Source organism: Thermoactinomyces sp. CICC 10522 (genome assembly GCF_016055075.1).
Classification (GTDB): Bacteria; Bacillota; Bacilli; order Thermoactinomycetales; family Thermoactinomycetaceae; genus Thermoactinomyces_A; species Thermoactinomyces_A daqus.
On sequence record NZ_JAECVY010000003.1, the window covers coordinates 1 to 57,671 of the forward strand.

At 49.8% G+C, this 57,671-nt stretch carries 53 protein-coding genes, 2 riboswitches and 1 other annotated feature (1 of these 56 running past the window's edge); of the genes, 21 read left to right on the forward strand and 32 right to left on the reverse strand.

Features of this window, described 5'->3' with window-relative positions; genetic code table 11:
• Window positions 1-12: 12 nt before the first annotated feature.
• Together I8U18_RS06265 and I8U18_RS06270 are read right to left on the reverse strand one after the other, a co-directional pair.
• A complete protein-coding gene (locus I8U18_RS06265; RefSeq protein ID WP_198055370.1) occupies window positions 13-231 on the reverse strand; it encodes a helix-turn-helix domain-containing protein in 219 nt (72 codons plus the stop codon).
• 266 nt (window positions 232-497) lie between these two features.
• On the reverse strand, window positions 498-1,697 hold the full coding sequence (locus I8U18_RS06270) for a M24 family metallopeptidase (protein ID WP_033102124.1): 1,200 nt from the start codon (window positions 1,695-1,697) through the stop codon (window positions 498-500).
• 154 nt (window positions 1,698-1,851) lie between these two features.
• On the opposite strand from I8U18_RS06270, the gene I8U18_RS06275 reads away from it, so the two are divergent.
• The 6 genes from I8U18_RS06275 (at window position 1,852) to I8U18_RS06300 (ending at window position 8,170) form a co-directional block, all read left to right on the forward strand.
• Window positions 1,852-3,420, forward strand: coding sequence for an alkaline phosphatase family protein (locus I8U18_RS06275; protein ID WP_198064597.1), 1,569 nt, complete (start codon window positions 1,852-1,854; stop codon window positions 3,418-3,420).
• 110 nt (window positions 3,421-3,530) lie between these two features.
• A complete protein-coding gene (locus I8U18_RS06280; protein WP_033102122.1) occupies window positions 3,531-4,301 on the forward strand; it encodes a hypothetical protein in 771 nt (256 codons plus the stop codon).
• Between the two features lie 307 nt (window positions 4,302-4,608).
• The gene (locus I8U18_RS06285) at window positions 4,609-4,953 is read left to right on the forward strand and encodes a winged helix-turn-helix transcriptional regulator (protein ID WP_033102121.1); all 345 of its coding nucleotides are present in this window, start codon (window positions 4,609-4,611) and stop codon (window positions 4,951-4,953) included.
• 21 nt (window positions 4,954-4,974) lie between these two features.
• Entirely contained in the window at window positions 4,975-5,217 is a 243-nt protein-coding gene (locus I8U18_RS06290) for a DNA alkylation repair protein (RefSeq protein WP_198059523.1), read from the forward strand.
• A 113-nt stretch (window positions 5,218-5,330) separates the two neighbouring features.
• Window positions 5,331-6,863: a fumarate hydratase gene (locus I8U18_RS06295; protein WP_198055372.1), complete on the forward strand. Its 1,533-nt coding sequence runs from the start codon at window positions 5,331-5,333 to the stop codon at window positions 6,861-6,863.
• Between the two features lie 392 nt (window positions 6,864-7,255).
• Window positions 7,256-8,170 (forward strand): DUF1002 domain-containing protein, encoded by a 915-nt coding sequence (locus tag I8U18_RS06300; RefSeq protein WP_033102118.1) that lies wholly within the window; start codon window positions 7,256-7,258, stop codon window positions 8,168-8,170.
• Window positions 8,171-8,251: 81 nt separating this feature from the next.
• On the opposite strand, the gene sdhB is transcribed toward I8U18_RS06300, so the two are convergent.
• The 11 genes from sdhB to uvrC form a co-directional block, all read right to left on the reverse strand.
• Entirely contained in the window at window positions 8,252-9,004 is a 753-nt protein-coding gene (sdhB, locus tag I8U18_RS06305) for a succinate dehydrogenase iron-sulfur subunit (RefSeq protein ID WP_033102117.1), read from the reverse strand.
• Window positions 9,001-10,761: a succinate dehydrogenase flavoprotein subunit gene (sdhA, locus tag I8U18_RS06310; RefSeq protein WP_033102116.1), complete on the reverse strand. Its 1,761-nt coding sequence runs from the start codon at window positions 10,759-10,761 to the stop codon at window positions 9,001-9,003. Before sdhA ends, sdhB begins: the two co-directional genes overlap by 4 nt.
• A 16-nt stretch (window positions 10,762-10,777) precedes the next feature.
• Window positions 10,778-11,428 (reverse strand): succinate dehydrogenase cytochrome b558 subunit, encoded by a 651-nt coding sequence (locus I8U18_RS06315; protein WP_033102115.1) that lies wholly within the window; start codon window positions 11,426-11,428, stop codon window positions 10,778-10,780.
• Window positions 11,429-11,572: 144 nt separating this feature from the next.
• Entirely contained in the window at window positions 11,573-12,646 is a 1,074-nt protein-coding gene (metX, locus tag I8U18_RS06320) for a homoserine O-acetyltransferase MetX (protein WP_198055373.1), read from the reverse strand.
• A gap of 107 nt (window positions 12,647-12,753) precedes the next feature.
• A riboswitch (SAM riboswitch) is annotated at window positions 12,754-12,867 on the reverse strand.
• A 106-nt stretch (window positions 12,868-12,973) separates the two neighbouring features.
• Complete coding sequence (locus I8U18_RS06325) at window positions 12,974-13,990, reverse strand: ABC transporter ATP-binding protein (RefSeq protein WP_033102113.1); 1,017 nt, start codon at window positions 13,988-13,990, stop codon at window positions 12,974-12,976.
• Between the two features lie 14 nt (window positions 13,991-14,004).
• Entirely contained in the window at window positions 14,005-14,931 is a 927-nt protein-coding gene (locus I8U18_RS06330) for an ABC transporter permease (RefSeq protein ID WP_033102112.1), read from the reverse strand.
• Window position 14,932: 1 nt separating this feature from the next.
• The gene (locus I8U18_RS06335) at window positions 14,933-15,865 is read right to left on the reverse strand and encodes an ABC transporter permease (RefSeq protein WP_152568619.1); all 933 of its coding nucleotides are present in this window, start codon (window positions 15,863-15,865) and stop codon (window positions 14,933-14,935) included.
• 169 nt (window positions 15,866-16,034) lie between these two features.
• A complete protein-coding gene (locus I8U18_RS06340) occupies window positions 16,035-17,297 on the reverse strand; it encodes an aspartate kinase (RefSeq protein WP_198055504.1) in 1,263 nt (420 codons plus the stop codon).
• A 125-nt stretch (window positions 17,298-17,422) separates the two neighbouring features.
• Window positions 17,423-17,606: riboswitch (Lysine riboswitch) on the reverse strand.
• 337 nt (window positions 17,607-17,943) lie between these two features.
• A complete protein-coding gene (locus I8U18_RS06350; protein ID WP_052154402.1) occupies window positions 17,944-19,419 on the reverse strand; it encodes a phytoene desaturase family protein in 1,476 nt (491 codons plus the stop codon).
• Between the two features lie 172 nt (window positions 19,420-19,591).
• Complete coding sequence (locus tag I8U18_RS06355) at window positions 19,592-20,083, reverse strand: replication initiation and membrane attachment family protein (RefSeq protein WP_198055377.1); 492 nt, start codon at window positions 20,081-20,083, stop codon at window positions 19,592-19,594.
• 186 nt (window positions 20,084-20,269) lie between these two features.
• Window positions 20,270-22,045: an excinuclease ABC subunit UvrC gene (gene uvrC / locus I8U18_RS06360; RefSeq protein ID WP_033102109.1), complete on the reverse strand. Its 1,776-nt coding sequence runs from the start codon at window positions 22,043-22,045 to the stop codon at window positions 20,270-20,272.
• Window positions 22,046-22,150: 105 nt separating this feature from the next.
• On the opposite strand from uvrC, the gene I8U18_RS06365 reads away from it, so the two are divergent.
• The gene (locus I8U18_RS06365; protein WP_198055378.1) at window positions 22,151-23,140 is read left to right on the forward strand and encodes a hypothetical protein; all 990 of its coding nucleotides are present in this window, start codon (window positions 22,151-22,153) and stop codon (window positions 23,138-23,140) included.
• Window positions 23,141-23,200: 60 nt separating this feature from the next.
• On the opposite strand, the gene trxA is transcribed toward I8U18_RS06365, so the two are convergent.
• The 5 genes from trxA to I8U18_RS06390 all read right to left on the reverse strand — a co-directional run bounded on the left by trxA (window position 23,201) and on the right by I8U18_RS06390 (window position 27,952).
• Entirely contained in the window at window positions 23,201-23,524 is a 324-nt protein-coding gene (gene trxA, locus I8U18_RS06370) for a thioredoxin (RefSeq protein WP_033102107.1), read from the reverse strand.
• A gap of 181 nt (window positions 23,525-23,705) precedes the next feature.
• Window positions 23,706-24,689, reverse strand: a complete 984-nt coding sequence (locus I8U18_RS06375; protein WP_033102106.1) for an electron transfer flavoprotein subunit alpha/FixB family protein — start codon at window positions 24,687-24,689, stop codon at window positions 23,706-23,708.
• Between the two features lie 20 nt (window positions 24,690-24,709).
• Window positions 24,710-25,489 carry an electron transfer flavoprotein subunit beta/FixA family protein gene (locus tag I8U18_RS06380; RefSeq protein ID WP_033102105.1) on the reverse strand — a complete coding sequence of 260 codons (780 nt, stop codon included), beginning with the start codon at window positions 25,487-25,489 and terminating at the stop codon, window positions 24,710-24,712.
• Window positions 25,490-25,525: 36 nt separating this feature from the next.
• Window positions 25,526-26,110 (reverse strand): fatty acid metabolism transcriptional regulator FadR, encoded by a 585-nt coding sequence (locus I8U18_RS06385; protein WP_033102104.1) that lies wholly within the window; start codon window positions 26,108-26,110, stop codon window positions 25,526-25,528.
• Between the two features lie 150 nt (window positions 26,111-26,260).
• On the reverse strand, window positions 26,261-27,952 hold the full coding sequence (locus I8U18_RS06390) for an AMP-binding protein (protein WP_033102103.1): 1,692 nt from the start codon (window positions 27,950-27,952) through the stop codon (window positions 26,261-26,263).
• Between the two features lie 332 nt (window positions 27,953-28,284).
• Between I8U18_RS06390 and I8U18_RS06395 the strand changes: the two genes are divergently transcribed.
• The 4 genes from I8U18_RS06395 to I8U18_RS06410 all read left to right on the forward strand — a co-directional run bounded on the left by I8U18_RS06395 (window position 28,285) and on the right by I8U18_RS06410 (window position 32,810).
• Complete coding sequence (locus I8U18_RS06395) at window positions 28,285-28,968, forward strand: hypothetical protein (RefSeq protein ID WP_198064598.1); 684 nt, start codon at window positions 28,285-28,287, stop codon at window positions 28,966-28,968.
• 230 nt (window positions 28,969-29,198) lie between these two features.
• Window positions 29,199-30,482, forward strand: a complete 1,284-nt coding sequence (locus I8U18_RS06400; protein WP_198064599.1) for a BaiN/RdsA family NAD(P)/FAD-dependent oxidoreductase — start codon at window positions 29,199-29,201, stop codon at window positions 30,480-30,482.
• Window positions 30,483-30,635: 153 nt separating this feature from the next.
• A complete protein-coding gene (locus I8U18_RS06405; protein ID WP_198064600.1) occupies window positions 30,636-31,067 on the forward strand; it encodes a hypothetical protein in 432 nt (143 codons plus the stop codon).
• Window positions 31,068-31,481: 414 nt separating this feature from the next.
• A complete protein-coding gene (locus I8U18_RS06410) occupies window positions 31,482-32,810 on the forward strand; it encodes a helix-turn-helix domain-containing protein (RefSeq protein WP_198059517.1) in 1,329 nt (442 codons plus the stop codon).
• Between the two features lie 5 nt (window positions 32,811-32,815).
• On the opposite strand, the gene I8U18_RS06415 is transcribed toward I8U18_RS06410, so the two are convergent.
• Window positions 32,816-33,514: a YdcF family protein gene (locus tag I8U18_RS06415; protein ID WP_198055382.1), complete on the reverse strand. Its 699-nt coding sequence runs from the start codon at window positions 33,512-33,514 to the stop codon at window positions 32,816-32,818.
• 112 nt (window positions 33,515-33,626) lie between these two features.
• Here I8U18_RS06415 and I8U18_RS06420 point away from each other — a divergent pair, with 112 nt between their 5' ends.
• Together I8U18_RS06420 and I8U18_RS06425 are read left to right on the forward strand one after the other, a co-directional pair.
• A complete protein-coding gene (locus tag I8U18_RS06420; protein ID WP_198064601.1) occupies window positions 33,627-35,018 on the forward strand; it encodes an RsmF rRNA methyltransferase first C-terminal domain-containing protein in 1,392 nt (463 codons plus the stop codon).
• A gap of 98 nt (window positions 35,019-35,116) precedes the next feature.
• Complete coding sequence (locus tag I8U18_RS06425; protein WP_033102096.1) at window positions 35,117-35,335, forward strand: hypothetical protein; 219 nt, start codon at window positions 35,117-35,119, stop codon at window positions 35,333-35,335.
• Between the two features lie 9 nt (window positions 35,336-35,344).
• Here the strand turns inward: I8U18_RS06425 and I8U18_RS06430 are convergent, their stop codons facing one another.
• Both I8U18_RS06430 and I8U18_RS06435 read right to left on the reverse strand, forming a co-directional pair.
• The gene (locus tag I8U18_RS06430; protein ID WP_198064655.1) at window positions 35,345-36,832 is read right to left on the reverse strand and encodes a M36 family metallopeptidase; all 1,488 of its coding nucleotides are present in this window, start codon (window positions 36,830-36,832) and stop codon (window positions 35,345-35,347) included.
• Window positions 36,833-36,975: 143 nt separating this feature from the next.
• Window positions 36,976-37,995, reverse strand: a complete 1,020-nt coding sequence (locus tag I8U18_RS06435) for an aromatic acid exporter family protein (RefSeq protein WP_081943988.1) — start codon at window positions 37,993-37,995, stop codon at window positions 36,976-36,978.
• 175 nt (window positions 37,996-38,170) lie between these two features.
• Between I8U18_RS06435 and I8U18_RS06440 the strand changes: the two genes are divergently transcribed.
• Both I8U18_RS06440 and I8U18_RS06445 read left to right on the forward strand, forming a co-directional pair.
• Window positions 38,171-38,374: a hypothetical protein gene (locus tag I8U18_RS06440; protein WP_033102095.1), complete on the forward strand. Its 204-nt coding sequence runs from the start codon at window positions 38,171-38,173 to the stop codon at window positions 38,372-38,374.
• A gap of 584 nt (window positions 38,375-38,958) precedes the next feature.
• Window positions 38,959-40,083: a S8 family peptidase gene (locus I8U18_RS06445; RefSeq protein WP_370589259.1), complete on the forward strand. Its 1,125-nt coding sequence runs from the start codon at window positions 38,959-38,961 to the stop codon at window positions 40,081-40,083.
• A 187-nt stretch (window positions 40,084-40,270) separates the two neighbouring features.
• Here the strand turns inward: I8U18_RS06445 and I8U18_RS06450 are convergent, their stop codons facing one another.
• The 8 genes from I8U18_RS06450 to I8U18_RS06485 form a co-directional block, all read right to left on the reverse strand.
• Window positions 40,271-42,631, reverse strand: a complete 2,361-nt coding sequence (locus I8U18_RS06450) for an endonuclease MutS2 (protein WP_198064602.1) — start codon at window positions 42,629-42,631, stop codon at window positions 40,271-40,273.
• A gap of 88 nt (window positions 42,632-42,719) precedes the next feature.
• Entirely contained in the window at window positions 42,720-43,718 is a 999-nt protein-coding gene (gene sleB / locus I8U18_RS18170) for a spore cortex-lytic enzyme (RefSeq protein WP_038020990.1), read from the reverse strand.
• 201 nt (window positions 43,719-43,919) lie between these two features.
• Window positions 43,920-45,674, reverse strand: coding sequence for a DNA polymerase/3'-5' exonuclease PolX (polX, locus tag I8U18_RS06460; protein ID WP_198064603.1), 1,755 nt, complete (start codon window positions 45,672-45,674; stop codon window positions 43,920-43,922).
• A gap of 52 nt (window positions 45,675-45,726) precedes the next feature.
• Window positions 45,727-46,263, reverse strand: a complete 537-nt coding sequence (locus tag I8U18_RS06465; protein ID WP_033102091.1) for a CvpA family protein — start codon at window positions 46,261-46,263, stop codon at window positions 45,727-45,729.
• 13 nt (window positions 46,264-46,276) lie between these two features.
• The gene (zapA, locus tag I8U18_RS06470; protein ID WP_033102090.1) at window positions 46,277-46,525 is read right to left on the reverse strand and encodes a cell division protein ZapA; all 249 of its coding nucleotides are present in this window, start codon (window positions 46,523-46,525) and stop codon (window positions 46,277-46,279) included.
• Window positions 46,526-46,589: 64 nt separating this feature from the next.
• The gene (gene pheT, locus I8U18_RS06475) at window positions 46,590-49,010 is read right to left on the reverse strand and encodes a phenylalanine--tRNA ligase subunit beta (protein WP_198055385.1); all 2,421 of its coding nucleotides are present in this window, start codon (window positions 49,008-49,010) and stop codon (window positions 46,590-46,592) included.
• Between the two features lie 18 nt (window positions 49,011-49,028).
• Window positions 49,029-50,030 (reverse strand): phenylalanine--tRNA ligase subunit alpha, encoded by a 1,002-nt coding sequence (gene pheS, locus I8U18_RS06480; RefSeq protein WP_033102088.1) that lies wholly within the window; start codon window positions 50,028-50,030, stop codon window positions 49,029-49,031.
• A 152-nt stretch (window positions 50,031-50,182) separates the two neighbouring features.
• Window positions 50,183-50,423 (reverse strand) — a binding site (T-box leader).
• A gap of 67 nt (window positions 50,424-50,490) precedes the next feature.
• Window positions 50,491-51,300, reverse strand: a complete 810-nt coding sequence (locus I8U18_RS06485; protein WP_198059021.1) for a TrmH family RNA methyltransferase — start codon at window positions 51,298-51,300, stop codon at window positions 50,491-50,493.
• Window positions 51,301-51,547: 247 nt separating this feature from the next.
• Between I8U18_RS06485 and sspI the strand changes: the two genes are divergently transcribed.
• Window positions 51,548-51,760, forward strand: coding sequence for a small acid-soluble spore protein SspI (sspI, locus tag I8U18_RS06490; RefSeq protein ID WP_033102086.1), 213 nt, complete (start codon window positions 51,548-51,550; stop codon window positions 51,758-51,760).
• A 124-nt stretch (window positions 51,761-51,884) separates the two neighbouring features.
• On the opposite strand, the gene I8U18_RS06495 is transcribed toward sspI, so the two are convergent.
• The 3 genes from I8U18_RS06495 to I8U18_RS06505 form a co-directional block, all read right to left on the reverse strand.
• The gene (locus tag I8U18_RS06495) at window positions 51,885-52,115 is read right to left on the reverse strand and encodes a hypothetical protein (RefSeq protein WP_033102085.1); all 231 of its coding nucleotides are present in this window, start codon (window positions 52,113-52,115) and stop codon (window positions 51,885-51,887) included.
• Between the two features lie 93 nt (window positions 52,116-52,208).
• Complete coding sequence (locus I8U18_RS06500; protein ID WP_033102084.1) at window positions 52,209-52,628, reverse strand: disulfide oxidoreductase; 420 nt, start codon at window positions 52,626-52,628, stop codon at window positions 52,209-52,211.
• Between the two features lie 11 nt (window positions 52,629-52,639).
• Window positions 52,640-53,317 carry a DsbA family protein gene (locus I8U18_RS06505; protein WP_033102083.1) on the reverse strand — a complete coding sequence of 226 codons (678 nt, stop codon included), beginning with the start codon at window positions 53,315-53,317 and terminating at the stop codon, window positions 52,640-52,642.
• A 177-nt stretch (window positions 53,318-53,494) separates the two neighbouring features.
• On the opposite strand from I8U18_RS06505, the gene I8U18_RS06510 reads away from it, so the two are divergent.
• From I8U18_RS06510 to I8U18_RS06530, 5 genes are all read left to right on the forward strand, one after another.
• On the forward strand, window positions 53,495-54,505 hold the full coding sequence (locus I8U18_RS06510) for a TolB family protein (protein WP_198064604.1): 1,011 nt from the start codon (window positions 53,495-53,497) through the stop codon (window positions 54,503-54,505).
• A 108-nt stretch (window positions 54,506-54,613) separates the two neighbouring features.
• A complete protein-coding gene (gene thiD, locus I8U18_RS06515; RefSeq protein WP_033101151.1) occupies window positions 54,614-55,417 on the forward strand; it encodes a bifunctional hydroxymethylpyrimidine kinase/phosphomethylpyrimidine kinase in 804 nt (267 codons plus the stop codon).
• Window positions 55,414-56,070: a thiamine phosphate synthase gene (thiE, locus tag I8U18_RS06520; RefSeq protein ID WP_198064605.1), complete on the forward strand. Its 657-nt coding sequence runs from the start codon at window positions 55,414-55,416 to the stop codon at window positions 56,068-56,070. The genes thiD and thiE overlap by 4 nt, the downstream gene beginning before the upstream one ends.
• A 65-nt stretch (window positions 56,071-56,135) precedes the next feature.
• The gene (locus I8U18_RS06525) at window positions 56,136-57,170 is read left to right on the forward strand and encodes an aldo/keto reductase (protein WP_033101149.1); all 1,035 of its coding nucleotides are present in this window, start codon (window positions 56,136-56,138) and stop codon (window positions 57,168-57,170) included.
• Between the two features lie 457 nt (window positions 57,171-57,627).
• Window positions 57,628-57,671: the beginning of a matrixin family metalloprotease gene (locus I8U18_RS06530; RefSeq protein ID WP_198055388.1), read on the forward strand. 481 nt of this gene lie beyond the right edge of the window; the window shows 44 of its 525 coding nt (coding positions 1-44); the start codon lies at window positions 57,628-57,630; its stop codon lies off the right edge, out of view.

A 57,671-nucleotide genomic window follows, 5' to 3' on the forward strand; every position in this document is an offset into this window, starting at 1 on the left:
GTCACATGCAGACTATATCTTTAATTCGCCCAATCTTACCAACTCCACTACGGCTTGGGATCGTCCTTTCACATTTAACTTTTGCATGACGTTGCTGATATGGTTACGTACTGTTTTTTCGCTGATGAAGAGTTGTTGGGCTATTTCTTTGGTGGTCTTGTCTTGTACCAGCAGCTCAAAAACTTCCCTCTCCCGGTTTGTTAATAAGGGTTTGCCTTTTTGGTTAGTCAAATGATGCCACCCTTCCTTGCTCGAGCACTTGGAATACAAGGGTCAGGGACCAGTCAAGTTATATTATGAGCGTGTATTTGTTGTCGTGAAGCGTTACTGAAAATTTAGGCTAAATCCCTTTGTTATTCTCAGTACTGCTGTTAATTTCTCCTTATCTTATGCCCCGGGAGGGGGGGATGTTACGGGGATGACAAGCGGGTAACGACGTGATCCGCAAAAAAGCATGGAGGAGGTTCTCCCTCCCCCCCATGCTCTTTACCATGTTCTTATTTTTCAGGAATGCGGATGATCTCTTCCGGAGCGATGGTGAGCGCTTTCAATCCTTCTGCGGTGACGACGTAGGTATTTTCAATGCCGATGACGCCGCGGCCGGGGAAGGTGAATTTGGGTTCGATGGCGATGACCATGCCTTCTTCAAGCGGTTGATCAAATCCGCGTGCCAGAATTGGCAGTTCGTCCATTTCCAGCCCGACGCCGTGGCCCAAAAATTTGACCTGGTCTCTGCCGTAGCCCATGAAGTTTTCACTCAGTCCCGCTTCTGCGGCCATTTCCAGTGCACGCTGGTAGAGCGCTTGCCAGGGAGTCCCGGGTACGCCCATCCGCTCGGCTTCGCGAATGATGCCAACTGCGATCTGATAGGCACGTTCCAATTCGGGATCGAGGTCACCGATTACGGCCATGCGGGTTTGGTCGATCAGATATCCTTCAACCACGTTACTGATATCTACCAGAATCGGTTCACCAGCCTGGAGCTTTTTGCGGCTGGCGCTTTGCGGACTGGCGATTGACAGCCCCAAACCGCCGGCCGGGCCGTCAAAATAGGTAGGCGTTGCCGCAGCCGATCCGGACGAAACCATGCCCAGGCAAAGCTCCTGGTTATATCCGCGCATCCGAAAAATCCCGATATTTCCTTTCAGGCGCAAGGCATATTCAATTTTGGCGGAAAGCTCCAATTCGGTCATCCCCGGCGCAATGATACCGGGAAGTGACGCGATGATCTCATTTAAATGTTTTCCCGCTTCGCGAATGTGTTTCAGTTCATATTCCGATTTCACTGCGCGAATCTGGCGCAGAGCAAAGGCGATATCTGCCGCTTCGGCTCCGGGAAAGAGGCTGAGATAGCGTTTCGCCAGTCCGTACGGCAACACATCCATTTCCAGTCCTATTTTTTTCGGCTGGCCAAACCGGCTGGCGATTTTCTGTCCCAATTCCCGTTGCCGCCCCATTTCGACAACAGGGATCACGGATTCAAAGCTGGCGCGGTCAATGCTTTTCTTCGCATAAAATAACGGTTCACCCGATTGTGGGACATACAGAAGGCCATTTTGCATGGTGCCGGTTAAGTAAAAAATGTCGATATTCTGGGTAATCAGTGCTCCGTCTATCGCAAGGGCACTCAAAGTATTTTGAAAACGCCGGACTCTGGTTTTGATTTCGGTTTCCGGTACTTTGGGCAATGGATGCATGACGGCAACATTCCTTTCCAAATGAATTGGCGGGGAATCGAACCTACTATTAAGTATAACAGAGAACGGAAAAAGCGATGACCCAAAAAACCGTATAACATCACGTCCCCGTGAAAAGACTAGAACTATCTTATGAACAGAGGATGAAATCCAAATGCTCTTAACCTGGTTTTTCCTTATTCTCGCGCTAATTGTCATTGTCTTGCTGTTGGCTGCAAAGCCGCCCGCAGGTGCAGGAAATCGCCCGGAAGAAAAAACGGACCTGGGCGCTTCAACCCGCCCGGTGATTTTAATCGTGATCGATTCTCTGATGGACGCTCCGCTCAGGGAAACGATCCAGGCGGGAAAAGCACCCGCACTAAAATACCTGCGGGATCACGGTCATTATTATCCACGGGTGATCTCTTCTTTTCCAACCATGTCGGCGTGCATTGACACCACGCTGCTCACAGGAATGCCTCCGAATCGGCACCATATATTCGGACTCACCTATTTTCACAAACAGGAAGGGCGGGTCGTCAACTTCGGTACCGGTCTGAAAGAAACCTTCACGATCGGGTTGAAAAACGTGTTAAAAGATGGCTTGCTCAACTTGAACCAGCATTTTATCAATAAAGAGGTCAAAACGATTCATGAAGAGCTGGCGGTACCGACAGCTTCGGTCAATGCCATCATTATGCGCGGGCCGCATGAGCAAACCCTGACCGTACCATGGTTCGCGACTTTGTTGGGCTTGCTGCCCCGCACCATTGCCGCGAAGGCGCCGGCTTTCTTCTCTTTCGGGGCCATGGCCCGCCTCTTCCGTACAAGCAGACCGGCCAGCGGTTTTTTTCGCTACGGCTTTAATGACCGCTACAGCAGCGCTGAATTGGCTTCGCTCATACAGAATGGTCAATTGCCCTTGTTTACCATCGCTTATTTCCCATCCAACGATGATGCGGTTCACAAAAAAGGCCCCCAGGAGATCAAAGGGATTGCAAAGGCCGACGTCGAACTGCAGAAGGTTCTAAGCGCTTTTGGTTCATGGGAAGAAGCGATTCGCAAGGCGACTTTTATTGTGATCGGAGACAGCGGACAAACAGCAATGCTTCCCAACAAGCAAGAGGCTTACATCGATTTGACCAAACTGCTGCATCCGTTTCAGATTATGCCAACAAAAAGAAAGAAACCAAGTGCCCGGGATCAGCTGGTGCTGTGCGTCAACGAGCGGATGGCTTACATTTATTTGATCGATGAAACGCTGACGGTGGAACAAGTGATTCATGTTTTAAAGGAAGAGACAAGACTGGATGTGATCGCTTGGCGGGAACAGGACTGGGTTTACGTGGTCAGCGGAAGTACCGAGGGAAAATTGCAGTTCAAACCAGGCGGAGGATATACGGATACGTATGGACAGGCCTGGGAGATCAGCGGAGATTTGTCCATATTGGACATCCGAATCCAGGAAAATCAAATATTGGAGTTCGGCATCTTCCCCGATGTCTTGTTTCGCCTTTGCAATGTGATGGATACGGGGGAACGGGTTATCGTCGTTACGGCTGCTCCAGGCTATGAGTTGATCGGTGACAGTTCCCCGACGCACAAAGGGGCATGCCACGGTTCACTCCATCATCTGGATTCCATCGTACCGATGATTGTTTGCGGAACCGACTCTTCGCCGGACCATTTTCGCATCATTGATCTGAAAAAATGGATCATTGACATGTTAAGCCAAAAACAATAATGACGGGGCACTGGAGGGAAGAAGCTGGCCGCCGTGTTTTTTCCGTGAGGAATGGGTCAAGCCATATCAATCATACAACTTTATAAAAACGGCAGGAATGGAGGGAAAATGTGAATAAAACTACACCCTCAATCAGGCGGAAACACCTCCATGAAGTAACGTTGGACGATTGTCCCCAACTCCCCCCTTTTTATCTTTTTTTTGCGGAAATGGAACAGGACGAATTATATCCATACCTTTCCAAGGAACAAGTTCCTGCTCTCATCGAACAAGCAATCGCAACAGGCGAACGGATCGCCTCACTCCATGGGAAAAAACGCCCGCTGGGAAGTTTTATCAACCATCTGTTGAAACAAAAAGTGCGAATCAAATTCCTGGAGAAACATTCTGCTGATCCGTCCATCCGGGCCCAGTATATAAAAAAGCCGCCCACCATTGCCATTTACCGCCATTCCCTCAAACAGATCCGTCAGTTTTTTCAAAGAAACGGTGAGGAAGTGCCGGAAGAGGAAATTTGGTTACTGCATTTATATCATGAGTGGTTTCATCATTTGGAAGAAACGAAATACGGGCGGACGGACAAAGTTTTGCCCAAAGTGACGGTGAAGCAAAAAGGGCCTTTTGCCATTAAAAAACCTTTGCAGTGTTTACGTGAGATCGCGGCCCACACCTTTACGCAAACGGTTTTGGGATTATTGTGGTCCCCCCTGCTTTTGGACCATTTATTAACATTCAAAAACAAAGGATGGAGCAACGGACAGATCCGCGAGTATTTCGGAAGGTATAAATCCACCATCGATTCCTTGCTGGAGGAGGCAAAAAAGCAGGAAGGCCCCCACGATCCTCAAGATGAACCACTGCCGACGGAGAAAATAATGTAACAAAGATCCACGGGAGTGGATGAGTGTATTTCCGCAGCGACCTGACCGGCATCAAGCGGGATTTTTTTGTGCCGGATTGGGCCAAGCAGTCCTGATCTCCCTTCGGTTCAAACGGACTGCCCCGTCTGACTTTCATCTTGACCAGAGACGAATGCTTTCCGTTTTATTCCCCGGGAAATGCAACGCGTATTGCCAACACCCTGGATTTAACAATTCTTCAAGCCGAATCAAACAACCCGCTTCAAACAAACAGCGAAAGATGCCAAGCCTGCAAACATCTGCTAAGATAATAAGTGAGGTGAGAGGAATGGAACGTTGCATATGCCCGAAGTTTGAAGCGGCAATTGAAATACTCTCCAAAAAATGGACCGGTTTGATTATTCGCGTTTTAATGGAAAAAACCAGACGTTTTCGTGATATTCGTGAACAAATTCCTTTAATGAGCGAGCGGATGCTGGCAGAGAGATTAAAAGAACTGGAAGCGCACGGTATAGTCGAGCGGCGCGTTTATCCAGAAACGCCTGTCCGTATCGAATATGATTTGACTGAAAAAGGGAAAGCACTTGCCCCCGTACTCGATTCCATCCAAGACTGGGCTGAGCAATGGATCGGGGCAGAATTGCATGAAAGCATGACTAGACGGGAAACGTAATGTTGGAGGTGGTTATTTCCAATGCCGTTTCCTTATCTTTGCCCCCATTGTGGCAATAACCGCAGCCGGTTTAACCTGATTGAACAAGTGGTCACCCCTGTCAAAAAAGATGCGCAAACAGGGGAGATCATTGAACAAGTCTCTGACCAGGATCCCTTTCAATACCGCTACCATGGTGAACAATACCGTGTGCAATGCGGAGTATGCGGAATGATTGATTCGGAGGAACTTTTTATTAAAAATGCCCTGCGAAGCTTGAATTAACCTGCTTTTATCCATCCCCCGGTCATCGTTTTGATGATCAGGGGTTTTTTTCATCTTTTAAGGAGCGATATAATAGAGGATGGATAAAAAATGGGAGCAAAGAGGGGTTATTCATGCACGCTTTAAAAGAATCCATTCTGAAACTGATTACCGAAACATCAACCAATTTGCCACCGGATGTCAGGGAAGCCATCCGCTCCGCGCGCGAAAAAGAGAACGCCGGCACCCGCTCCGCACTCGCGCTGGCCACCATCGACCAGAATATCAAAATGGCAGAAGAAAACGTTTCCCCCATTTGCCAGGACACCGGGATGCTCACCTTTAAAATCAAGGTTCCGGTTGGAGTAAATCAACTGAAAATGAGTGAACAAATACGCGAAGCGGTGAAGGAAGCGACAAAATTGGGGAAATTACGCCCCAATTCGGTTGATTCTTTAACAGGCGAAAACAGCGGTGACAACCTTGGTGAAGGCACCCCTGTGATTCAATATGAACAGTGGGAAAAGGATGACATCGAAGTCCGTCTGATCCTGAAGGGAGGCGGCTGCGAAAACAAAAACATCCAATACAGCCTGCCTTGCGAATTGGAGGGGCTTGGACGCGCCGGCCGTGATTTGGACGGAATCCGCAAATGCATCTTGCATGCCGTCTACCAGGCACAGGGGCAAGGATGCAGCGCCGGTTTTATCGGAGTGGGAATCGGCGGAGACCGGACCACCGGTTATGAACTGGCCAAAAAGCAGCTGTTCCGCAGGCTGGATGACACCAATCCCAATCCCTCGCTGGCCCAACTGGAAGACTATATCATGGAAAAAGCCAACACCCTCAGCATCGGAACGATGGGATTCGGTGGAAATGCCACACTGCTGGGATGCAAAATCGGAGCGATCAACCGTATTCCCGCCAGCTTTTATGTATCCGTGGCCTATAACTGTTGGGCTTTCCGCCGCCAGGGCGTTTACCTTGATGCCAATACCGGAGAGATCAAGGACTGGATTTATAAAGATACCGGCAAAAAGCCATCCGTTCAGGCTGAGGAAAAGACAAACCCGGTTGCAAGCGGCCGCAAGGTGGAACTGTCCGCGCCCATTACCGAAGAGCAAATCCGTCAGCTGAGAGTGGGGGACATCGTGATTTTAAACGGTCCCATTCACACCGGGCGGGATGCGCTTCATAAATATCTGATTGACCATGATTCACCCGTCGATTTGCAAGGCGGCGTCATCTACCACTGCGGTCCCGTGATGCTTAAAGACAAAGACGGCAATTGGGAAGTGAAAGCGGCCGGTCCCACCACCAGCATTCGCGAAGAGCCGTATCAAGGGGATATCATCAAAAAATTCGGCGTTCGAGCTGTCATCGGCAAAGGCGGTATGGGACAAAAGACGTTGAAAGCGCTTCAGGAACATGGAGCCGTTTACCTCAATGCGATTGGCGGCGCAGCGCAGTACTATGCCGATTGCATCACCCATGTGGATGGAGTCGATTTTATGGAGTTCGGAATTCCGGAAGCGATGTGGCATTTGCAGGTAAAAGGATTTGCCGCGATTGTGACAATGGATTCACATGGCAACAGCCTTCACGCCGACATCGAAAAAAGTTCGCTTGAAAAATTGGCGGAACTGAAAGAACCGGTTTTCAAATAACACAATCCTGATTGTTTGAACAACCCGAAGATCAACGTAAAACAAAATCGGGAAGGGAGTGGAGCCCGACTGACCGCCCATCAGAAACACAGAAAGGTTGGCAGGGTACCGCTCCCCTTGCCCGCAATGCACTTGGATTTCATTGCCTGAATACTGCTCCCTTGCTGTCTCCCCCTGGGGAAGCAGCTTTTTTATTGATAAATATAAAGTTCCCTACTTTTTTCTTGTTCACAGATGACGCGGAACACGCTACAATTAGATTTGAGCCGCTTTTTGCTCACCGGATTTTCCCATTTTCGCCGTGAAAAAACATCCGGGTGTGCAGCGGAAATGGCGAAACCCATCTTTTACTTTTCTCGTTTTCTCTTATGAAAAGGGGGATTTCATTTCACATGAAAAAACACTGGAAGAAATTTAGTATTTTGACTCTTTCCTTCATCACGGCCATGACGATGTTGCTACCTTCGCTTGCCTCTGCTGATGCCATTGAAGCGCAGACCGTTGTCACTTTGGGTAAAGACTTGACAGGTACGCAACGTGACAATATCTTGGCAGAAATGGGTGTCGATGAAAATTCCGGCAATGTGCGGATCGTCGATGTGACCAACCAGGAAGAACACCAATATTTAGGGAAATACTTAAGTGATAATGTCATCGGAACCAAAGCGATTTCCTCCGCTAAAATCACGATAAACAACTCCGGAGGCATCTCGGTCAAAACAAAAAACATCACCAATATCACACCCAGCATGTATGCAAATGCCGCGATCACCGCAGGTATCAAAGATGCTGATATTTATGTGACAGCTCCGTTCCGCGTATCGGGAACGGCTGGTCTGACCGGGATCATCAAAGCATTTGAAACGGCAACCGGGCAAAAAATCGATGAAAACAAAAAAGAAGTGGCCAACGAAGAAATCGTCGTCACCTCCCAGCTGGCTGACCAGATCAAAGATCCGAACAAAGCAGTGCAGTTCATCAATAAAGTAAAAGAAGAGGTCTCCGATCAAAAACCGGAAACCCCGCAGGATTATCGTGACATTATCGTTAATGTATCGAACGATTTCAATATTAACCTGAACCAGGAAACCATCAATAACCTTGTTCAATACGCACAGAACTTCAACAAACTTGGAATCGACTGGGATCAAATCAGCAGCCAATTGCAAAGCCTGCGCGGCGACATTAAGGATATCCTGAACTCGGATACGACACAGGGAATTATCGATACGATCTTTGAATGGCTGGGAGATTTCTTCAGCTCGATCGGAGAATTTTTCACCAACGCTTCGGACAAAAAGAATTAATCGAAATGAACGGGAACCACGAATCAGTGGTTCCTTTTTTATACAGAAAAAACCGCCAGCATGTCGCTGACGGCCACTTTCTTAGAAAGACAACCATTTTTTAAACATGTGTTTGGTTGCATCGCGGTTGGACTTGGCAATCGCAGTGGTAAGCGGGATGCCTTTGGGACAGGCACGAACGCAGTTTTGTGAGTTTCCGCATTCTTGCAAACCGCCTTCGCCCAGCAATGCCTCAAGGCGCTCTTCCTTGTTCATGGCCCCTGTCGGGTGGGAGTTGAAGAGCTGGACTTGTCCGACGACAAACGGACCGATAAAATCAGATTTCGTATTGACGTTTGGACAAGCTTCCAGACAGACGCCGCAGGTCATGCACTTGGACAACTCATAACGCCATTGCCGCTCGTTTTCCGCAATGCGCGGCCCCGGACCAAGATCATACGTCCCGTCGATCGGAATCCACGCTTTTACGCGTTTCAGCGCGTTAAACATGCGGCTGCGGTCGACAACCAAATCGCGTACGACCGGGAAAGTTTTCATCGGTTCAACGCGAATCGGCTGTTCCAGTTTATCGATCAAAGCCGTGCACGCCTGACGGGGTTTGCCGTTGATCACCATGGAGCACGCACCGCAAACTTCTTCCAAACAGTTGGATTCCCACTGTACCGGAGACACTTTTTCGCCTTTGGAATTGACCGGATTGCGCTGAATTTCCATTAACGCGGAAATAAGATTCATGTTTTTTCGATAAGGGATTTTAAACTCTTCTTTGTACGGCTTTCCATCCGGACCGTCCTGCCGTGTGACGATGAGGTGTACAAATTGTTGTTCGCTCATTGTTTTTTGTTCCCTCCCTTATCCACATCATAGCGACGCGGACGAGGCTTGATCAGAGAAATGTCGACCGGTTCATACTCAAATTCAGGACCTTCCGGAGTGAATTTCGCCTTGGTTGTTTTCAGCCACTCTTCATCGTTACGATCAGGGAAATCAGGTTTATAGTGAGCCCCGCGGCTTTCATTCCGGTTGTAGGCACCAATGGTGATGACGCGGGCCAGTTGCAGCATGTTCCACAGCTGGCGAGTAAACGATGCTGCGCTGTTGCTCCATTTGCTGGTATCAACCATGCTGATATTCTGATAGCGCTCCATCAGTTCCTGGATCTTTTCATCCGTTTTCTTCAAGCGGTCGTTGTAACGCACGATGGTCACGTTGTTGGTCATCCATTCGCCCAGTTCCTTGTGCAGAACATATGCATTCTCGGTCCCGTCCATTTTGAGGATGTTTTCGTATTTTTCCTCTTCGGCTTTCACTTGGGACTCAAACTGGCTGGCATCAATTGAATCAATGTGTTTGTCAAGGCCACGCACATATTCGATCGCTTTCGGGCCAGCCACCATTCCGCCGAAAATGCTGGACAGGAGCGAGTTTGCGCCCAGACGGTTCGCCCCGTGATACTGATAATCGCATTCGCCGGCTGCAAACAGGCCGGGGATGTTGGTCATTTGGTTATAATCAACCCACAATCCGCCCATCGAGTAGTGAACGGCAGGGAAAATTTTCATCGGGACTTTGCGCGGGTCCTCTCCCATGAATTTCTCATAAATCTCAATAATACCGCCGAGTTTGATATCCAATTCTTTCGGATCTTTGTGCGAGAGGTCCAGATAGACCATGTTTTCGCCGTTGATCCCCAGTTTCATATCCACACACACTTTAAAAATGGCGCGTGTGGCAATGTCACGCGGTACCAGGTTTCCATAGGCCGGATACCACTCTTCGAGGAAATACCACGGTTTTCCGTCCTTATAGGTCCAGACGCGTCCGCCTTCTCCCCGGGCCGATTCCGACATCAGGCGAAGTTTGTCATCTCCCGGAATCGCTGTCGGGTGAATCTGGATAAACTCGCCGTTGGCATAATAAGCCCCTTGCTGATAAACAGCGCTCGCCGCCGTACCGGTATTGATCATGGAGTTGGTCGATTTACCAAAGATAATTCCCGGTCCGCCGGTCGCCAGAATGACCGCATCTGCCGGGAATGCCACAATTTCACTGCTTCTTAAATTTTGCGCAACAATCCCCCGACATACTCCTGCGTCATCCTGCAAAATTCTCAGAAACTCCCAATACTCATATTTAGTAACGCGTCCTTCCACTTCGTAGCGGCGCACTTGTTCATCAAGCGCATACAAAAGCTGCTGCCCGGTGGTTGCACCCGCGTAGGCAGTACGGTGGTGTTTGGTTCCGCCAAAGCGACGGAAATCGATCAACCCTTCCGGTGTGCGGTTGAATGGCACACCCATCCGGTCCATCAGATAAATGATTCCCGGTGCCGCTTCGCACATCGCTTTTACCGGCGGTTGGTTTGCCAAAAAGTCGCCGCCGTAGATCGTATCATCGAAGTGTTCCCACGGGGAGTCCCCTTCTCCTTTGGTATTCACAGCACCATTGATGCCTCCCTGTGCACACACGGAGTGAGAGCGCTTTACGGGGACAAGGGAAAAGAGTTGAACATCGGCGCCTGCTTCAGCCGCCTTGAGCGTAGCCATTAAACCGGCCAGCCCGCCGCCTACAACAATGATTTTTTCATTCATTGGCATGTGCTCCCTTCTAATGCTGTGCCAATTGTTGGATGAATTCTGGTCTTGCAAATGCTAACAGCGAAGACACACCCATGTAGGAAACGATCACGAAAACAACGCCCCAGACCCAGGTGGATACCCTTTGTGCGCGCGGTCCGACCGTTACCCCCCAGCTGACGAGAAACGCCCACATTCCATTGCTGAAGTGGAAGACGGCGGAGATCAATCCGATCAGGTACAGGGTCAGGAAAACCGGATTTTGCAGGATCGTTGCCATGAGTTCCGCCAGTTGTTCCGCTGTCAAATGATCCAGCGCCACATGAACCCGCGTTTCCCAGACGTGCCAAATGACGAAAATCAACGTGATCACGCCGGTAACCCGTTGCAGAAGGAACATCCAGTTGCGGAATGTACCAAAGTTCCCCACATTGTTTTTCGCCCGAAAAGCGATATACAAACCGTAAATCCCGTGATACAAAAGAGGCAAGAAAATAAAAACGATTTCCAGAACAGTTAAGATGGGAATATGCCAAAGCCACTTAACCTGCTCTACAAAAGCGCCTGCCCCTTTGGTGGCGTAATAGTTGGTATACAAGTGTTCAAGTAAAAAAAAGCCCACCGGTATTACGCCCAGCAACGAGTGTATCCGACGGTTGAAAAAACTGCGTTGCGTGCTCATCTTTTGCCTCCAATCCAGGTCATAATCGCAGTAAAGAGAATTGAAAACTCTTCCAAAATAACAATAATAGAAAAGGGTTTCAACTCGGTATTTATTTTACTCCCGAAATGGAAGTACCGTCAAGGAACCATCAAGGGGGGGAAACTAGCCGCTTACCTCCAAAAATTGCCGTATTTTGGGGCCAAATTGGTTAAATTCCACCAAAAAGGCATCATGTCCGTAATATGATGAAAATTCATGGTAAACTGCGTTTTTCCCTTTATTTAAACAAAGCTGATGAAAGGAACGCTGCTGCCTGACCGGAAAATACATATCTTCCGTAATCCCGATCGTTAAGATCCTGGCGCGGATCATCTCGACTGCTTTCTCGATTCCACCGCGTCCCCGCCCGATATCATGCCCGTCCATTGCGGAAAGAAACAGGAGATAGGAATTGGCATCAAACCGGCTGACCAGTTTTTCACCTTGGTACCGCAAATAGCTCTCAACCTGCAAATAAGGATTTTCTTCTCCCTCCCGGCGGAAGCGCCGTTCAAATAAATCTTCGGTCCGGTAAGTGACCATGCCCACCATGCGTGCCGTCGATAACCCGTTGAGGGGGCCGGAACCCGGGTAATAATCCCCGCCTTGCCACTGCGGATCCAGCATGATCGCCCGGCGCCCGATTTCGTTATGAGCCATCGACAGCGAGGACAAGGTTGCCCCGGTCGCAATCGGAATGCAGGCGTCCATAAAGTCGGGGTACATCACCGCCCATTCGAGGGCCAGCATGCCTCCCATCGATCCCCCGATCACCGCTTTCACGTGTCTGATCCCCAATTTTTCAAGGCAAATGTATTGGGCCTTGACCATATCCCGGATGGTCACCTTGGGAAAACGGCTTCCATAAGGAGTGCCTGTCTCTGGATGGGGTGAGGAAGGCCCCGTGCTCCCGTTGCACCCGCCGAGCGTGTTCATGGTGATCACTGCATACCGCTGCGTGTCGATATAGCCTCCAGGCCCGATCAAGCCGTCCCACCAGCCCGGTGACTGTTCATCCCCGACGGTGTGAGTATCCCCCGTCAATGCATGACAAACGACAATCACGTTATCCTTTTCAAGCGTCCATTTTCCCGCCAGCTCGTACGCCACTTCCACCTCAGCGAGTTTTTCACCGGACTCCAATTGCAGCGAACCGATTTTTTCTGTATTTTTCCGGCTGATGGCCCGTGTCAACATCCTCATTCCTCCAATGATTTTAGGTAAAAGACCTATGTCATGAAAACAGAAAACCCTCTTCAAAAAGAAGAGGGCTTCTTTGCTCACGCTATTTATCTTCAAGCCTCTTCTCATCTCTCAGAACGATTCTGCGTTCTGCAGGAATTGGCACCAACCGCTAATGATCATAGCGAGGTTGCCGGGCTTCATCGGGCCAGTCCCTCCGCCACTCTGGATAAGAAGAATTTTCAATTTTTCTTCATTCATCATTCTGATCATATCGCCAAACTGCCCGGGTGTCAAGCTGCTGTCTCTCAATCGGAGAAATGCACTGCCTTTTCGGGAAACTCAGCCGATGATTCGCTTTTTCCTCTCTACCGATGGCGCAGCCGGGTCTTCCAGCCAGCAAAAAACCTGATGGGTGGAGGTAATCTGGGTGACCGGCGGCATTTCTTCATGACAGATATTCATGGCATGAGGACAGCGGTCGGCAAATGGACAACCGGCTGGAGGAGAGAACAAGTCGGGGGGCGAGCCGGGAATCGGTTCCAGATGCCGGTCACGCGGCAGATCCAAGCGTGGCATGGAATCAAGTAATCCCCAGGTGTAGGGATGGCGCGCATCCGCAAATATTTCTTCCACCCCGCCGGTTTCCACCAGCCGTCCCCCGTACATCACCGCAACGCGATCTGCGGTTTCCGCGACAACCCCCAGATCATGCGTGATGAGAATAATCGCCGTATCCGTTTCCCGCTGAAGTTTTTTCATCAGCTCCAGGATCTGGGCCTGAATCGTAACATCCAGTGCCGTCGTCGGTTCGTCGGCGATCAGGACTTGCGGATTGCAAGCGAGGGCCATGGCGATCATCACCCGCTGGCGCATTCCGCCGCTAAATTCGTGCGGGTATTGCGTCAATCTTTTTTCTGGATTGGGAATTCCGACCAATTTCAGCATTTCCACCGCTTTTTCTTTCGCTTCGGTCACGCCCGTCTGCTGATGCCAGCGGATCCCTTCAATAATCTGTCTTCCCACGGTCATGGTCGGATTTAAGGAAGTCATCGGATCCTGAAAAATCATCGCGATCTTTGAGCCACGGATTTGAAACATTTCCCGCTCGGAGAGTTTTGTCAAATCCTTGCCGTCAAACATGATTTTCCCCTGCTTGATCCGGCCCGGGGGATCAGGGATGAGCCGCATCAGCGACAAGGCGGTGACGCTTTTGCCGCTGCCCGATTCACCGACTACCGCCAGCATCTCCCCTTTGTGCAAGGCAAAAGTAACACCGCGGACCGCCTGCACTTCCCCGCCGTCCACCTGAAACGAAATGTGCAAATCGCTTACCTCCAAAAGCGGATTCGTCCCCATTTTTCTCTTCCTTTCTATTTGCGCATCTTCGGATCAAGCGCGTCACGCAGTCCGTCACCGAGGGCGTTAAAAGCAAGCATTGTGATACAGAGGAACAACGAGGGAAAAAAGAGGCGCCACCATTCACCGGAAAGAATCGTGATCAGTGAATCGTTGATCATCGTTCCCCAGCTGGCAATCGGTGCCTGGACACCCAATCCCAAAAAACTTAAAAACGCTTCGGCAAAGATGGCCGACGGGACGGTCAAGGTGAGCATGATGATGATCGGGCCCATGGCATTCGGAATCAGATGCTTGAACAAAATCCGTTTTGTACCGGCTCCGAGAGTCCGGGCGGCCAGCACAAACTCCTGTTCTTTCAACTGAAGAACCTGTCCCCTTACCAAGCGGGCCATATTCAGCCATCCGGTCACGGTCAGCGCGAGAATAATCGTTCCCAACCCCGGCGGCATGACCACCATGAGCAAAATGACCGTCAATAAATAAGGCAGTCCCCATAAAATATCAACGATTCGCATCATCACTTCATCGGTTCTCCCTCCCCGATAACCGGCAATCCCTCCATAGATCACCCCGATCAGCAGATCGATCAATGCGGCCATCAGCCCGATCGTCAGGGAGATTCGTCCCCCTTCGCAGACGCGGACAAAAACATCCCGCCCCAAATCGTCCGTCCCGAACCAATGCTCGCCGGAAGGTTCCAGATTGATGCCGTCTTTCAAGTTTTGATCACTGTAATCATAAGGGGAGATCATCGGACCGAAAATGGACATCAGGGCGATCAGCAATATCAGGACAAGTCCGGTCATCGCCAGAATGTTTTTTCTCAGCCTCCGCCAAACATCCTGCCAATAGGTTGTATGCGGGCGGCTGATCTTTTCCAGTTCGGTACGCGACCGGACAGAGGGAAGAAAACGCGTTTGATCGGTTGCCGGTTCCACTTTACCTCTCCCCCTTTTTCGTGATCTGAATCCGCGGATCAATCCAGCCGTAAGCGAGATCCACCAGAAAGTTGACAAAGATGAGCAAGGCGGAATAAAACAGGGTGATGCCCATGATCATCGGATAATCGCGATTGGAAATGCTGTCGACAAAATACCGGCCGATTCCCGGCATGGAAAAAATGTTTTCAATTACAAAGCTGCCTGTCAATACCCCTACGGAAATCGGGCCGAGAATTGTCACCACCGGCAAGATGGAATTGCGCAGGGTATGCCGCAAAATCACCCGGCCGGGTGGCAGCCCTTTGGCCCGGGCGGTCCGGATATAATCCTGGGTCAGCACTTCCACCATGCTCGCGCGCATTAACCGCGTTATGGTCGCCAGCGGTAAGGCCGCCAGGGTGATGGTCGGCATGATGGTCGAGGTGAATCCCTCCCATCTGGCCACGGGCAGCAATTCCCATTCGACTCCCAGATACTTCTGGAGCAGGGGAGCCAACACAAAACTGGGAATCGAAATCCCCAGGACGGCCATAACCATTGCCGCATAGTCCGTCAGGCGATTTTGCCGAAGGGCGGCCACTGCGCCGAGAATGACGCCGGCAATGATGGCCACGACCAGCGCTTGTGCTCCCAGTTGCGCGGAAACCGGAAAACCGTCGGCAATAATGTCATTCACCGTCCGGGTCTGATCTTTTATCGAAAATCCCAAATCAAAGGTGAGTAAATCCTTCATATACACCAAATATTGAACCGAAACGGGTTCATCCAGGTGATAGTACGCCCGCAGGTTGTGAAGCACTTCTTCCGGAAGTTTTTTATCGCTTGAAAAAGGGTCTCCCGGAATCGCTTTCATCATGAGAAAGGTGATGGTCGCAATCACCCACAGCGTAACCACCATCTGAACAATGCGGCCCAAAATGTAGCGCAGCAAGCTTTCCACCTCCAAGGCAACGGGCATCTGAATAAAAAAATATTTTCATATATAATGCAATTTCTTAATCATTTTAATCATCCCTTAAACAATTGTTTTCAGTCAAGCCGATTCCATAAAAAAACCGGCAGGTTCACCTGCAACCAGGTGAATGCCGGTCAAATGATCTTTACACAACGGAAGGGTTTAATTCTTTTTTTCCCGACGCCGTTTCCTCGTGCCCATCCAGCCCAAACGCAGTGTGAAGCCGCTGAACCGCCGTTTTTGCAAGTTCACGGTCAATTACGCACGAGATTTTGATTTCAGATGTGGAAACCATTTTGACCCGGACTCCGGCTTCACTCAAGCAGGAAAACATTTTGGCGGCAACCCCCGGCTTGGTCATCATGCCTACCCCTACCGCCGATACCTTGGCCAAACCGGACTCCGCCAAAATTTTGACAAAGTTCAGCTCCTCTTTAGCGCTTTGCAGAACCCGCTCTGCTTCCGCTCCCTCGTTTTCGGCGACGCTGAAGGCGACATCGATGGTTTCCTGATCATGTTCACTTTGCACGATAATATCCACATTGATGTGCGCGTCGGCCAGAAGACTGAACAACCGGGTTAATGTATGTTCATGGTTGGGCAATCCCAATACTTTAATCCTGGCCACATTGAGATCGTGAGCGATCCCTCTCACATTTAATTCCTGTTCCATTGTGCTTTCCTCCTTCACCCAAGTTCCCGGTTCATCGACAAAGCTGGAGCGCACGATCAGATCAACCTGATTGATGAGCGCTGCCTCGACGGAACGGGGATGCAGCACCCCCGCGCCCAAATGCGCCAGCTCCAGCATCTCTTCATACGAGATCTCTTCCATCTTTCTCGCGCTGGGAACAATCCGGGGATCAGCCGTAAAGACGCCGGTGACATCAGTATAAATCTCGCAATACTCTGCTTTCAGGGCCGCCGCCAAGACCACCGCGGTCGTGTCGGAACCTCCGCGCCCGAGCGTCGTGATCTCGCTGTTTGGGGAGAGCCCCTGGAAACCGGCCACGACAACCACTTCGCCCCGATTCAGGCAGTTCAGAATCGCATCCGTGTTCACATGGCGAACCATCGCTTTCCCGTGAACGTGATCGGTTTCAATCCCGGCCTGCCATCCCGTCATCGAACGGGCCTTCAGCCCCTTTTCCTGCAGTGCCATCGACAGCAAGGCGATGCTCACTTGCTCCCCCGTCGTCAAGAGCATGTCCATCTCCCTAGGTGAAGGATTTTCACTGATTTCTTTCGCCATTGCGACAAGCTGGTCTGTTGATTTCCCCATGGCCGAAACCACGACTACGCACTGGTGTCCTTTTGCCGCCGTTTTCGCAACGATCTCTGCCACGGCACGAATGCGCTCGATGCTGCCGACTGAGGTGCCGCCAAATTTTTGCACGACGATGCTCATTGTTCCTCTCCTCTCTGCTCGGTACTCGCTCATCCACTACTCTCCTGAAAAAAAAAACAGAAGGCCACAGCAGAGAGTCGCTAGCTGTCGCCTTGTACCTACCAATGCTCCAGTTCGCTCGTTCCCTGCGGATTAGCGCTCCACAAAAGCAGTGGCTTCTGTGACAATACCGCCCCTGTTCGGGCACGGTACCAGCCTGCTTCGGGCCGGCAACCCAAAACAAACTTCGGCGGCATTTTCCTTTCCCTGTCCTTCCTCGTCCCCGAACTCCAGACAAGTACTGATAAAAGCCGCACCTCTATTCCACATGATCAGCGAGTCATTTCATTTCAATTGTTGTTCAGATGATAACATATCCAATATTTATACGCAATAATAGAATTTTGGTCTCATTTATTTCCTTTTCCCTGTCGATCCCATCAGCGGCGCTCACGTGCAAACGGCAGCAAATATCACCGCAGAATGTTTGGATCGGGGCAAGTCTCAAGCGATTTTGCAAGATGCTTTTCCATGAAAGCAACTTTCGGTTCCGGTTTCAGGGCCGCCTCCAATCACCGGCGCTCGATTTTTTCCGGCAGCATGTGTGTCCACGAGTGATCCTCAGCAAAAATGAATAATCATGCACATCATCTTATAAAAGCTGCACTCACCTAACTGCTCCGGCTCTCATTTCCCCCTTCCAATCCTCCTCGATCCGCTTTGCCGTCCGAATACCACCCAATGCGGCAAAGGAAGGATCTTCGGCAAAATCGGCCACAGAACTCGTATAGTAAAGCCCTTTTATCTGCCGGTCCCGGATCGGATCGTGGAACCGGGGCCGGAAACGACGGACCATTTTCCCGGGCGATACCGCCTCCTGCGTACCAATCCGTAAATCCAACTCATCCGGCCCATATACCTCTTCCACTTCCAAGGATTCCTCCAATCCTTTCAACCCCCACACCTTTTCCAGCAGAAAAAGCAAAAGATCGCGATAAGCGGTGTAAGACGGCTTCTCATTGTCCATCTTCCGAAGCGGCACGTTCACCTTCACATGCAAACGGCTTTCCGTCGCCACTCTCCCCTGTCCGGAAGCAGATGGATTCCCCACATAGATAATGGGCGACTCCGTCCATCTTTGCTGATCAAACAAGTCAATATCATGCCGCCAGTAATCGCTCGGATAAAAATAATTGTGATGGTGCAAAAAAGGAAACGGCTGCTTGACGCCCCACAGGCAGAGAAAAGCGGAACTGCCCGGCTGGTCTGAGTGCTTGACCTTCGTTCGTTCGAGCAATTCCGTTTGTGTCTGTATATTGTCAACGGCGGAAACCACCAATTGCGCGCTCCAGTTCTCTTCTTTTGCCCGGACCCCTGCCACATGGCTGCCGGAGACAAGAATCCTTTCCACCGGACAGTTCAGATGAATCGCAACCCCCAGCGATCTGGCCCGTTTCTCCAACAGCTCAATCAACCGGCCGCTCCCCCCTTCCACAAAACAGGTTCCTTGCACCAGATGCAAATAAGCGATAAAGGAAAGAAACGAAGGGGCTTCATAGGGTGAAACCCGGCCGCCGGTCACCAAGCGATTCATCATGGCAATCAAACGGGGATCTGAGAAAAAGCGGCGATGAAACGAGTCGAGGGAAACAAAAGGATGAATGGAAAACCACGCTTTGAGCCACTTCGCCGAAAACCGTTTACCGCCCTGCCCTCCGCTCTCTTCCAGCATCCACTCTTCCACCGTCTCATAGAGCCGGCCTGTTTCTGTGAGATAATCGAGAAACCCCTGCCGGTCCTCCGGTGAAAACCCGTCCAGCTGTTCAGCCATAATATCAGGGTCTGCCGATAAATCAACAATGGTTTTGTTATAAAAAAAATGGCGGCTGTTGACCTCAAGCGGAACAAAGGGCAATGGCTCAGACTCTCCTGACTGACGCATGAAGCGTTCAAAAACCCAGGGCATCAGAACCGTTGAGGAACCCGTATCGAAAAAGTAATCCCCCGCCTGCACAGAGCGAAATCTCCCGCCCAAGGCCGCTTCTTTTTCAAAGAGCGTCACTTTTACTCCGCGGGCGGCTAACTGGATGGCCGTAACAAGTCCCGCTACTCCCCCTCCGATCACCACTCCCGTTCTCATCATTCTTTCCTTCCTTTCCTGCATAGTCGATGAGTTCAAGATAGAAAATTTATCATATCCTCTTATGGCGTTCTGCAAAAAGCAAAAAAAACCTTCGCCTGGGCAACCCTCTCCATAAAGCAAAAAAGACCGCTATGCAAAGTTGAACATAACGATCGTTGGATTTGGCTTTCCGTTATTTAAACAAATCTGTCAATTGCCCCAACTGGCTTTCGATGCGGTCCAGCTGTTTTTGAATCTGCTGGAACCGGATATTCACTTCCTGGCGCACTTCATGAAGTTGTCTGGCAATCAGGGCGATATTGGTCTCCACATATTCAGAGTTAAAACTGTCGAAATTTCGCGTTTTCTGTCTGTTCCCGGTTTTGCTTTGCCTGGAATCTGCCTGCAGATAAGCAAAAACATCCTGCGCGGTTCGCACCATTGCCGCCCCCAGCCGCTCTGCCATGTTCATCACATGGGAACGAACGATTTTATAATCATTTTCCTCCAGGCATACCTGAAACAAAGCATTGATCACACCGTTGGAGAAAGCATAATTTTTTTTCAGATCATAAACCAACTGGCCCAGCGGTTTGGCAACAGGCTGTCCGCCTGTGAACTGGCCCAAAAATTCAAGCGGATCCATCGTCTCCAGTTTATGTAGCTGCTTATCTGATCCTGTCATGGCAACCTCCCGGCAAAATGGTTTAATTCTATTATACCAGCGGGCAAAAGGAAAAAGTTTCAGAAATTGAAATTGATCCCCTAAAAAAAAGATATAGCAAATGTAAAAATGATACAAGTTATCAAAAAAATAATCATAAAATGTTTGAAATAAAAAAGTCCCGCCCCTTGCGATGCAAAGAGCAGGTTACTCTGTATTGCGCAGTGATTCCTTGATCGTATGCGCCAGCTTATCCCCGATTCCCGCTTTGCGAAACTCCTCGACGGATGCTTCCCTCATTTTAGCGATGGAGCCAAAATGACGATACAGTTGCTGCTTCCGCTTGGGCCCAATTCCGGGAATCTTGTCCAGTGCCGATTCGAGCAGGTGTTTCCCCCTCGTCTGCCGGTGGAAGGTGATGGCAAAGCGGTGAACCTCTTCCTGAATGCGCCCGATCAGATAAAATTCTTGACTCCCCCGCTTTAAATTCACATTTTGCGGCGGATCCCCGGCGATTAGCCCCGCCGTCCGGTGTTTGTCGTCTTTTACCATACCGGCCAACGGAATATAAAGGCCGAGCTCGTTTTCAAGCACATCACGCGCCGCGTTGATCTGTCCCTTTCCGCCATCGACCAGAATCAGATCCGGCAACGGAAGATTTTCCTTCAACACGCGGGTATAGCGCCGCCGGATCACTTCCCGCATCGTTTTCACATCATCCGGCTGGTCGACTGTGCGGATTTTAAACTTTCGGTACTCCTTTTTCGCCGGTTTTCCGTCAATGAAGCACACCATCGCTGAAACGGGATCGGTTCCCTGAATGTTGGAGTTGTCAAAAGCTTCAATGCGGCGCGGCAATCCGATGCCAAGAACTTCTGCCAAATTCTCCAGGGCGCGGACGGTTTTCTCTTCGTCTCTTTCCATCAGTTGGAACCGCTCCTTGAGAGCGATCCGTGCATTTTCCATCGCCATGTTCACCAGATTTGCCTTCACCCCGCGCTGCGGAATCTGCACGTGAACCTCGGGCAAAAGACCCTGTAACAGTTCGAGATCGATTCCCTGTGGCAGGTGAATCTCCTTCGGCAGGCCGGGCATTTCGTGGTAAAACTGGGCGACAAACGTCAAAAAATCCTCTTCCGGCTCTTGATGGTGAGGGAAAATGGAAACTTCGCGCTCGATCAATTTCCCCTGGCGCACGAAAAAGACCTGAACACACATAAGCCCCTTTTCGGCCGCATAACCAAACACGTCACGATCAATTTGATCCTGAAAGACAATGTTTTGCTTCTCCATCGTCGCCTCAATATCCCGGAGCAGATCCCGGTACTCTTTGGCCCGCTCAAACTCCAGCCTTTCGGCTGCTTCTTCCATCTTTTTCTTCAGCTCCCGCTTCAGTTCCGGATAACCGCCGTTCAAAAAGCGGGTAATCTTTTGAGTGATCGCTTCATACTCCTCTTTATTCACTTCAAATTCACAGGGAGCCAAGCATTGCCCCATATGGTAATACAAACAAACGCGTTTGGGAATCGTTTTGCACTTTCTGAGCGGAAACAAGCGATCAAGTAATTTTTTGGTGTGCTGCGCCGCCCCTGCATGGGGATAAGGGCCAAAATACCGTGAACCGTCTTTCTTCAGATTTCGCGTCACTTCCAGGCGCGGGTGACGCTCCTTGGTCAGGCGCAGGTAAGGGTAAGACTTGTCATCCTTCAGCATGATATTGTAACGCGGCCGGTGCTTCTTGATCAGATTGCACTCCAAGATGAGAGCTTCCAGAGGGCTGCCGGTCACGATATATTCAAAATCGGCGATATCCATGACCAATCGTTGCGTTTTTCCGTCATGACTGCCGGTAAAGTAAGAACGAACCCGGTTTTTCAAGCTCTTTGCCTTGCCGACATAAATAATTTCCCCATCTTTATTTTTCATCAGGTAGCATCCCGGTTGCTCGGGCAAAAGAGCCAGCTTATCCTGAATCAGTCCCATGATACCCCTCTTTCAACATATAAAAAACTTTAAAATATTATTGGTTATCTAGATATGCAAACATGGTATATTTATCTTATCTTAACTAAAGGAGGAATTTTCTTCGTGTTACGTTTTTCCGATATTCTGCGTCAGCACGGAGTCAAAGTATGGCTCTCCAACCTGGTCGGATCGCTTGCGGTCGGCATTGTTGGAGCCTTTATTTTTGTTCTCTTCTTCTTTGCGCTCATGATTGTCGGCGGTGCTCTCCTGGTCGGATCACTGCCATCGGGAATCAGTCTGGACACCATGACCGGTGACGAGATCATCCCGATGCTCGATTCCTTTTTCTCGTCCGGCACGTTATTGATCCTGCTCCTGTTTCTGCTCATCGGCGGGATTTTGTACTTGCTTCTCGAAGCATTTCAAAACGCCGGGTCGATCAGCGTCGCCGTCCAGGCTGTCGCGGAAAACAAATCAGACATCTCTACATATTTCAGCAAAGGCTTCAAATACATGCTGAAAGCCTTTCTCGTATACCTCTTGTCTAGTTTAGCATATCTCGTGCCAGGCTTGCTGCTGTTAATCGGAATTATCGCAGCCGGGATGAATTCGCCTGTCATCGGCGCATTATTGATTCTGATCGGACTGATCGGTTTCTTCATTTTGGGCCTGGCCTTCATGCATGCTCCCTATATTCTGATCAGCGAAGATACTGACGTGATCTTATCACTCAAAAAATCCTTCCGGCTTTTCACCAAAGCGTTCGGCCGGGTGTTTGGAAGTTTCTTCTTCGCCATGTTGTTGACTGTTGCAATCGTGGTTGTTTACTTACTGGTCAGCTTTGTCTTCGTCTTTCTCGGAAATTCGGGAAATCAGGGTGTGCTCGCTGTGATGGAGCTGATTCAGTTCCTGCTCCAGATCGCAATCACTCCGTTCATCATGATGATCATCACTTTGATGATCGCCTATCGATATCATAAATATTTGCGCCCATTGATTGTCAATGTGGAGGCCGAACCTGCCGCCCCGGCAACAGACGATGCGGATGTTTCCTTTTCCATTAAGAAATCTGATCCGGATTCCCCGTCAACCGAGCGCAAAGACGATGAATAGTAAAATGCCACCAGCTTGGCTCTGGTGGCATTTTTTCTTATAAATCGCTTTTGTTCCGGTTTAGATGTGCTCTTTAATCCAGGCAACCAGTTGTTCTTTCGGTTGCAGCCCGACGGCTTTGGAAACCATTTCGCCGTTTTTGAAGAGCATCAGGGTCGGAATGCTCATTACCCCGAACTTGCCGGCTGTTTCCGGGCTGTTATCCACATTCACTTTTACGATTTTCACCTGATCGCCCATTTCACCGTCCACTTCTTCCAGGATCGGAGCCAACATGCGGCACGGACCGCACCATGGTGCCCAAAAATCGACCAACACCGAACCGGCATCAGCAGATTCGACTTCTTTATTAAAAGTTTGATCTGTAATTTCTACAATAGCCATTTGAAAAATCCTCCTCATAATCTGTTGCAAACCTGCAAACCGAACAAGCCATATAGACTGTTCTACAGAGATAGTATACCACTTGAAAAAAAAAAGTTACAACCATTCCAGACGGTGACAATACAGCAAAGAGCACAATAATCATATTGTGCTCCAGCTTGCGAATGATTGCTGATGATTTTTAATTCTGGGCGAGCAGTTTTTTAAACTCCTCTGTCAACAGAGGGACCACTTCAAACAAATCGCCGACGATCCCGTAATCAGCCACCTGGAATATCGGTGCTTCCGGATCTTTGTTGATGGCCACGATCACTTTGGAGTTTGACATGCCCGCCAGATGCTGAATCGCCCCGGAAATTCCGCATGCAATGTACAAATCAGGTGTAACCACTTTCCCGGTCTGCCCGATCTGCAGGGCATAATCACAATAACCGGAATCGCAGGCACCGCGCGAAGCCCCGACAGCACCTCCGAGAAGGCTGGCCAATTCCTCCAGCGGCTTGAAACCGTCTGCGCTTTTGACACCGCGCCCGCCAGAAACAATGATTCTTGCTTCGGAAAGATCGACTCCGTCAGTCGATTTTTTAACCACATCTTTTACAATGGTGCGCAAGAGATCAGCCGGTACATCTACTCGCAATTCCTCAACGTTGGCCTTGCGCCCTGAATCCGCTTCTCCCTTTTCAATATTGTTGGGCCGAAGCGTGGCAAAAACCGTACCTTCTTTGAACACTTTCTTCACAAACGCTTTTCCGGCATAGATCGGCCGGGTAAAGACGATTCGTCCTTCTTCAAGCTCAACTCTGGTCACGTCGGAAACAAGCCCCAATCCCAAGCGTGCCGCAATTCGCGGGGACAGATCTTTGCCGACGGCGGTATGCCCGGTGAAGATCACATCCGGGTTTATATGTTCAATCACCTTTTTAAAGGCGGCGAAATAACCATCGGTCGTATACTGATCCAATTCATGATTGGTAACGACGAGTACTTTGTCAGCCCCATGCTCGGCAAGCGGATCAACCAGGTCTTTGGCAAAGCTGCCAAACACGGCGGCTGTCACGCTCCCTCCTTCTGCCACTTTACGGGCTGCCGCCAGGGATTCCAGACTCACGTTGCGCAATTTGCCATCGCGGACATCGGCCAACACAAGTACGTTTCTGCTCATGAATTCGTTCCCCCTCGCTGTTAAATCACTTTCGCTTCGTTCCTAAGCAGTTGAACCAGTTCTTTTGCTTGGTCTTTAATATCCCCTTGCAGGATTTTCCCCGCTTGTTTTTTCGGCGGAAGGAAGACATCGATCGTTTCCGTTTTGGCAGCGATCTCTTCTTCGTCCAGATCGAGATCATCCAATTCCAAGCGCGTAAGCGGTTTCTTTTTTGCTTTCATAATTCCCGGAAGCGAAGGATAACGCGGGTCGTTCAGCCCCTGTTGGGCCGTGACCAGGATCGGAAGACTGGAGTCAATCAGCTCGACATCCCCCTCCACATCTTTTTCCACCGACACTTTGTTCCCATCGATATCCAGCTTGGTAATAGTGGAAATATGGGGGATTTCCAAAAGCTCTGCCAAACGCGGCCCCACTTGTGCCGAGCCGTCATCCACGGCCATATAACCGCACAGGATAATATCGAAGGCGAGATCCTCTTCCTTGATGGTGGCAGCCAGGATTTTTGCAATGGTATGTTCATCCGGCTCTTCTTCCAATTCTTCGATGTCCACGATCACCCCTTTGTCAGCACCCATCGCCATCGCCGTGCGCAAAGCTTGTTCCGCGCGCTCCGGCCCGATCGTGATCACCGTCACCTCGCCGCCGTGCTTCTCCTTGAGGCGAATGGCTTCTTCCACGGCATATTCATCATAAGGGTTGATGACAAACTCCACCCCGTCTTCGCTGATGCGGCCATTCTCAATGGTAATGCGCTCTTCGGTGTCAAAAGTCTGTTTGAGGCAAACAAGGATGTTCATGGTTACTCTCCCCCTAACCTTACGCGAAGATTTTCTTTAATCCCCCATACCAGAGATGAACAAACGGTGAATCTCATCCACTTGATCGAGCAAACTGTATTTATGGTTGTTCATAATCCATGATGTCACCGTCTCATCCAACGTCCCGAAAATCATTTTCCTTGTGATGCGCACATCGAGATCGCTGCGGAAAATGCCTGTTTCGATACCACGCTCGATGATCTGGTCAATCACATTCAAATACCTTTTCAAGATCTCCCCAATCCCCTTGCGCACTTCAGGATTGGACTGCCTCAATTCGATCTGGGTGACAAGGGCGAGCTCATGATCCCGCTCCAAATGCTGAAAATGAAGTTGAATCAGTTTATAGAGCTGATCTGAGGGGGATTTAATCTGTTTGAGCTCCTCTTCAACCTTGGTGATGAAAGAACCCATTTTTTCACTGAACAAAGAGATCAGTACATCATCTTTGTTTTCAAAGTATAAGTAAATGGTACCGTCTGCCACCTTGGCTTCACGGGCGATCTTTGACACCTGTGCATTGTGATAGCCATATTTCGCGATCACGCGAATGGCAGCCTCAATGATCGCTTCATACTTTTCTCCGGTCCGTTTAGCCATGGCTCAAATCCTCTCAGTATTTTACGATGAATGACTATTCATTCAATTTAAGTTTAGGTTAATACTTCCCAATTGTCAATGCATTTATACACATTTTACAGGTTATAATTAAACGTATTATTTGACTTTTCCTTCCGGCATTTTCTGGAATTACTGCGCTTTTTGTTGCAACTTCACTTTTTCCTCTTCAACCAAAACGCGGCGCAATACTTTGCCAACGGAAGATTTGGGCAGTTCATCGCGGAATTCATACAAACGCGGAACCTTGTAACTGGCAAGTCGGGCCCGGCAAAACTGGTTCAGCTCATCTTCCGTCACCTGCTGTCCTTTTTTCAGCACGATGAAAGCTTTCACCGTCTCCCCCCGATACGGGTCGGGCACACCGACAACCGACGCCTCTTCAATCGCCGGATGCTCAAAAAGGATTTCCTCCACTTCGCGCGGATAGATATTGAAGCCGCCGGCAATGATCGTATCCTTCTTCCGGTCGATAATATAAAAGTAGCCGTCTTCATCCATGCGCCCGATATCTCCCGTGCTTAACCAGCCGTCTTTCAATACTTGCTTTGTCTCTTCCGGCCGGTTCCAATATCCTTTCATCACCTGAGGCCCTTTCACTTGCAACTCTCCCACTTCTCCGGGCCGCAGCACCTCGCCAGTCTCGGGATCTACAATGCGCGCATCCGTATCCGGCCATGGCAACCCGATCGTCGAATTTTTCACGCGTTCCCAGACGAGATTGGAATGGGTCACAGGTGAAGTTTCCGTCATTCCGTAACCTTCCAGCAGCCTTCCTCCGGTCAGCTTTTCAAACTGTTCCTGCACTTCGACCGGCAGTGGGGCAGACCCGCTGAGACATGCCTCGATCGACGACAGATCGTACTGATCAATTGAGGGATGATTGATCAGCCCCACATACATGGTTGGTGCCCCGGGAAAATATGTAGGTCGGTATTTGTTAATTAATTGCAAAATCAAATCTCTGTCAAACTTGGGCACCAAAATAATGGTGGATGCCAGCCGAATTGCAAAATTCATCACCACCGTCATGCCATAGACATGAAAGAACGGCAAAGCGCCCAGGATCTTGTCCTTTCCCCTTTTCGCTTTGTACAGCCATGCTTCCGCCTGTAAACAATTGACGACCAAATTGCGATGGGTCAGCATGGCGCCTTTGGCCAAGCCCGTCGTTCCGCCGGTATATTGCAACAGGGCCAGGTCGTCCCCCGACTCGTACACGGCATCAACCGGCTTGGGAAGCGCTTTCTTTAGCAGCCTGACAAAAGAATGAACGTGATCGTTGTATTCCACCTTGACCGATGTCCCATCTATTTTTGATTTTAACGCAAACAGCCAATTTTTCGGGAACGGAAGATAATCTTTGATCCCGGTCACAATGATTCTTTTCAGTTCAGTGACCGGTTCTACTTCCCTGACCTTCGGCAGGACGGCATCAAGACAAACAATCGTTTCGGTCCCAGAATCCTTTAATTGATGCTCCAACTCTTTTCGCATATAGAGCGGGTTGATCTGGACGACGACTGCTCCCAAAAAAAGCGTCGCATAATAGGCGATAATCGCCTGGGGTGAATTGGGAAGCATGATGCCGACCCGCTCTCCTCTTTTAACCCCCAATGATTTCAAGGCATTTGCAAAGCGGTATACCTGGTCGAGCAGCTGACTGAAAGTGAGGCGTTTTCCCAAAAAAATAACTGCATCGCGATCAGGAAAATCCTTAGCCGCGTCAATTAAGAAGCGGGTAATGGGGATATCGGGATAATTCAGTTTAGCCGGCACCTCTGGAGGATAATGCTTGAGCCAAATTCTTTCTGTCCCAGCCATGAGAACGCCCTCCTTTGCTGACTGAACAGTCATTCAAGAATGGGGTATAACTATTTAGAATATATTTTATGATCACTCAAAATTATTTTATCTAATTTTCCCGCTTTTTTAAACCTCAATTTTATGTTCTGCCGAAAATGAAAAAGGGATTTGCATGCGATATTCCGTCTTCACCACTATATGTTTGCAATCCATCCAATGATATGCTTGAAATGCCGGGACACGATCAAGAATGCCGGCTCAATCCCGGAATGAAAACTTAAGCATTGATCAGGGAGCGAGTGCACCACGCGCCGATCTGAAACCAATTTTTAAGAAAACGGGGGAAAGAGATGTATTTCAAAATTTTAAAATGGCTGGGATATCTCATTATGATTATGGCTGTATGCATCGCTGCCATCTTATTTCTCGTCAGTCATGACCCTGAAGTATTGCAAAAACTGAGTTATGATATGTTAATTTTGGGCTTGATCGGCTGTGCTTTGGTCTATTTCAGCCTGTTTGGGCAGCGCTTTCCTCAGTTCCATTCCCATATCGAAAGAATTGCCACGATCTCTTTGTTAATCATTTCATTACTTTTAATCAAGCCGGATGGAGAAGTGATTGCTTCGGTCATTTCCGCGATTGTCACCGCTTTAACCTTTGTCATCGGTCTCTACTTTAACACCCGGATCATCAACGAATCCAACCAAAACAGGCATGCAAAAGATATCCTCATGAACAGCCTGAAATGGGAACGGTTCATTCATGATCACCTCTGGCTTCTGCCTGACCAGATCCTCCAAGATGTCCTGGACATCCGGCAGATGTTGCACTCCATTGATCTGAAACTGCACGATCCTGCCTCCGCACAAACAAATGAGATGTCAGAAGAGTTAAAAAATGATCTCCATTCCTTGCACGAAAAGATCGGACTCCTCTTTCTTCACATACGGTCAGATTTACAAATTCCAACCTCAGAAGCGTCTGTCTCCGTTCTGACCAGGCAAGCATCCGACAGGAGCAAAGGCGTCTGAAATGACGATCGCAAGGCAAATGCCAAACCGGCGCGGGAATCCGAAGTCTCTCATAACCGGGAAGTTTCGCATAGCGTTGCCTCGTTCTGTGTTAAACTGAATCCTGTAGCCGAAACAACGAAATGAACTCAGCAGATGGCAACTTCCAAGGAAGCGATTTTTGACAGGGGCACCTGCTTCGTTCCAACTTTCTAATCCATACCTTAAGCTGAATTAAAAGGAGCTATGATATGAACTACGATGTTATTGTCATTGGCGGCGGCCCCGCCGGTTTGATGGCAAGCGCCTCGGCTGGAATGCACGGGGCCAGGGTCCTGCTGTTGGATAAAGGCGAAAAACTGGGTAAAAAGCTGGCCATTTCCGGTGGCGGGCGGTGCAATGTGACAAACAATAAAGAAATTGATGAACTGATCCGGAATATTCCCGGAAACGGGCGCTTTTTGTACAGCGTCTTTTCCATTTTTAACAACCGTGACATCATCCGCTTTTTTGAAGATTTGGGGGTCAGTCTGAAAGAGGAGGACAACGGGCGGATGTTTCCGGTCACAGACAGCGCCAAATCGGTAGTCCAGGCTTTTATCAAAAAAGTGAAAGCCGTCGGCACGGAAATTCGCGTCAATCTGCCGGTCAAGCGCATCCTTTATGAAGGGGGGAAAGTAAAAGGCGTTGAATGCCGGAACGGGCAATCTTTTTTTGCCCCTGCCGTCATCGTGGCGACAGGCGGGAAAGCCGCCTCCCATACCGGTTCGACCGGTGACGGATATGCGTGGGCAACCGAAGCGGGCCACACGATTACCGAACTTTTTCCCACTGAAGTCCCGCTTACGTCCGCGGAACCCCTGATTAAAAACAAAATATTGCAGGGCTTGTCCCTTCGCGATGTAGTGTTAACCGTCTACAACCCAAAGGGAAAAAAACTGGTCGAACATCGCGGTGATGTCCTCTTCACCCATTTCGGGCTCTCCGGTCCCGCCGCGCTTCGCTGCAGCCAGTTTGTCGTGAAAGCACTGAAGAAATTCGGAACGCCTTCCATCCCTTTGGCAATCAATCTTTTTCCGGATGTCAGACCTAATCAACTGGAACAAGAGTGGGGAAAAGTTTGCCGAAAACAGCCCAAAAAAACCGTGCGCAACGCCCTGAAACCCTTTCTTCCCGACCGGATGATCCCTGTGCTCACCGAGCGGGCGGAGATTTCCGGGGACTTGACCTGCTCCCATCTCTCCCGTGAACAGCTGGAAAAACTCTGCCAGACAGCCCGGCATTTTACCCTGGCCATCAACGGAACATTGTCCCTGGAAAAAGCATTTGTCACCGGGGGCGGCGTCCATGTAAAAGAAATTGATCCCAAAACGATGCAATCCAAAAAAATGCAAGGCTTATATTTTTGCGGCGAAATTCTGGACATTCATGGCTATACCGGCGGTTATAACATCACAGCTGCCACCTGCACGGGATATGTCGCCGGAAAAAGCGCCGCGGAGCAGGTGATCGGGCAGCGGGCATCCCTATCATGACTTGACATGAAACCGAAGAAATCCGCCTCCTCTGACCAGACATCCGCTATCACGAAAAAGGAGACAAATGGAAGAGTCCTTTTCCCTTTTTTCCTGAAACGGGCTCTCATATAATAATAGAGAAGCACTCATCAATGGCAGGAGTGAATGGAAGTGAAAACAACTTGGTTGAAACGTTGCGGTTTCTGTTTGGCAGCCGCCGGTTTATCTTTGACTCTGGCTTTTGGTTCAATCTCTGATGCACATGCTGCGGCAGAGTATGTAAATCCGCACAGTGACGAGATTCAGTTTGAGGGTACCTGCGGATGGATCAACGGAGGAAAATATTTCGATTTTGACGGTAAAGACGACAACATCACCGGAAAACTCTTTTTCAACAAAGAGGGAGTGGCCGAAGTCATTTTTGACATTTATGATGAGCACGGAAACTTGGTGCGCACCCATCACAAGCTGGCCACAGAACCGCCAAATCCAAGCGGGAGTGATTTTGTCGGCTACAACTTTTATCCCAAACTCAAGGCAGGAAAATACCGGATCATGGTAAAACGGACAACCGGCCTGGGCATGGGCTGGGTTAACTATTAACCAATCCCCGTAACATTTCCCCCGGGAGGATGATCAGCGTTTGGCCGTAAAAAGGAAGCATGGGAAACTGCCGATGCCGTTATCCCTCTTCCTTTTCGTTAATGAAGGTCAATCTGCGATAATCCTCCCCTTTTCATTTTCTCCCTGCAATGCCTTCCTTTTTAGATACTGCAAGCGGAAAAATATTAAATCTCTTCTTGCAATTTCATCGTTTCCTGTTTCTTCCAATCGAATCGTTGTCTTAAACCTCCCTCTCTTTTTTTAAATCTTACCGTTCATACCTGTGCAATCTGATTAAATACGGATTTTTAAATTCATTTTTTTTAAAAACATCAAATTTGAACCTCTTTTTCGTCTAAAATATAGACAAACGAAACAGGAACCAATATGATAAAAGCGGAGAGGTGATTTTAAGTGAATGCACAAGATTTGAAAGCCTTGGGCGAAGCTCTCCGAAGAATCCGAAAGGAAAAAGGGTTCCGTCTCAAGGACTTGGAAGATCATCGCATCTCCTTCGCCACCATCAGCAGCATTGAACGCGGTGTTCCAACAGTCAAACCGCAAAATCGCATTTACTACTGCCAAAAACTCGGGTTTGATATTGAGGATCTTCCTTCACTCATCAATAAAGAACGGGAAAACCGAAGCCAGATCGAAAACCTGTTGTTTCTGATCGAAACCTGCATCAATCTCGATTGCGACGGTGCCCTGGAACGGTTGCGCATGTTGCAACAAGAGAGCAAGGGGCAGTTTATGGATATCATCCTTTACTTAAAAGGTTTATGTTACATGAAGAAAAATAACTTAAAAGCAGCAGAAAAATATATAAACCAAGCAATCGAATTGATTGATTCCGGGAAAGGCACCATGAACGAAAATAATATTAAAGCTGCCTGTTTCAACGAACTGGGGCGAATCTACTATTTGCGGGATAATAACCTGAATAAAGCACTCGATTTTGTTAATAAAGGGCTGAACGTGTTCATCAAGAGCGGAGACCGCCAAGAATTGCAATATGAATTATTAATTGGAAAAGTTTCCTATCTGGAAAAATTGTACCGCACGGATGAAGCTTTGCAAACCCTCGATGAACTATGGGCCTCGATCCAAAATATAAATCGCCTGGATGTCAAACTCAATATGTATGAACTGAAAGCGACATTGTTAAACCAGAAGAAAAAATTTCAAACCGCCCTCACCTTTGCCAAAGAAGGCTTATACATCGCCAGGGCAAACGGAACGCATGAACAAGCGGTCCGCCTGTTGACAGTATGGGGCAATATCCTGCAGAATGCCGGTGATCTGCAAACGGCGGAAAACTGTTATCAACTGGCGCTCCGGTTGGAGAATAAATTGAAGGATAAGAAATATGTTCTCGTCTCCACCTTGACCCAACTGGGCAAACTGTACGGAAAAAGGGGAGAATGGGAACAATCGTTCAACTGTTTGAATATGGCGGTGAACAGGGGAAGAAAATATAATGATGCACACCGCTTCTGCGAATCGTTAATGGCACTGGGCGATTATTATCTGGAAACAGACGAATATGCCAAGGCGATCACCCCCTATGAAGAGGCTCTGGAAATAAGCACACAATATAATTTCTCCCGGCAAAAGGAAAAATCACTGCTCAACCTGTCAGAATGTTGGAAGAAGATGGGGAATACAGAAAAATATGTTGCCCTGCTCGACGAGTTGCAATCCGAACTCCGTCTTCGCGAACAAGAAGGGTTGGAAACTTGACACTGTCAAGGCCAATCCTTCTTCTGTTCTCCCCTCCCGTCCTCACCGGGAAGAGGCAATCCCGGAATGGATTGCTCAACCGGGATAATATCCCCTTTTCGGCCATAGTACAAAATCCGCAAATACTCTCCATAGACGATCTGCCGGTGATCAGGCCGGTTCATCCAACCCGTTTCAGTCACAGCCTCCTGATTGATCGAAGTATAAGCCGGATACGGGGCGCAATACAGATCGCCGGGCAGATGCCGACGAAGGGTCCGCCATTGCCGTCCGGCAGCATAAGCCTTGCACACAAACAGAAGCCGCCGGATTCGGGTAAAATCGAATATCTCCTTGGCAAACAGCACGTTTTCCAAGGAATTGGCCGACCGGTCCTCGATGAAAATGCATTCGCCCGGTACCCCGAGCTCCATTAACTTCTGCCTGATCACGCGGGATTCGGGAGTTTTGCCGTAAGTCCAGCTTTCGTGTCTGGTCGCTCCCTCCTTATATCCTCCCGTCACTAGAATCAACGGTGCCAACCCCTGATCGTAAGCCTTCTTCGCCGTCTCCCAGATCATCGGATAGGAACCGCCGAAGACAAAAAGCAAATCAAACGGTTTTTCATAGTCAAAGCGGTCACGATGCAGAAATGTCAATTTCGTGATTTCCTCCATCTGCTCCTGCGTCAAAGGAGGCAGTTCCGGAAATTTTGGAATATCCATTTCGGCTTCCCTCCCGCCACTAATGTTTGGAATCCATTTGTGGTATAATGGCACAAGCTTGAATGCGAAATGTTCCCGACCATTTTTGGGTACTGCCCAAAGGAGGACAACAATGGTTTCACTCCCTGTTGATTATCTGGAACAAATGAAACAACTGTTACAAGAGGAATACCCATCTTTTTACCATACCTATGAAGAGCCGCCTACCCGCAGCTTGCGTGTCAACATCTTGAAAACATCTCCGGAGCAACTGAAAGTACGGGTGCCTTTCCATCTTGAATCCGTTCCCTGGTGCCCGGAAGGATTTTATTACAATCACGAGCTTGACCGGCCGGGCAAACACGTCTATCATGCTGCAGGTCTTTATTATATCCAGGATGCCAGCGCAATGGCACCGGCAGAAGCCCTTGAACCCCAGCCCGGGGAAAACATTTTGGATCTTTGTGCCGCTCCAGGAGGCAAGACAACACAGATTGCCGCCAAAATGAAAGGGAAAGGGATCCTCGTCGCCAATGAAATAGACGCAAAACGAATTAAGGCGCTGGTGGAAAATCTGGAGCGCTGCGGTGTGACCAATGCGGTCGTGCTGAATGAGAATCCCGGCCATTTATCGGAGCGATTTTCCGGTTATTTCGACCGGATTTTGGTCGATGCCCCCTGTTCCGGTGAAGGAATGTTCCGCAAGGACGCCGATGCATGTGAGCGCTGGAGCATTCGGGCGACGGAAAAGTGCGCCGACCTGCAACTGGAAATTCTTGAGGCGGCCGCACCGATGCTTCGCCCCGGGGGACGTCTTGTCTATTCGACATGCACATTTAACCCCCGTGAAAATGAAGAGCTGATTTGGCGGTTTCTCCAGCTTCATCCTGATTTTAAACTGATTCCGGTTCCACAGCGGCAATATTATCGTTCCGGCAGGCCCGATTGGATCAGGGAGGCAGACAATAAACTGGTCAAAGCCGCCCGCCTCTGGCCGCATCACCTTCGTGGAGAAGGGCATTTTGTCGCTGTATTGCAAAAAGAGGCAACAGCGGAAGGAAGTAAAAAACGCCCCGGCAAATGGCCTCCCGTCCATGCACAAGCCCGAAAGCTGTGGGAACGGTTCGCCAGTGAAACGTTGACGGATACAAACTTTTTGTCAAATGGCACTTTCACCCTGTACGGTGAACACTTATATTACGTTCCTGTTGACATCCCTTCGCTGAAAGGACTCCGGGTGGAACGCCCTGGGCGCTACCTGGGACAGGCCAAAAAGAATCACTTTGTTCCTTCTCACGCCTTGGCTCTGTCGCTGGATCCGCAGATGGTGAAAAGGCAATGCAACTTCACCGTCGATGACCCCGACTTGCTGCGCTACCTTCAAGGTGAAACCCTTCCCTCCGCTCAAAGCAAGGGATGGACGCTCGTCACAGTCGACCATTTCCCGCTGGGTTGGGGAAAAGTGTCCGGAGGGCTGTTAAAAAATCACTATCCCAAATGGCTTCGCTTCGACAAAAACAATTAAAAAGGCGGCCCGCCAAAGGGTCGCCCATTTTTTTCCTCTTCTCATAATTCAAGCGTTCAACCGCATATCTTATGGTAAGAGCCGAAGGAGGGATTCCCATGAGCAAGCCGGACGAAAAAACATATTGGACCCGCTATTTGCCCGTTGCCATGGGAATGATTCATCCGGAATGGCTGTTTATGGGCCATCTGTTTGAAAATGAAGAACCGGAGAATGAAGCAGAGAATGACACAGATGCTTCCGTCTCTCCCGTCCCATCCCTTCCCCTCAGGTCATCCATAAAGGAAATCCAGATCAATTTTCGTTCACGCAAATAGATTTCCATCCTATTGAGTGGAGATTCCCCGCGCCGCCCAGATTTGGTCAATTTTCGCCCCGTGCATCCCTCCGAACAAGATCACATCCGCTTGTTTGATCGCTTTTGCACCATCGTGGAAAGTCGCGTTTGGCGTTAATGACCAATGCGATTGCAAAATGATCTTGGTGGCCACATCCCGCCCAAATGCCTGAGCCATCTCATACAACCCCTGGGACCAAATTTCCCCGTCGGCATGAACCTCTTCCTGCAGATCGTCCGGATATACTTTGTTGGTATCGAGACGGCGCAAGCAAGGCGGGTTGCCCGAGGAATACGCGGTCGAATCCCACTCCGCCACACAGGCCTTTCCGAAATCATCCTGCGTCAGGGCATCCTCGTAGGTGGCTCCCATGTAATCGCCAAAACCTTCGCCCATCGCTCCTCCTTCTTCGCTGTTTCCAAAGCCGGGAACCTGATTGTCCTGGATCGCATGACCCAACTCATGAACGATCACACCGGCATCCTCTGCGTCATCCACGCCACCGGTGCCAAAGGTAAGATCTTTTTTCGTCGGCGAATAAAAGGAATTATCCTCTTTATAGGTATCCACATTGGCCGTGATCGTTCCGTTCATCACATTGGTAAAGCCAAGCCCGTGAATATACCGGATTATCGTATCCAGATGGTAGTAAGCCATCACATCCTCAAAGCTGTTTTGATTCCGGGTATAATTAAAGGTAAGAGTTTGAGAAAATGTTTTTGATCGCGATTGAATGTTCACAAACTGGCCTTTTAAGTTGCCGGATCCGTCCAGCCCCTGGAGAATCACGGGTTTCAATTGTGCATCCAGCGCCGGGGAGTCGGCATCGTTCCGATCAGAAAGACCGGAAACGGACCGCGCTGTCTCTACCGGGTTGGGCAGAAAAACTTTGCCGGAGCCGGTGGCATGCCGGTTCAAATCCCTTTTTGCCAACAGCTTGCCGTCGCCGGCTCGCAAATAGGTCTCCCATGCTCCAAACGGGTTGACGGAATGGACGACGACGCGGTAAACCGGAATCGCCTGTCCGTCTTGCACGAGATAGCCGAATTCTTGTTTCGTCGGTCCCCAGGTTTCTTTATCTTTGGCACCGATCTGTTCAAACGCCCGGTCTGTTCTTTCTTCCTGGGAAATTTGCTTGGACGGGATTTTTTGCACTTCCCGCGCCGGTTTAAAATCGGATACGACCAGTTGCACTTTGCCCGCCCGGCTGACCGTCACGACCACCTGGTTCGTAAACACAGGATGGTTGCCGATGACCTGTTGGTATCTGACATAATCCGCCAAAGGGGTTGTAATCGTGGTTGAATATTTCAATTCGGATAAATCTGACTTCAGATGATACGAACTTGCGTGTTCTTTTAAATATTGATCAGCAATTTGTTTGGCAACCGAAACGGTTAACATTTCCGGTTGATGCCCGGGTTCAGCCATCGCCAGCGGAATGCTCAACATGAACACCGACAGAAACGCGACCATCGCCCACAAGCGAAGCTTTTTCGATTTAACCAATCATTCATCCCCCAATTTAATCATATTCAAAAATATTTTATTATTCGGACCCGTATGCGTCCACCGTTTTTATATAAAAAAGCAGGAGCATTTTTCCGCTCCTGCTTGGTTCATCCGCTCTTGAGCCATCGAGGCAACAGTTTCCGCAGCATAAAAGGCTTCCCTTTCCGTCCTGAAGGTTTTAATGCTTCCTTGTGCAGATCCCGCTTGATAAGCAAATAGCGTCGCATCTCATTGAGAAAGTGCAACAAAGCAGCGCGCGTTTCAAATTCTTCCCGGGTGACGGGCAAAGGGGACTTTTTAAATTCCGCGCGCATCTGTTCAAGCTCTTCCAAAAAGAGATGCGCCGTATTCCCCGGGTGCACTGCATCGGAGAGTTTATCGAGGAAATGGGCGATGATATACCCCTGGACACAGCAGGTGTTTAAGGAAGAAACCGTAGGCGCGATCCGCTCCAAAATCTCAAATTGCTTTCCGCGCATTTCAAAGTAACGGTAATAACTGTAGTTAGCATCGTTCAGGCGATTTTCAATATCCTTCAAGGCCAATTCTTTCGCTTGTTTGAGCATATCGGATGTTTCGGTAATCTCTTTTCCGTCCCAGTCGCTGTTGCCGTTACGCAAATAACTGGCAAATTCCTTTAAAATCGTTTTAAAGTTCTGCTCAATCTCTTTGCGGATGCGCTCAAGATCCTTCTCGACATTGGGCATGTGCATATTTACCAAAACTGCTGTTCCGATCCCGATGATCAGGAGCATGGTTTCATTAAAAATTGTTTTGAGATCGATATTCTTTAACAGAAAAAAATGCAAAATGATGACCATGCTGGTGGTAATCCCATCCTTCAGGTTGAGAAAGACGAGCAACGGGATCAGGATAAACAGGAGAACAGACAAACTGAACAGATGGTAGCCGATGGTCTCAAAGATGGCAAACGACAAGCCCATGGCGATAAAACATGCCGCCAGCCGTTCCCATGCCGTTTGGTACGAACGCTTCTTGGTCGGCTGGATACAGAGGATGGTCAGCATGCCGGCGGAAACATAAAATTGAAGTCCCATCCATTCCGCCAACCCCATCGCCAAAGGCATCCCGATTACTGTTTTGATCACACGATATCCAATCTTCATGGGGCCTCACTCTTCTTCTAATAATCATTGCCCATTATAACGCAACCCCCGGCTTTGTAAACCGGAAAAAGCAGCGGGCATTCGTGAATGTTTTATTAACAGCACGATTCCCTAAACTTAACAAGTTTGGTATGATATTAGATGTGAGAACTGTCTGAATCAGGGAGCGATATATATGAGCACGATCACTTCGGCCGGCATTCCTGCCAAAAAAAGTTACTATCGTTTGCTTGAAGCCAGTTTTGACCGCGCCAAGCGCCTTTTGGATGAAATGAATTCCCATCCTGAGAAGTATACCCCCGAGCGAAAGAGGGATACACTGGCTTATCTCACACATCTGCAAAACGAAATGAGAAAATTAAAAATAGATCCGCAATGACTGAGCCATAAAAAGGATAGGAAGTAACGAGCGCATGCCGAAGCCTTTTTCCCGGAAAGGCTTCTTTTTTTCATCCCCCTGCCACCGGACTTTTGCCCGCCTTGCATGACAGAAAACAAATTCCAATCGCTTTCAAAAACCTCTTCATAAAATCCTGCAACACTAATGAAAAATGAAAAACAGCTGATTTCACCGGTAATAACTTCTATTCTCATCCTGTAATTTCAGAAAACGAACACCGACGGTCGCAGGATCAGCCATCAAGAAAATTTCCCTTCTTAATGGAAAATAATCAATAAACTGGCAATCCACTCTTCATATGATATACGGATTCGGATCAAAATTCTACATTTATAATGATGAATTATTTTTGTTTAGTTTGAAATATTTATATTATTTAAGAAATAAGGGAGGAATTTTCATTTGAAAAGAGAATGAATAAATAGATCATGCAAAAGGAGGGTTGCCGGATAAGAATAAAGTATCTTACTGTTATATGTCTGAATGATCGGAATTGGCGTTGAATTCATCAAAAAGGAGAGTGCCGTATGAAACGCATCTTGAGTGTAGTGGCAGCTTTGTTGATGTTGGCGCTGCTCATTGTTCCTTCGTCCATTTTCGCAAGCCCTGCCCATCCGACAAATTATGTTCCCGGGGAGTTAATCGTCAAATTCAAGCCGGGCGTTAATACCGCTTCCGTCGAATCGCTCAGTGACCAGCTTGGAGCAAAAGTGGTCGAATCATCAAAATACGGCTGGCAAGTTGTCAAGTTCGACAAAAATACCTCCATTCAGGACATGATCAAAAAATATAAAGCAAACCCCAATGTACAATATGCAGAACCAAACTACTATTTCCATGCAGAATGGACTCCGAATGACACCTATTTCAGCAGCCAGCAATGGGGCCCGCAAAAAATTCAGGCTCCGCAAGCCTGGGATGTCACCAGAGGCAGCAGCTCCGTAAAAATCGCTATCGTTGACACCGGAGTGCAATACGACCATCCGGATTTGAGCGGCAAGGTGATCAAAGGATATGACTTTGTCAATAACGATTCTGATCCTTATGACCAAAACGGGCACGGAACCCACTGCGCCGGGATTGCCGCCGCTGTAACCAACAACAGCAGAGGGATTGCCGGTATCGCGCCCAATGTGAGCATTCTGGCAGTTCGTGTTCTGGATGCTAACGGCAGCGGCACATTGGCCAATGTCGCCAACGGAATCCAATATGCTGCCGATCAAGGAGCAAAAGTCATCAGCCTGAGCCTTGGCGGTTCTGCCGGTACCTCCACTTTGCAAAATGCGGTGAACTATGCTTGGAGCAAAGGAGCCGTTGTCGTGGCTGCGGCCGGTAATGAAAGCACTTCTGCTCCGAGCTACCCGGCTTACTACAGCAATGCCATCGCCGTAGCATCGACCGATTCCTCCGACAGACTCTCTTATTTCTCCAACTACGGCAGCTGGGTTGATGTTGCCGCTCCCGGCTCCAGCATCTTCTCAACCTATCTCGGCAGCACTTATCAAACCCTGAGCGGCACTTCGATGGCCACCCCCCATGTGGCTGGTCTTGCTGGTCTGCTCGCCTCCCAAGGCAGAAGCAATTCGCAAATCCGCGCAGCCATTGAAAACACCGCCGACCGGATCTCCGGCACGGGTACTTACTTTACCTACGGCAGAATCAATGCTTATAAAGCTGTAAATTATTAATCCAAAAAATTGCCCGCAAAAAAACCAGCCCCCGCTTGAACCCGGGCGGCTGGTTTTTTTATGATAAACGAAAATCACCTGGCATAAAGCAGAAACCAGACAAGTCCGACCACAAAAAACAGTACGGCGATCGTTCCTAAAATCCGCGGCAGATATTGCATAGAAAACCTCCACTGCTCACCGGTAGTCAGCGCAATTCCACGATGGTTACGCCCGAACCTCCTTCGCCGTGGGCTCCGAGGCGGAATCCTTTCACACTGCGATGTTTCCGCAAAAACTCCTGTACGCCGGTGCGAAGTGCGCCGGTCCCTTTCCCGTGAATCAGCGAAACCTGTTTATATCCTGCGAGGAGGGCTTTATCCAGATAGCTGTCAATTTCCAGGATGGCTTCTTCCACCATTTTCCCGCGCAAATCAAGTTCCGGTTTTACATCGGTTCTTGAGCGTTTCACGGTTGATTTGATTTTGACAGCGGGAGCGGGTTTGGCTGACGCCCGCTTCTCGAGGCCGTCGCGGTGAATTTTCATTTTCAAAAAGCCGATCTGCACCTGAAATTCATCGTTATCCAGCACTTCCACCACTGTTCCGGTCTGATTGATCGAGAGCACCGTCACCTCGTCACCGACCTCGATTTTTCGGGATTTTCCGGCTGCCTTCTTCGTTTTTTTGGGCAACTCCCAGTCCGGAACAGCCTGATCCAGCCTTTTTTTCGCTTCAATCAATTGATGTTCCTTGATATCTTGCGGTTTCTGTTTCGCCCATTCGCGCAACTCTTTCAACACCGCTTCTGCTTCGCGCTGGGCCGTGCGCACGATTTCCCGCGCCTCCATGCGCGCTTTCTCCTTGATTTTCGCCTTCTCTTCTTCCCACTGATCCAGCTGCCGGCGCATATCCTCATACAGCGCTTCCGCTTCCCGGTGCAACTCCGCGGCTTTGATCCGTTCCTCTTCCGCTGCTTTTCTTTCCGCGGTGAGGCTGCTGATCATCTCTTCCAGCCGGTTTTCCTCGCTGGAAAGATGCTGTTTCGCCACTTGGATCAATTCTTCCGGCAATCCGAGCCGTTTTGAGATCAGAAACGCATTGCTTCGCCCGGGAACACCGACGAGCAGACGGTAAGTCGGCCTCAATGTCTCCACATCAAATTCAACGCTGGCATTGACTGCTTGCGGATGCGTATGGGCAAACAATTTCAATTCGCTGTAATGGGTGGTGGCAATGACCAAAGAGCCACGGGAAATGACATGCTCCAGAATGGCGATGGCCAGTGCAGCCCCTTCGGTCGGGTCGGTCCCTGCTCCCAGTTCGTCAAATAAGACCAAACTTCCCTCATCGATTCGCTTTAAAATGCGGATAATATTCCGCAGGTGTCCCGAAAAGGTGCTCAAGCTTTGCTCAATGCTTTGTTCGTCTCCGATATCGGCAAATACTCCGCTGAAGACGGGCATCGTGCTCTCTTCTTCCGCCGGAATCGGAATTCCCGACTGCACCATCAGCGCAAACAAGCCTACCGTTTTCAGCGTCACTGTTTTCCCGCCGGTGTTCGGTCCCGTAATGATGACAGACCGGTATCGTTTCCCCATCTCAATATCGATCGGAACGACCTCTTCCGGCGAAATCAAGGGGTGGCGCGCTTTTTTCAGGCGCAACGTCTGATCGGTCGAAAGCTGCGGACAGACCGCTTTCATCTGATAACCGAACCGGGCCCGGGCCGCGATCAAGTCAAGTTCAGCCAGGGCGGCCACATTCGCTTGCAGATGCTCAGCCTCTTCCTGCACCTTGGCTGTCAGGAGACCGAGCACGCGATCCACTTCTTTCTGCTCCGACAACTCCAGTTCACGCAAGCGGTTGTTCAATTTCACCACCGCTTCCGGCTCAATGAACAGCGTGGCTCCGGAAGCTGATTGATCATGGATAATCCCGCCAAATTGCGCCCGGTACTCCTGCTTCACCGGAATCACATAGCGATCAAAGCGCTGAGTGATGATCGGTTCCTGCATCATTTTCTGATAGTGGGCACTTCGGATCATGTTATTTAACGTCGACTGAATTTGCCCGCGCACGTCCCCCATCTGCTGACGGATTCTCCGCAACTCCGGGCTGGCCTGATCCTTCACCATCCCCTGATCATCAATGCAGGCGAGGATTTCCTTTTCCAAATGATCCAAGCTTTCTATGCTCTCCGTCAGTTCCCTGAGCAAAGGGAGTTCGGCCGTTTCCTCTTCCAGTTGCCGCAACAGCGACTTCACTTTTCTTCCGGCGGAAACCGTGCTGGCAATCTCCAGGCACTCCGCTTCATTCAACAATCCGCCCAGAGCCGCACGGCGCAAACTGGCACGAATGTCGCGCACACCGCCGAGCGGAATATCCCCTTTTAAACGGAGAAGATCCATCCCCTCCTGCGTCTCCGCCAAACGGCGCTTCACTTCTTCCCATTGATCCGAGGGAACCATCGCCTCGACTTTTTCCTTGCCGAGGCTCGTCGCCGCATGGCTTTTAACAATCTCTTTTACTTCATCATATTCCAACGAATTCAGCGTCCATTGTTCCACGCCGACATCTCCTCTTTAATAAAAAAATCCCTTTCTATTATAGCACGACTGCAAACGGAAAAACCGAATCCCTGCGGGAAGGATTCGGTTATTTGCAGAAGACATGTTTTCCGATTCTCTTGATGATCGGCCGGCTCCAAATCCATTTGGATGTGGAACGAGCAGGGTTGAAATAATACAAAGCTCCGCCCGAGGGATCCCAGCCATTGATCGCATCCATTACAGCCTTGCGTGCGGTTTCATCCGGTTCCATCCAGATCTGCCCGTCAGCCACTGACTCAAATGCCAACGGCTGATAAATAATCCCCGGAACCGTATTGGGAAATTGGGAGCTGTCAACCCGGTTTAAAATAACCGCGGCAATCGCCACCTGGCCGACATAAGGCTCGCCCCGGCCTTCGGCGTAAACGGCCCGTGCCAACAGATTGATGTCGCTCTTACTAAATCCGTGACTGCTTTTGGGCAGCGTGAACGCCTTCCTGGCTTTTTTCGGAGCATAGTTCCTGGTTGCCTTGCGCAGCTTCGCCATCGTTTCCGGACCGGCGATCCCGTCGATTTTCATCCCAAAACGGTATTGAAACAGGCGAACGGCGTGATAAGTCCGATTGCCGTAAACACCGTCAATTTTCCCTGTATAAAAGCCGAGAAACCCGAGTCGCCCTTGCAGTTCCCAGACTCCCCCGCCGCGCGCCCCGCGTTTGAGCACCGGCCCTTTGGGCTTCTCTTTCGTCATCTCCGGTGTCCAATGCTTGGTTGCCTTCCACAAGCGAAGTTTCGTTTTGGGGCCGACGATCCCGTCGATTTTCATGCCAAAGGCATACTGGAACAGACGGACGGCCCGGTAGGTTCGGTTACCAAACACGCCATCCACCGGGCCCGTATAGTAGCCCAGCAATTTCAAACGGCCCTGCAGTTCCAGTACATCTTTTCCGGAAGAACCCTGCTTCAAAATCCCGGAGCCAAAGGCTGGAACCGGATTTGCCTTGGCGGCCGTCTGCGCCCACAGATCCGTGTGGATGCCGGTAACCGCCACCAAAACGACCGCCAAAAGAAGGAGCGCGATTTTGATAAAAGTTCGGTTTCGCATACGGAAAAACAACCCTTTCCAGGTTGGTATTTTCCGTTATTATGCTTACCTTTCCCGCAAATCATACGGAAACCCTTTGATAAGGAACGACGCCCGTGGACGGTTTCCGATGATCAGTGACATGTGAGACTGCCATGAAAACACAACATTAAATCGTCCATCCCTTTTTAACCGGGGTCATCCCAAGCGGGACATGATCAGCTACTTCCCATTTTCGGCTTTCGATTTCCCTGTCTTTTGTTTCAAGCGTTGCAAGAGTTCATGTAACGGCAACGTGTTCAGCACATCTTTCGGTTCCAGCCAACCCCGCCGGGCGGTGGCCACTCCATAGGCGATATTGCCCAGCTCTGCGGTGGAATGGGCATCGGTGTTAATGGCAAAGGTGAGTCCGTACTCTTCTTTTGCTTTTTTTATAAGCTCGTCGTTTAAATCGAGGCGGTGCGGGTTGCTGTTCAGTTCCAAAATCGTGCCTGTCTCCTTTGCCGCCTGAAAAATGCGGTCGACATCCACGGAATAAGGGTCGCGCCGCAGGAGAAGGCGCCCCGTCGGATGGGCGATCATGTTGACGTACGGATTTTCCATGGCCTGGATGATGCGTTTGGTCATTGCTTCCTCGTCCTGGTTAAACCGGCTGTGGATCGAGGCAATGACAAAATCCATCCGGGCCAGGATTTCATCAGGATAATCAAGACGCCCATCCGGTAAAATATCCATTTCCACCCCTTTTAATATCACGATGCCCTCCAGTTCGGCATTGATCCGCTCAATCTCCGCCCACTGTTCCATCAATTCCTCCACCGACAGCCCGCCGGCCACTTTCAGCGATACTGAATGGTCGGTGATGGCAATATACTCGTATCCTCTCGCCTTGGCTGCCAACGCCATGTTTTTAATGCTGTCGGCTCCGTCGCTGTACAGGGTGTGCATATGCAAATCCCCGCGAATCTCTTCCGGACGGATCAGCCCGGGCAGATTGTCCTGCTCAGCCCGCTCCATCTCGCCCCGGTCCTCGCGCAGTTCCGGGGCAATCCAGGGCAGATCCAAGGCGGCAAAAAACTCCCGCTCGTCGGCAAACGTCATCGTTTCATCCGTTTCGCTGTTAAAAATCCCGTATTCGCTCACTTTCAGGCCATATTTTTTGGCCCGTTGGCGAATGCGGACATTGTGTTCTTTGGAACCGGTAAAATGATGAAGGGCGCTGGCAAATTGAGCCGGTGTCACCAGCCGGAAATCGGCTCCCATTTCGATTCCCTCCACATTTACCCGCACGCTCACCTTGGTTTCTCCCTGACCGATGATCTCTGTCACGACGGGCAAGCGGACGATTTTCCTCCCCAGTTCCACGGGAGAGACGGTGGCGATGACAAAATCGATATCCTTGATTGTCTCTTTTCTCCGGCGGAGGCTCCCCGCCAGTTCCATTTGCAGGACTTCTTCCTCATCCTTGAGCTGTTCGGCCAAATGGCTGGCAACAAAGAGCGCCTCATGCAGCAAACGGCGTTCCGGCCTGTTCTGCACCTGGGCGATCGCCTCCAGGATCTTATGCTCCTTTTTAGGGCCGAATCCCGGCAGAGAACGAATTTTTTGCTTTTCCGCCGCTTCTTTCAATTCGTCCATGTTTTTAATGTCCAGTTCCTTATAAAGCGTGTGAACCGATCGCGGGCCGAGCCCCGGAAGTTTGAGAAGTTCCGGAAGACCTGGCGGCAATGTGCTTTTCAGCTCTTCAAGCATGCCGATCGATCCGGCGGCAACCAGTTCCTCAATCACCCCGGCCGTCCCTTTTCCAATCCCCGGCAGTTCTTCCAGGCGATCCAATTGTTTTGCAATCGGAAACCGGCAGTTTTCCACCGTTCGGGAGGCACGGCGGTAGGCATTCACCTTGAAGGCATTCTCCCCGCTGATTTCCAGCAGGTCGGCCAGTTCAAGCAAAGCGGCGGCTATTTGTTTGTTATGCATTGCATCACGCTCCTCACAAAAAAGAGGCTACGTTTTCCGTAGCCCCGATTTTTCACGTCTGATGGGAACCATGCAGCAAATTCTGCACTTCTTTTGTCAAATCCGGTGTGATCTTCAGACAGGTTTGGGCCAGGGCCGATGATTTGACGGCATTCTGCCCCGGTGCCCATGGCAGGACATGAAGAATATTCACGACCACCACGATGACGACGAACGTTTTTACAAAAGCGAACAATACTCCGCCGGAACGGTTGAACAGAGACAGAACCGGCAATTTCGCCACTTGATTGATCACGGAAACCGCGATGGACAAAACGAATTTCGTTCCCACGAACAAAAGGAAAAATGCCATGGCAGAGTAAATCATTTTTTCCATCGGCAGGAGCGAAAGCCACCCGTTATGAACCGAATCGGGCATCTGCCACAATTTGCTCAATTCAGGTGCCAGCTCATCGGTAAATTTGTACGCCACCCACAAAGATGCAAAATAGGTGATCAGCGAGGCCAGCTGCAATACCAGCCCCCGCTGATACCCCTGAAATAACGCACCGATGAGAAGGAGTATTAAGATCCAATCAAACAAGTTCAATGACAAGTCCTCCTCAAGGTTGCTCATCTTCAATCAGATGCATGATTTCATCATATTCTTGTTTCAGCTTAAGATAATCATCCGCAATATTGACGGCAGACAAAACAGCCAGTTTCGTGGCATCCAGACGCGGATTGTTATCGGCGATCTGCCTCATCTTTTCATCAACATGGCCAGCCACCTGGCGCATATGACCAGGGCTCGCTTTTCCGGTCAAATGATACTGCTGACCGTAAATCTCCACAGTCAATTTGTTTTTCATTTTGCAGCGCCTCCCTCACCGAGTGAAGGTTACGGTCAGGGCAGGAATCGACAGCCCTTCGATGTTATTGTCTCAGCTTTGCACCAAATGCAGAAGAGAGGAACGCGACAACCGAATCATGCACCCGATTTACTTCTTCATCGGTCAATGTTCGGTTTGAAGCGCGGTACACCAATGAAAAGGCTACACTTTTCTTTCCTTCCCCAATTTGCTCTCCTGTAAACACATCAAACAAGGATACAGATTGAAGAAGTTCTCCAGCCTCTTCCCAAATTCCTTCTTCCAGCTCCCCTACGGGCACGTTTTCGTCAACGATGACAGCCAAATCACGGGTTACTGCCGGATAACGGGGAATCGGTTCATAGATGATTTCTTCATCAATAGCCGACAGCAGTTTTTCCACATCAATCTGGAAGGCGACCGGATGTTCGAGATCATATTTCCGGGCCAGCTGTGGATGGATTTCACCCAAAATCCCGATCACCTGCTCCTCGATCACCATTTCTGCCGTTCTGCCGGGGTGGAACCCTTTTGGCCGGGCAGCGCGGAATTCAACTCCGTAAACGCCGAGACGGGTGAACAATGCTTCCAGCATCCCTTTCACTTCATAGAAATCTCCGGCGGGAAGCTCTTTCTCTTTCCAGATGGACGGCTCTTTTTTGCCCGTAACCACGCCGGCCAGTTCATAGCGTTCCAGCGGAAGTTGCTCCAATTGCTCTTCTGACGTGAGATAGGTCCGGCCCAATTCAAAAATGGAAACCCGGTCATTTCCGCGATTGATATTGTAGGCAGCCGTTTCAATCAGTTGCGGAAGCAAAGTCGTACGCAAAATCGCATGCTCGCTGCTCATCGGCATCGCCAAATGAATCGGCCGTGCTTGCGGCTCGAGCGATTCCACTTCCGCTTCCGTTTGCTCGGAGGTCAAGCTGTAGGTCAAGACCTCATGAAGCCCCATGTTGCGGAGCGTATGGCGGATGGTGCGGCGCAATTTTTGCTCCCTGGTCAAACCGCCCGGCGGTTGCTGTCCCCACGGCAAAGTGGTCGGGATCCGATCATACCCGAAAATCCTCGCCACTTCTTCAATCAGATCGACTTCGATCATCACATCAGGGCGTCGGGTCGGCACCTGAACCTCATACAGCCCGTCATCCATACGTACAGGGAAACGCAAGCGGCGGAAAATATCCAACACCTCGGGCTGGCTGATTTGCACTCCCAGCAGGTTGACCAGCCGCTCGTGCCTCAATTCGACAATAATGTCATCGATGTCACCCACTTTGTGCACAACCGGCTCCGAACCGGCAACGCCTCCGGCCAACTGGCACAACAACTGGACGGCACGATTGAGGGCCGGCACGATTTGTTCCGGGTCAACCCCTTTTTCAAACCGGGCGCTCGCCTCCGTGCGCATGGCTAATTTGCGTGCTCCCTGGCGGACCAGCATCGGGTCGAAGAAAGCTGATTCAATGAGGACGGAAACGGTCTGCCCGGTCACTTCCGAAGACTCTCCGCCCATTACACCGGCAACGGCCAGCGGCTCTTCCCCATTGGTGATCAGAAGCATTTCCGGGTCGCAGGTTCTCACCGTTCCATCCAGCGTGGTGATTTGCTCCCCTTCCTGTGCGCGCCGGACCACAATCTGGCCTCCGCCGATCCGGTCATAATCAAAAGCATGAAGCGGCTGCCCCATTTCCAGCATCACATAGTTGGTGATGTCGACAATGTTGTTGATCGGACGGATTCCGGCAGAGATGAGCCGGTTCTGCATCCACTGCGGGGACGGGCCCACCTGCAGATTATGCACAACCTGGACGGCATAAAACGGGCAGTCTTCTTCCGATTCAATGTAAACATTCACGGGAGAGTCATATTGCGGCGCCGTTTCGGTAATCATCGGCAGGCGCAGTTCCCGGTCAAAGATGGCGGCGATTTCATAGGCGACACCGACCATCCCGAGACAATCGGAACGATTGGGCGTCAGCTGCAATTCGATCACCTGGTCATTCATGCCCAAGTACTCTTTAATATCCCCGCCGACCGGTGCTTCTTTTTCCAGGACAAGAATTCCTTCCGTCTGCTCTTTCATCAGCACTTTTTCCGGGAAGCCCAGTTCCTTCGCTGAGCAGATCATCCCGTTCGATTCGATTCCGCGCAACTCTGCTTTTTTAATATGAACACCGCCAGGCAATTTCGCACCGACGAGGGCGACGGGAACGCGTTGTCCGGCTGCGACGTTTTTCGCCCCGCAGACAATTTGCAATATCTGCCCTTTGCCGACATTCACCATGCAGACTTTGAGGCGGTCCGCATGGGGATGGGGCTCGACGGATAAAACCTCTCCGATGACCACACCGCTGACTCCGGGATCACGCGTATAGATCACTTCCACTTCGATCCCGGTACGGTTCAATTCTTCTGCAATATCCTCCGGCGTAATGCCTTCCAGATCCACATACTGGGACAGCCATTCATAAGATACAAGCATGATACTTGAACACTCCTCTCACACCGTTTTGAATTGACGCAGGAAACGCAAATCATTGTTGTAAAAATGGCGAATATCATCAATGTCGTACTTCAGCATGGCAATTCGCTCAACTCCCATGCCAAAGGCAAAACCGGAATAGCGTTCCGGGTTGTACCCCGCTTTTTCCAGGACGCGCGGATGAACCATTCCGGCACCCAGAATTTCGATCCATCCTTTTTCCGGGTGATAGATATCCACTTCCACGCTTGGTTCGGTAAACGGGAAATAGCTCGGGCGCAAGCGCATTTCGGTTCCTTCGCCAAAGATTTTTTCAATAAACGACAACAGGACGCCATTGAGCTCACTCATCGAAACCCCGCGGTCAACAACCAGACCCTCGATCTGGGTAAATTGGTGAGAGTGGGTGGCATCATCGTCATCGCGGCGATACACTTTGCCCGGGCAGATGATCCGCACCGGAACATATCCTTCTTTCTTTTCCAAGGTCCTCACCTGAACTGAGGAAGTGTGCGTGCGCAGCAGCAGTTCCGGCGTGATGTAGAATGAATCCTGCATGTCGCGTGCCGGGTGTTCCTGCGGCATGTTCAATGCTTCAAAGTTGTATTTATCCGTTTCCACTTCGGGTCCTTCAGCGACTTCAAATCCCATGCCGACAAAAATATCCTCAATTTTTTCAATGATCAAATGAAGGGGATGAAGCGAACCAACATTTCGTTTCACGCCCGGAAGCGTGACGTCGATTGTCTCTTTTGCCAGTTGCTCTTCAAGGGCTGCCGCCTGCAAAGCCGCTTCTTTTCCCGTTATCAACTGATCCAGGTGATTGCGGATTTCGTTGGCCAAACTCCCGATCACCGGGCGCTCTTCGGGCGACAAACTGCCCATCCCGCGCAACACGCCGGTCAGTTCCCCTTTTTTTCCCAAATACTTCACCTTCAGCTCCCGCAATTCTTCCAGCGTAGTCACCTGTTGAATCGCCAGAGCCGCCTCACTGCTCAAAGCTTCCAATCGCTCGCGCATGAAAAACGCTCCTTTCTCATCAAACTCTCATTTTTTTCGGCACAACCCCGGGACACAAAGCTGCATTTTCACATCCCAAGGCTGAAAGTTAAGTAAAACCAGGGGGCCCACGACCTGACATGCGATTCAAAAAATAAAAAAATCCCGTTCCCATAAGGGACGAGAGATTCCGCGGTACCACCCTTGTTGAAAAGAAAAGGGAAAGTCCCTTCCTTTTCCTCTTGGACTGAAATAACGGTCAACACCGGTTCCCTCTACTGTAGACATTCCGTCTGGTTCAAAGGACAGCTCCAGAGCGAACTTCGGCAGCCGTTTCCTGAAAGTGCTTCCAGTCACGGCACTTTCTCCCTGGTCAAGGACGTACTGCTTACTCCTCTCCATCATCGCCATGCCAATATAATAATTATCCATCTGAAAATTATTTTATTATTATAAGCGAACATATGCGAGCCAGCAACCTCTACTTATGCTGATATTGCTGACGCACGCGTTCAAAAAGGAGAATCGCTCCCACAGAGGAGACATTTAACGATTCCGTTTGCCCTGGCATGGGGATTTTGACTTGCACATCGGCACGGGCCAGCAAATCAGGGTGAACTCCACGGCCTTCGTTGCCCAATAAAATCGCCACCCGTTTGGGATAGGGATAATCGAAATGATACACACCGGCATGCGGTGTCGTCCCCACGACCGTCACCCCCTGTTCGCCAAGCATACCAATCGCCTCAGCCAGATCCGCCTGCACCAGCGGAATGCGAAAGATGGAGCCCATGGCGGCACGAACCGCTTTGGAGTTAAAAGGATCAACCGTTCCTTTGCCCAGCAGAATCCCATCGACTCCCGCCGCTTTGGCCGTACGGATGATCGTTCCCAAGTTGCCCGGATCCTGGATCGCATCGAGGAGCAGATAGGTGGCCTCTTGCTTTTGCCGGGCTAAGAGCTCATCCGGCGACCACTCGGGAAGACGAATAACCGCGGCAATCCCCTGGGGGGTTTCCGTTTCAACCAAGCGGCGAAAAAGGGGAGGAGCCAATTCATAGACGGGAACCCGTTCCGGAAAACGGTGAAGAAGCGGCTCTGTGATACCGGTTTTTCCCTGCTCCAGCAGCACCGCGAAAAAGGGAATTCCGGCCTTAAGCGCTTCCTCCATTAAATGTTCGCCCTCGATCAGCAAAGCCCCTTGCTGTAATCTCCCTTTTTTTGTTTTCAACTTTTGCCATTGTTTCACCTGTTCATTTGCCTGTGAAGTAATCAACCGGATTTTTGTCATTCTTCTGCGCCTTGTTCCTTCCTGTTTTATGATTTTTCTTCAAATTCTCCCGGGCCCTGCCCATTCCCTCGTACAACCAAACCGCTCCTTGTGCTCACACCGGGCCATATCAAAATGTTTCCCGGCACAGCCGCTGACGATCAACGGCATCGCCTGCCAATTTTTGCGATCAGCCTTAACTAACATATCCAATTTCCGGATAAAGTCCTTTTTTCCGCACATCCTAGTTAAAAAAGGAGGTCAGATGATGAATTTTGACATTCGCGGTGCAGTAATCCACAACATTCATACCATGAATACACAAGAACTGCAAGAGCTTGTGGTTGATTCCATTCAGCGCGGTGAGGAAAAACTGCTGCCCGGGCTCGGGGTTCTCTTTGAAGTGATCTGGAAAAACAGCAACCCCAATGACCGGAAGGCGATGATCCAAACCCTGCACAATTCCCTGCCCAAAAGTTGAATGCGAAAAGCAAGAAGTGAGTTCAAATCCTGGCTGCCGAGCTCACTTCTTCCCAAAACTCAATCAATAAAAAAAGCCCGTCCTTTTAAAAGAACAAGGCTCAAGAAATGATACCGCCCATCTTTTACCAAAATCCCCCGCCAAATCCTCCCCAGCCAAATCCGCCAAATCCCCACCACCAGAAGATAAAGAACAAGAAAATAATCACCAGAACGGCGATTACAATCCACCAAGCCCAACCAAACCCGCCGAAAAAGACGCTGGTCAACTTGGTTTTTGGCTTATTGCGGTTCGCATCCAACGCTTGGACCGGGGTAATCTGGCGGTTTTTATCCCTGAGTTTGGGTTTGTTCATGGCACCGATCTGTCTCCTTTCTTATCCAGTTCACTACTAATGTATGTAGAAAATGGTTGGATGGTTGGACAGATGGTAACCCCCATCACCCAATTATTCGCTTTCTGTTCTGGCAAAGGAAAGAAACAGAGTAATCAGGATAAATGCGATGAGCGCCAAAAACGGAATCGTAATAAATCCAAGCCAGTTAATCCACTCCTGGGTGCAAGGGACTCCGACCTGACAGGAGGCCACTTTCGCCAGAGCCGGCACTTTTTGCTCCAGATAATGATACAGGGAAACACACCCACCGATGATGGTTAATGGCAAAACATATGGAATGATATTCCGGTCCGTGCGATAGGAGGCAATTCCCAGCAGAATCACCAGCGGGTACATAAAAATTCGTTGCACCCAGCACAATGTACAGGGGATGAAACCAAGCACTTCACTGAAGAAGAGGCTACCTCCGGTTGCCACAATCGCCACTATCCAAGCAAAATAAATACCGTACGTATTTAACAACCTCTTCATCTTTTTCCCACTCACTTTTGGTTCAGTTCATCGTTGATCAATTTTTTCAGGTCGTTGTAGTCAAAGGGATTTTCCACCATTTTTCCATTGATGAAAATGGTCGGAACCGAATTGAATCCCAATTTTTGCGCAAATTGGTTATGGGCTCTCACCTGCTGCGCATATGTTTTATTTTGCAGATCTTTCCTTACCTGTTCTGCGTTCACTTCAGGGATGTTCTGTTTGATCAAAGAGACGATAAAGTCGGGAGTGGCCCAATTCTGATCTTCTTTTCCCTGATTTGAGTAAACAGCGTCATAAAATTTCCAAAAAGCGTCGGGGTTTTGCCGGTAAACGGATTCTGCCGCTTGGCTCGTTATCTCGGAATTGGGGCCGAGGAATTCGAGGCTGGTAAAATACATTTGCGCTTTTCCCGTATCAATATATTCTTTTTTCAACTGCGGATAGATCACATCATGAAACTGCTTGCAGACCGGGCAGTTAAAGTCGCCGAATTCCATGATTTTCACCGGTGCCTGGGCACTTCCGATCCGCGGCATTCCGGTGTATGTAATCGCAGCCGCCTTATCCTCTTTGTCACTTAGCAAAGGCGCGACAATCGCGTAAATCCCCACAGCGAGAAAAAGAACCAAAATCGTAATCATGGTGATGGTACTTGCTGAACTCTTCTTTTTATGCTGATTAGCCATTTCCTCACACCTCCTTATAAATGTTACAATAAATCAATTGGAAATTCTATAGAAGGAATTCATAGAAGATTCAATCTGTGTTCATGATGGCTTCACTTTCCCCGATCATACCCCAACTTCATTGTAACCTCCGAATAATCCTGACAGAGAAAAAATTGAACAGAAAGGAAAGACGAGATGTTGTTAAAGAGAACCATCCGGCTTGGATTTTGTCTGCTCCTTTTTATATTGGCTCCGGGATGCAGTGCGGATGAATGGGGACCGCTGACCGAGGGGTTGCAACCGGACGTCGATTTGTCACCTGATGACCAAACGCTCTTATTTTCCTATGCTTTTGATCAGACAGCAGCGGTCTATACCGCCGACCTTCACGGAAAACACATAAAGCGCTTGACTCCTTCGTCCGATTCCTCCTTTGTGCAACCGGTTTTTTCTCCGGACGGCAGGAAAATCGCCATGATCAGGAAGCGGGGGAACAACGAACAAATCCTCTGTATCATGAACCGTGATGGAAGCGGATTAAAGGCGCTGACCGACAAACTCGACGGCTTGGTGACCGACCTCGCTTTTTCCCGGGACGGCCGTTATCTCTATTTCGCCAAGGCTTACGATTTGAGCGTCGACACAGAGAGTCCCGTCCTCTATCATATTTTCCGCATTCATCCGGATGGAACGGGACTTGAAATGGTGACACGGCAAAAAGAATATGAACTGCGCAGTTTAGCTGTTTCAGCTGATGACCAGACACTCTACTACGTAACGGGCCAAACGGATGACGACGATCTTCCGCGGCTGAAGGTTGTCCCGATTGCCCACCCGGAAAAAGCCCACTTTCTCGTGCCCAAGGGGAAACGGGAAGATCCGAGCGTAAACGATGTGGAATTGTCCCCTTCCGGCAACTGGCTGGTATTCACCGGAATTGCCGAAATAAAAGATGGATTGCCGAAGTACGAGCAATATCTGATGAATATGAAAACGAAGGAAACGAAGAGAATTTCTTTTCTGAGGTCTGAAACGGGCAGTGCCGTCTTTTTTCACAAGAAAAACCAGGTGCTGTTCACGGAAGATATAAATTGGAACCGGACCGGTCCTGACTCACCACCGCCGGAATACAAGGTGTGGATCACGGATTTCAGCGGATTGCATCAAAAATCGATCCCGCTTCATGTGCCGCTTCCCGAAAGGTAAGGTGGCGCATCTCATCGCGTTTTGCTATGTTAGTTATAAGATCAAACATGCAATCAGCACTCTTGATGCAGCAGATATTTTTACCGAAAACGAAGGAGAGGACAACAAGTGATTGCGCGAACCTTAACGATTGCCGGTTCGGACAGCGGGGGCGGAGCCGGAATCCAAGCGGATATCAAAACGTTTCAGGAACTGGAAACCTTCGGCATGAGCGCGATTACCGCCATTACGGCGCAAAATACACTGGGTGTGCAGAAAGTATACCCGCTTGCCCCCGAAGCCGCTGCGGAGCAGATTCATTCCGTTGCAACCGACCTCGGGGTTGACGCCACCAAAACCGGAATGCTAGCCACGGCGGACATTGTAAAAACCGTGGCCCAAAAAATCAGGGAATTTGGTCTGTTTCCCCTTGTCGTCGATCCTGTGATGGTTTCGACCAGCGGCCATGTTCTGCTTGATGAAGATGCACGGATCGTCTATAAAAAAGAACTGATCCCCCTCGCTTCGGTCGTGACGCCCAATTTGCCAGAAGCGGAAGTTTTGACAGGGCTTTCTTTAGCCGATCCGGACTCCCGTCGTCAGGCAGCTCGCATGTTTGTTGAATGGGGGGCAAAAGCGGTCGTGATCAAAGGGGGGCACGGAAACGAGAGTACCGCTGATGACCTTTATTACGATGGAGAAGAATTCTCCGTTCTCAGCGCACCTCGCTTTGACACAAAGCAAACACACGGGACAGGCTGCACCTTTTCTGCGGCGATTACCGCTTTTCTGGCCAAGGGCGCTTCCACTTACGATGCGGTAAAACAGGCGAAAGAGTTTATCACCGCTGCGATCAGCCATCCGTTGAATCTGGGCCGGGGACACGGACCCACCAATCATTTCGCCTATCGCCACCGGAGGGAAAATCGATGAGTTTCGTAAAAAATTCGTTATCACTCTACTTTATCATGGGCAGTCAGGATTGCCCGCACCAAGATCCCGTCCGGGTATTGGAACAAGCAATCAACGGTGGAATCACCTGTTTTCAATATCGCGAGAAAAATTCGGGCCTGCACATGCACCAAACGGTTTTGTTGGGCAAGAAGCTGCGCCGGCTTTGCCGGGAACATGGCATCCCGTTTCTGGTCAATGACCGGGTCGATCTCGCTCTGATTTTGGAGGCAGATGGTGTACATATCGGTCAGGAAGATCTGCCAGCCTCTGAAGTGCGAAAAATCATCGGGCCCGACCGCATATTGGGCGTATCGGCCGAAACCCCTGCCGAGGCAGAGCAAGCCATGCTTGACGGAGCTGATTATATCGGCGTCGGCCCCATGTACTCCACTCTCAGCAAAAAAGACGCGGGCGAACCGATCGGCCCGGCTGCGATTCAACAAATACGCAGGCAAATCGGCAGCGATTTCCCGATCGTCGGCATCGGAGGAATCACGCCCGAACGGACGCCGCAAGTGATGGAAGCGGGGGCAGATGGTGTCGCGGTCATCTCTGCGATCAGCAAAAGCGGAGAGCCGTCGGAAGCTGCCCGCCGTTTTCGCCAGTATCTGAGCGGTTCCACAAAATTGTAACGGCTGCCCGCAAACGGCAAAAGGCCAAGTGGTAAAATAAAATTGGAATCAAAGGAGGATCTGCAATGAAATATCGTTCTATGCCCGGTATTGATCGCCCTCTTTCCGAAGTGGGCTTTGGTGTCTGGTCCGTTGCTACCCCGTGGTGGGGAGTCAAGGACGAGGAATTGGGAAAAAAATTATTGCGATCTGCATATGAAGAGTACGGCATCACCTTTTTTGACACGGCCGATGTATACGGTCAGGGAAAAGGTGAAACGATTCTGGCCGATGCCCTTTCCGGTTTGCGCGACAAAGTCGTGATCGCGACCAAGTTCGGCTATGACATTTATGCCAAACGCGGAGACCGTCACGGCGGACACAGCGAATTGCCGCAACGCTGGGATAAGGAGTCCATCCGCAAATCCTGCGAGGAGAGCCTGCGGCGTCTGAAAACCGATTATATCGACATCTACCAGCTTCACAACGCCCGGATGGAAGCAATCGTCAGCGACGAAGTTTACGAAACGCTGGAACGCCTGAAAGAAGAAGGAAAAATCCTGACCTACGGCGTTGCGCTCGGCCCGGATATCGGCTGGCGGGATGAAGGGCTTGCAGCCATCGAAGGCGGACGCATGGATATGGTACAAATCATCAACAACCTGATAGAACAAGATCCTGCCCGCGAACTGATCAAAGCGGCAGAGAAACAAAATCGCGCCCTGATCTCCCGCGTGCCCCACGCATCCGGTCTGCTTGACGGAACTTACGATCCGGACAAGCATTTTGACAAAACCGACCATCGCAACCACCGTCCGGTAAAATGGATGCAAGCCGGTTTGCAAGCAGTCAAGGATTGGGGATTTTTGTATAAAGAATCCGACCGCACCATCGGACAGGCAGCCATTCTCTTCTGTCTGGCCAGTCCGGCAGTCAAATCGGTATTGCCGAATATCACCAGCGAAGAGAACTTGCGCGAATTTGCCACCGCTCCGGAAAAAACCCCGCTCACCGCAGAGGAGTTGCAAAAAATCGAAGAGCTGTGGGAAAACGGTCAAAAAACGGCATTAAAACAACCATTTTCCAACAGCAAAACCAAGCCGACTCCGGTGGCAAAATAATGCTTCTCCCCCGGTTTTTTGACATTCCGGGGGAGTATTTTTTCGGAGGCAAAAAATTATCAATATTACCAATCATTTATTTACTTGCAAATATTTTTATACTAAAATAGTAGCGTAGTGAATTCAATTTTGTTGAATTCGCTCTTTTTCAGGCTAAACGCTGGAGGTGGTTTTTTTTGCAAAAACCATATGCCCTTTATCCCAGCAAGTGTGACAAATGCGGTACTCCTGATTGCAAATGTCCGGACTGTGATTGCAAAAAATAAGGCACATGGATCAATCAGCCCCCGCACTGCAAGTCGGTCGCGGGGACTGGTTTTTCTTTTTTAATCCGAACTTATTTTTCCATGCCGCCGCCAGAACATACAATTAATTTACTGATTTTCGGTTGTTGAGTAAAACGCTTAATTTTATAATATTGAATGATATTCGTAGAAACAAAGGGGGTTTACTTGGTTTGAAAAAGCATCTTTTATCCGGTTCGCTTATCTTCGTCCTCTT

What these genes read in the sequence shown, in the direction of transcription:
- I8U18_RS06270 (WP_033102124.1), bottom strand. Translation starts at nt 1,697, where the DNA reads ATGCATCCATTGCCCAAAGTACCGGAAACCGAAATCAAAACCAGAGTC.
- I8U18_RS06275 (WP_198064597.1), top strand. Translation starts at nt 1,852, where the DNA reads ATGCTCTTAACCTGGTTTTTCCTTATTCTCGCGCTAATTGTCATTGTC.
- I8U18_RS06285 (WP_033102121.1), top strand. Translation starts at nt 4,609, where the DNA reads ATGGAACGTTGCATATGCCCGAAGTTTGAAGCGGCAATTGAAATACTC.
- I8U18_RS06290 (WP_198059523.1), top strand. Translation starts at nt 4,975, where the DNA reads ATGCCGTTTCCTTATCTTTGCCCCCATTGTGGCAATAACCGCAGCCGG.
- I8U18_RS06295 (WP_198055372.1), top strand. Translation starts at nt 5,331, where the DNA reads ATGCACGCTTTAAAAGAATCCATTCTGAAACTGATTACCGAAACATCA.
- I8U18_RS06300 (WP_033102118.1), top strand. Translation starts at nt 7,256, where the DNA reads ATGAAAAAACACTGGAAGAAATTTAGTATTTTGACTCTTTCCTTCATC.
- sdhB (WP_033102117.1), bottom strand. Translation starts at nt 9,004, where the DNA reads ATGAGCGAACAACAATTTGTACACCTCATCGTCACACGGCAGGACGGT.
- sdhA (WP_033102116.1), bottom strand. Translation starts at nt 10,761, where the DNA reads ATGAATGAAAAAATCATTGTTGTAGGCGGCGGGCTGGCCGGTTTAATG.
- I8U18_RS06315 (WP_033102115.1), bottom strand. Translation starts at nt 11,428, where the DNA reads ATGAGCACGCAACGCAGTTTTTTCAACCGTCGGATACACTCGTTGCTG.
- metX (WP_198055373.1), bottom strand. Translation starts at nt 12,646, where the DNA reads ATGTTGACACGGGCCATCAGCCGGAAAAATACAGAAAAAATCGGTTCG.
- I8U18_RS06325 (WP_033102113.1), bottom strand. Translation starts at nt 13,990, where the DNA reads ATGGGGACGAATCCGCTTTTGGAGGTAAGCGATTTGCACATTTCGTTT.
- I8U18_RS06340 (WP_198055504.1), bottom strand. Translation starts at nt 17,297, where the DNA reads ATGAGCATCGTCGTGCAAAAATTTGGCGGCACCTCAGTCGGCAGCATC.
- I8U18_RS06350 (WP_052154402.1), bottom strand. Translation starts at nt 19,419, where the DNA reads ATGATGAGAACGGGAGTGGTGATCGGAGGGGGAGTAGCGGGACTTGTT.
- I8U18_RS06355 (WP_198055377.1), bottom strand. Translation starts at nt 20,083, where the DNA reads ATGACAGGATCAGATAAGCAGCTACATAAACTGGAGACGATGGATCCG.
- uvrC (WP_033102109.1), bottom strand. Translation starts at nt 22,045, where the DNA reads ATGGGACTGATTCAGGATAAGCTGGCTCTTTTGCCCGAGCAACCGGGA.
- trxA (WP_033102107.1), bottom strand. Translation starts at nt 23,524, where the DNA reads ATGGCTATTGTAGAAATTACAGATCAAACTTTTAATAAAGAAGTCGAA.
- I8U18_RS06375 (WP_033102106.1), bottom strand. Translation starts at nt 24,689, where the DNA reads ATGAGCAGAAACGTACTTGTGTTGGCCGATGTCCGCGATGGCAAATTG.
- I8U18_RS06380 (WP_033102105.1), bottom strand. Translation starts at nt 25,489, where the DNA reads ATGAACATCCTTGTTTGCCTCAAACAGACTTTTGACACCGAAGAGCGC.
- I8U18_RS06385 (WP_033102104.1), bottom strand. Translation starts at nt 26,110, where the DNA reads ATGGCTAAACGGACCGGAGAAAAGTATGAAGCGATCATTGAGGCTGCC.
- I8U18_RS06390 (WP_033102103.1), bottom strand. Translation starts at nt 27,952, where the DNA reads ATGGCTGGGACAGAAAGAATTTGGCTCAAGCATTATCCTCCAGAGGTG.
- I8U18_RS06395 (WP_198064598.1), top strand. Translation starts at nt 28,285, where the DNA reads ATGTATTTCAAAATTTTAAAATGGCTGGGATATCTCATTATGATTATG.
- I8U18_RS06400 (WP_198064599.1), top strand. Translation starts at nt 29,199, where the DNA reads ATGAACTACGATGTTATTGTCATTGGCGGCGGCCCCGCCGGTTTGATG.
- I8U18_RS06415 (WP_198055382.1), bottom strand. Translation starts at nt 33,514, where the DNA reads ATGGATATTCCAAAATTTCCGGAACTGCCTCCTTTGACGCAGGAGCAG.
- I8U18_RS06420 (WP_198064601.1), top strand. Translation starts at nt 33,627, where the DNA reads ATGGTTTCACTCCCTGTTGATTATCTGGAACAAATGAAACAACTGTTA.
- I8U18_RS06425 (WP_033102096.1), top strand. Translation starts at nt 35,117, where the DNA reads ATGAGCAAGCCGGACGAAAAAACATATTGGACCCGCTATTTGCCCGTT.
- I8U18_RS06430 (WP_198064655.1), bottom strand. Translation starts at nt 36,832, where the DNA reads ATGGTCGCGTTTCTGTCGGTGTTCATGTTGAGCATTCCGCTGGCGATG.
- I8U18_RS06435 (WP_081943988.1), bottom strand. Translation starts at nt 37,995, where the DNA reads ATGAAGATTGGATATCGTGTGATCAAAACAGTAATCGGGATGCCTTTG.
- I8U18_RS06440 (WP_033102095.1), top strand. Translation starts at nt 38,171, where the DNA reads ATGAGCACGATCACTTCGGCCGGCATTCCTGCCAAAAAAAGTTACTAT.
- I8U18_RS06445 (WP_370589259.1), top strand. Translation starts at nt 38,959, where the DNA reads ATGTTGGCGCTGCTCATTGTTCCTTCGTCCATTTTCGCAAGCCCTGCC.
- sleB (WP_038020990.1), bottom strand. Translation starts at nt 43,718, where the DNA reads ATGCGAAACCGAACTTTTATCAAAATCGCGCTCCTTCTTTTGGCGGTC.
- polX (WP_198064603.1), bottom strand. Translation starts at nt 45,674, where the DNA reads ATGCATAACAAACAAATAGCCGCCGCTTTGCTTGAACTGGCCGACCTG.
- zapA (WP_033102090.1), bottom strand. Translation starts at nt 46,525, where the DNA reads ATGAAAAACAAATTGACTGTGGAGATTTACGGTCAGCAGTATCATTTG.
- pheT (WP_198055385.1), bottom strand. Translation starts at nt 49,010, where the DNA reads ATGCTTGTATCTTATGAATGGCTGTCCCAGTATGTGGATCTGGAAGGC.
- pheS (WP_033102088.1), bottom strand. Translation starts at nt 50,030, where the DNA reads ATGCGCGAGCGATTGGAAGCTTTGAGCAGTGAGGCGGCTCTGGCGATT.
- I8U18_RS06485 (WP_198059021.1), bottom strand. Translation starts at nt 51,300, where the DNA reads ATGACAAAAATCCGGTTGATTACTTCACAGGCAAATGAACAGGTGAAA.
- sspI (WP_033102086.1), top strand. Translation starts at nt 51,548, where the DNA reads ATGAATTTTGACATTCGCGGTGCAGTAATCCACAACATTCATACCATG.
- I8U18_RS06495 (WP_033102085.1), bottom strand. Translation starts at nt 52,115, where the DNA reads ATGAACAAACCCAAACTCAGGGATAAAAACCGCCAGATTACCCCGGTC.
- I8U18_RS06500 (WP_033102084.1), bottom strand. Translation starts at nt 52,628, where the DNA reads ATGAAGAGGTTGTTAAATACGTACGGTATTTATTTTGCTTGGATAGTG.
- I8U18_RS06505 (WP_033102083.1), bottom strand. Translation starts at nt 53,317, where the DNA reads ATGGCTAATCAGCATAAAAAGAAGAGTTCAGCAAGTACCATCACCATG.
- I8U18_RS06510 (WP_198064604.1), top strand. Translation starts at nt 53,495, where the DNA reads ATGTTGTTAAAGAGAACCATCCGGCTTGGATTTTGTCTGCTCCTTTTT.
- thiE (WP_198064605.1), top strand. Translation starts at nt 55,414, where the DNA reads ATGAGTTTCGTAAAAAATTCGTTATCACTCTACTTTATCATGGGCAGT.
- I8U18_RS06525 (WP_033101149.1), top strand. Translation starts at nt 56,136, where the DNA reads ATGAAATATCGTTCTATGCCCGGTATTGATCGCCCTCTTTCCGAAGTG.